This is a genomic window from Bradyrhizobium ferriligni, assembly GCF_056837965.1.
Map to the genome: position 1 here is coordinate 1 of NZ_JBXEJO010000053.1, position 54,763 is coordinate 54,763.

Consider the following 54,763-nt stretch of genomic DNA (forward strand, 5'->3'; position numbering starts at 1 on the left):
GCTCTACCCACGGAGAGAATCTCTTTGCGGAGGTACCCCCACCCTGGCCGGCCAGGGTGGGGGTACCTCCGCAAAGAGATTCTCTCCGTGGGTAGAGCCCCCACCCGGATCGCATCGTTCGATGCGGTCCGACCTTCCCCGCAAGCGGGAGAGGTGAAGGCAGGCCGATACGGCACCCCAAATCCCGGAATTTCCATCCAAACAAAGGGATAGGATCGTGCGGCGATTTACGCTAATCGCATCATGATGTTTGTTTTTTAGGGGTTTATCGCCGTGCCGGCGCTGATTGAAGAAGGGCGTGCCAAGGTCAACCTGACGCTGAAGGTTGTCGGGCGGCGCGTCGACGGGTTTCACGACTTGGAGAGCGTCGTCGCGTTTGCCGATTGCGCCGACCGTCTCACGCTCGAGCCGGGACCCGAGTTGTCTTTGACGATGGCGGGGCCGCTGGCCGATGCCTGCGGCGACACCTCTGACAATCTGGTGCTCAAGGCCGCACGCCTGCTCGGCGAGCGCGTCGCGGATCTCGAGGTCGGCCACTTCACGCTGGAGAAGGTGCTGCCGGTTGCGGCCGGCATCGGCGGCGGCTCGGCGGACGCCGCGGCGGCGCTGCGGCTGTTGGCGCGGCTCAACGAGCTCTCGCTCGACGATAGCAGGATCATGGAGGTCGCGCTGCAGACCGGCGCCGACGTGCCGGTGTGCGTCGCCTCGCGCGCCTGCGACATGACGGGCGTCGGCGAAGGCCTGCTGCCGCTCGACCTGCCGAAAATGCCGTGCGTGCTGGTCAATCCGCGCGTGCCGGTTGCGACCAGAGACGTCTTCAATGCGCTCGGCCTGCGCAACGGCGAACTCCTGATCGGCGCCACCGATGTCGTGATGCAGGCGCCGTCATGGCCGGACGCCGGCCGCGCGATCGACGATTGGATCGCGGCACTGGCGCGCGGCACCAACGATCTCGAAGGCCCCGCCGCGCGCATCGAGCCCGTCATCAGTGACGTGCTGTCCGCGCTGCGCGAGACCAGGGACGTTCGTCTGGTGCGCATGTCGGGCTCCGGCGCGACCTGCTTTGCCGTGTTCGGAACCGACGCCGACGCGGAGGCCGCCGGCGAACAGCTCCGCGCCGGGCATCCCACCTGGTGGGTGCATGCGGGCGCGCTGAGCTGAGTTCGCGCCTCTCCCATTCATTTCTTGGTACGCAATCGCGCACCAGGGTATGACGGCGACAGAACGCGACAGCGTGGTGCGACAAACTGCCCCGACGGGCAACTCCGCAAAAACCTGTCAATCCTCGCGCGCGAAAATATTTCGCTTTATCCGAAGCGTAACTCAGTGTATGGTTTGCCCCGTCTCACCCGATCGAGGGGCGCTTCGCGGTCGTCACGAACGTGGGTCGAGATGCGGTGGACGCTGATTGCGCAATTGACGAGTGCGCGTGAAGCGGACGGTGAAGTCGTGTGGTCCTGACGCCCTAGCGGCAGGTGTCTTTTCGCAAAGCGCAAACGCGTTTTGTGAAGACGGTGACAAAAAAGCCCAGTCTCACCGGGGAGAGCACGTATAAGCCGTAGCCCATCGCGCAGGGAAAGCCGGGTTGTTTCCGGTTACACCTGTGGTCCTACCCCCGTGCTTTCTACTTTTTGCACGGGGCCCATGGGTGCGATCGGCACCCGGCTTTCCCTGCGCCCTCTGTTCAGGAGAGGGTGGAACGAAGCGCAAAGCTCGGGCAATTCATGTCGCGAGAATGCGGATGTTTGACTCACAAGAGGCGCCAAACACTCGGTGTCGTCCCTGCGAAAGCAGGGACCCATAACCACCGACGCTGATTGTTACGCGACGTTGGAACGACGAGTCCCGTTCACAACACGGGCCGCGGAGTATGGGTCCCTGCTTTCGCAGGGACGACAGGGGTATTTGCGGCGCGCCTATCCCACCTCAACGCCGGGCAGCCTTGCGGGGCCATTGCTTGGCAAGCCAAACCCCGTTTGCCATAACAGGATGAAACAACAACGTTGCGCGTGCGGGGCCGTTCGGAATCCGCCTGCAGCCAAAGAGCCGGGAGGATGCCATGGCCAATATCCGAGTTCTCGCCACCGATCTGGAGTTTCCCGAAGGTCCGGTGGTCATGCCCGACGGTTCGGTCGTGCTGGTCGAAATCCGCGGCCAGCGGTTGACCCGGGTTTATCCCGACGGGCGCAAGGAGATCGTCGCCAAGGTGCCGGGCGGCCCGAACGGCGCGGCGCTCGGTCCCGACGGCAAGATGTACATCTGCAACAATGGCGGCTTCTCCTGGATTCCGACCCGCAACATGATCATGCCGGGGCCGCAGCCCGAGGATTATCTCGGCGGCTCGATCCAGCGCGTCGATCTGCAATCCGGCAAGGTCGAGACCGTCGTCACGAAATGCGGCGAGCACGAACTGCGCGGGCCGAACGATCTGGTGTTCGACAGGCAGGGCGGCCTGTGGTTCTCCGATCTCGGCAAGCGCCGCGCCCGCGACATGGATGTCGGCGCGTTCTATTATCTGAAGCCCGGCATGAACGAGATCGTCGAGGCCGTGCACGGCATCCTGCCGGCCAATGGCATTGGTCTCTCGCCGGACGAGAAGACCGTCTACATCGCGGAGACGCCGACCGCGCGGCTGTGGGCGTATGAAGTTTCAGAGCCCGGCACCGTCAAGCCGCGCGACGTGATCTATCGCGGCGAGCGCGGCAAGCCGATCGCCGGCCTCGGCGGCTACCAGATGTTCGACTCGCTCGCCGTGGAAGCGAACGGCAATGTCTGCGTCGCGACGCTGGTCTCGGGCTGCATCTCGGTGATCGCGCCCGACGGCACCGTGGTCGAGCAGGTGCCGACCGGCGACCGCGTCACCACCAACATCGCCTTCGGCGGCCCCGAGTTGAAGACCGCCTACATCACGCTGTCGGGCAAGGGCGAGCTGATCGCGATGGACTGGCCGCGACCGGGATTGCCGCTGAACTTTCTGAACAAGTGACGATTGCGCAAAAGCGCAATCGTCATCCCGGGGCATCGCGCAGCGATGAACCCGGGATCTCGAGATTCCGGGTCTGGTGCTGATGCACCATCCCGGAATGACAAGATGGAGAGAGAACACAAATGCCCTGGCTTGAACCGGTCACCCTTCGCGGCGCGCATGCGCGGCTGGAGCCGCTGTCACACGATCATCGCGACGGGCTGGTCGACGCGGTGAAGGACGGCGAGCTGTCAAAGCTCTGGTACACCGCGATCCCGCAGCCGGAGAACATGGCCAAGGAGATCGACCGCAGGCTCGGTCTGCAAAAGGCCGGATCGATGCTGCCGTTCACGGTGTTCGACGCCGACGGCAAGATTTCCGGCATGACGACCTACATGAACGTCGACACGCCGAACCGTCGCGTCGAGATCGGCTCGACCTGGTACGCCAAGCGTGTGCAGCGCAGCGCGGTCAACACGCAGTGCAAACTGCTGCTGCTGACTCATGCCTTCGAGAAGCTTGACTGCATCGCGGTCGAGTTCCGCACGCATTTCTTCAATCACCAGAGTCGACGCGGCATCGAGCGTCTGGGTGCGAAGCAGGACGGCATCCTGCGCAGCCATCAGATCGCGCCCAACGGCACGTTGCGCGACACCGTGGTTTACAGCATCATCGCCAGCGAATGGCCGACGGTGAAGGCGCATCTGACCTATCAACTCAACGAAAAGCCGCGCTGACACGATAGTCGGCGCCAGAAGCGAGACGATGGAAACGTTCGATTATGTGATCATCGGCGCAGGCTCCGCCGGGAGCGTGCTGACCAACCGGTTGAGCGAAGACGCGGGCACCAGCGTGTGTGTGCTCGAGGCGGGGCCGAGCGACTGGCATCCCTACATCCATCTGCCGGCCGGCTTCATCAAGACCTTCCACATGAAGAGCGTGAACTGGGCCTACCAGCAGGAGGTAGGTCCCTACACCGGCGGGCGCAGCATCTACGCACCGCGCGGCAAGACGCTCGGCGGCTCGTCCTCGATCAACGGCCACATCTACAACCGCGGCCAGCGCCAGGATTTCGACACCTGGGCGCAGCTCGGCAATCGCGGCTGGGGCTATCCCGACGTGCTGCCCTATTTCCGGCGCATGGAGCGAAGGATCGGCGAGGGCGACGACACCTATCGCGGCCGCGACGGCAACCTCACCGTCACCACCATGGACTGGCAGGACCCGCTCTGCGAAGCGTTCATGGCGGGCGCGGTCAGCCTCGGCATTCCGCGCAATCCCGATTACAACGGCCAGATCCAGGAAGGCGTGTCGTACTGCCAGCGCACCATCCTGAACGGCCGCCGGGTCAGCGCCGCGACCGCCTTCCTGCATCCGGCGCGGCGGCGGCCCAATGTCGATGTGCGTACGCATGCGCATGTCACAGGGATCATCTTCGAGGGCAAGCGCGCGGTCGGCGTGCGCTATAACCGCGGCGGCAAGCACGGCGATCCCCTGGAGATCCGCGCCACTAAGGAGGTCATTCTCTCCGGCGGTGCCTACAACTCGCCGCAGCTGTTGCAGCTCTCCGGCGTCGGCGCGCCCGAGCTGTTGCAGGCGCACGGCATCGAGGTGCGCCACGCGCTCCCCGGCGTCGGCGAGGGCCTGCAGGATCACTACGCGCCGCGCTCGGTGGCGCGGGTCAAGAACATCAGGACCATCAACGAGCTTCGCCGCGGCTTCAGCCTGTGGGGCGAGGCGATCAAATGGGCGACGACGCGGCGCGGCTTGCTGTCGCTGTCGCCGACCATGGTCTACTGCTTCTGGCATTCCGGCGAGACCACCGAGAGCTCCGATTTGCAGCTCACCTTCACGCCGGCGAGCTACAAGGAAGGCGTGCAGGGCCAGCTCGAGGACGAGCCCGGCATGACGGTCGCGTCATGGCAGCAACGGCCGGAGAGCCGCGGCTATGTCCGGATCCGCTCCGCCGATCCGTTCGCGCCGCCGATCATCCAGACCAACTACCTCGCCGAGGAGATCGACCGCCGCGTCGTCGTCGCCGGCATGAAGCTGGCGCGCCGGCTGCTCGCCTCCGAGCCGCTCAGTCCGTATTACGCCTATGAGGACTTTCCGGGCCCGAAGGTCACGAGCGACGACGAACTGCTCGCGGCCGCGACCCAGCGCGGCACCACGACCTTCCATCCCGGCTGTACCTGCCGGATGGGACCGGCGGACGCGCCGTGGGCTGTCGTCGACGACCAGCTTCGGGTCCATGGCATGGAGGGGCTGCGCGTGATCGATGCCTCGATCATGCCGCGGATGATCTCCGCCAATCTCAATGCCTCGACCTTGATGATCGCCGATAAGGCCTCCGACATGATCCGCGGCAAGGCGCCGGAGGCCGCCGCGAAGCTGCCGGAGTATGCGTGAGGGGATTGAGGCGAGCGCGATGGATGTTGCTTCTTGATCAGCGCGCTGTGTCTAACACCGTCATGCTGAGGAGGCCGCGAAGCGGCCGTCTCGAAGCGCGACGGCCCGAGTGGGGCCGTGCATCCTTCGAGACGCGCTACGTGCTCCTCAGGATGACGGGACTAATATCAGGAGCTCAGCCGTAGACGAACGCCTTGTCCTCGAGGTCGATCGCCGGGAATTCGTCCTTCTCGGCCCAGTAGTCCTGGTTGTGCTGCCACTCCGGCTTGTCGCCGCGCTTCGGCAAGAGGTGCATGCCGCGCATCATGTAGCCGGGGTTGAAGTTCTCCGGATCGATCCACGGCAGCAGCGGCATGTTGTGGTCTTCGGGGCGCAGCTCGGGCGTCACCTTGTTCGCGCCGGTCGCCTTCATGTGCTGCAGCAGGCGGCAGACGAAGTCGCCGACCAGATCGACACGCAAGGTCCAGCTGGCGCGGAAATAGCCGAACACCCAGACGAGGTTCGGCACGCCGGTGAACATCATGCCGCGATAGGTCACGGTATCGGCGAAGTCGAGCGGCTTGCCGTCGATCTCGAAGTCGATGCCGCCATTGGCGGAGAGGTGGAAGCCGGTCGCGGTGATGATGATGTCGGCCTCGAGTTGCTTGCCGGACTTGAGAAGGATGCCCGTCTCGGTGAAGCGGTCGATCTCGTCGGTGACGACCGACGCCTTGCCGCCCTTGATGGCGTGGAACAGGTCGGCATCCGGCACGAAGGCGATGCGCTGCCGCCACGGCCGGTAGCTCGGCGTGAAGTGGGTGGCGATGTCGTAGTCCTTGCCGAGGACGGCTTCGACCGCTGCCAGCAGGTCCTTCTTGGCGCCCTCGGGCTCGGCGAAGGTCCGCCTGGTGAAGGCGTCCTGCTCGAACAGGATCTTGCGGCGCGTGATCTCGTGGATCCAGTGCTCGTCGACCTGCAGCCTGCGCAGCTCCTCGGCGATCTCGATGGCGTTGCGGCCGGTGCGGAAATAGGTCGGCGAGCGCTGCAGCATGGTGACATGGCTGGCGTCCCTGGCCATCGCCGGGATCAGCGTCGCGGCGGTGGCGCCGGAGCCGATCACGACCACGCGCTTGCCCTTGTAGTCGAGGTCGTCGGGCCAGGTCTGCGGATGCACGACCGTGCCCTTGAACTTCGCCATGTCGGTCCATTCGGGCGTGTAGCCCGCGTCGTGGCGATAATAGCCCTGGCACATCCAGAAGAAGTTGGTGGTGAAGCGCAGCCGCTCGCCGGTGTCGATGCGGACAGCATCGATGGTCCAGAGATTGGTCTCGTTCGACCACTTCGCCGCGGTGATGGTGTGGCGATAGCGGATGTGACGGGCGAGGTCGTTCTCCTCGATCACCTCGCTCATGTACTTCAGGATCTCGGCCGCGGTCGCGATCGGCGCGCTGGTCCACGGCTTGAAGCGATAGCCGAAGGTGTGCAGGTCGCTGTCGGAGCGGATGCCCGGATAGCGGTGGGTGGACCAGGTGCCGCCAAAAGTCTTCTGCGTCTCCAGCACCACGAAGCTGGTGCCGGGGCATTGCGTGCTGAGGTGGTAGGCGGCGCCGACGCCGGAGATGCCGGCGCCTGCGATCAGGACGTCGAAATGCTCTGTGGTGACGGGCTCGGCGGCGCGGATCTGGGTCTGGACGTTCATCTTCCCTGGTCTTCTTGTTTGTTGGCTTGTTTGTTGAGCAGCAGAAGCAAAACGCCGGAGCCGTCGCCCCGGCGTTTGCCGATATCGGAACTAGACTTCGCGGCGGCTGAGGAAAGCCAGCCGCTCGAACAGATGCACGTCCTGCTCGTTCTTGAGCAGCGCGCCGTGCAGCGGCGGGATCAGCTTGCGCGGATCGCGCTCCCTGAGCATCTCCGGCGTGATGTCCTCGTTGAGCAGCAGCTTGAGCCAGTCGAGCAGCTCCGAGGTCGACGGCTTCTTCTTCAGGCCAGGCACTTCGCGGACCTCGAAGAATATCCGCAGCGCCTCTTCCACCAGGCGCTTCTTGATACCGGGGAAGTGCACGTCGACGATCTTGCCCATCGTCTCGGTGTCGGGGAACTTGATGTAGTGGAAGAAGCAGCGGCGCAGGAAGGCGTCCGGCAGTTCCTTCTCGTTGTTCGACGTGATCATCACGATCGGGCGCAGCTTCGCCTTGATGGTTTCGCCGGTTTCGTAGACGTGGAATTCCATGCGGTCGAGTTCGAGCAGCAGATCGTTGGGGAATTCGATGTCGGCCTTGTCGATCTCGTCGATCAGCAGCACCGGGCGCTTCTCGTTGGTGAAGGCCTCCCACAGCTTGCCGCGCTTGATGTAGTTCTTGATGTCGGACACGCGGGCGTCGCCGAGCTGGCTGTCGCGCAGCCGGGACACCGCATCGTATTCGTAGAGGCCCTGCTGCGCCTTGGTGGTCGACTTGATGTGCCAGGTCAAAAGTGGCGCGTCGATCGCCTTGGCGACTTCCTCGGCCAGCACGGTCTTGCCGGTGCCGGGCTCGCCCTTCACCAGCAGTGGGCGCTCGAGCACGATGGCGGCATTGACGGCGACCATGAGGTCATCGGTGGCGACGTAGTCCTTGGTACCCGTGAATTTCATCTATCTGTTTGCCTTGCTTCGTTCGTCGGCGGCCCGGGCCCCCACACGAAACGACCGCTCTCGCAGCGGTCGCATGTCCTCTCCGAAATCTTGTCCGGTACAATTCTAATTGAAAAAGCCGGGCGGTCTAGCGCGGATTCCGCAGCGCAGCGGTACCGGACACATAGTATGTCAGGCGTACTGTTTCCGTCCTGCGGAATGATTGTCTCCCGCGAGCGACGAGGCCAGCACCGTGCGGTCGCGTCCCGAGCGTTTCGCCTCGTAGAGCGCAAGATCGGCCCGGCCGAGCAGCTCGGTCTCGCTCGCGGTGGCGGCCGACCGGCTGGCGATCCCGAGGCTGATCGAAACCACGCCGCGGCGTGCGGCCGGATTTGCGATCGCCAGCGACCGCACCGTGAGGCGCATCGCTTCAGCGACCTTCAGTGCATCCTGCTCGCCGACGCCGGGCAGGATGATCGCGAACTCCTCGCCGCCGTATCGCGCCGCCAGCGCGGTGGTATTGGTGGTGGCGTCCGCGATCACGCGCGCCACGCGCCGCAGGCACTCGTCGCCGGCCTGGTGACCCTGCGTGTCGTTGAAACCCTTGAAGTGATCGATATCGAGCATGATCAGCGAGATCTGCTCCCGGTCGCGGAACTCGCGCGGCAGCGCGCTGTCGAAGCTGCGGCGGTTAGCGAGGGTCGTCAGGCCGTCGGTCGTCGCCAGCTCGGACAGGCGGATGTTCAGTGCGTTGAGCTCGTCCTCCATCTTGCGGCGCTCGGTCACGTCGCGCAGCACGCCGACGACCTCGATGGCTTGGTGGTCTTCCGCCGCGCCGGCAAGCTTGAAGTTGATCTCGACCCAGACCTCGCTGCCATCGGCGCGGAAGGTCTTGAATTCGACGGTCTTGGTGGTCGTCCAGTTGGTCAATTCCGATGTCGCGCCGGCGACGTCGGCGAGGTGATCGGGATGCACGAACTCGAAGCAGGATTTGCCGATCAGATCGTCCGGGTTGCGGCCGAGGATGGTCTCGACCGACTGCGACACGAACAGGAAGCGGCCGTTGCGGTCCAGCAGGATCACCACATCGGCGATGTTGTCGGCAAGCAGCCGGTAGCGCGCCTCCCGTTCCCTGAGCATCCGCGCGACCCTGGTGCGCTTGGCAAACTCCTTGCCGAGCAGGATCGCGAACAGGATGACGCTTCCCATCAGTATGACGGCGACAAACAGGTCGTTGCGCAAATCGTCATGCCATGCGGCGAGAACCTGGGCTTCCGGCAAGGCGACGGTGACCACGATCGGATATTGCGAAGCGCGCTCGAAGCCGAGATATTTGACGCGTCCGTCGAACGGCGATGTGGTTTTCGTGTAGCCGGTCCGGTCCTGCTCGATCCTCGCCTTGAATGCCGCGGACACCTCCTTGTTCCACTTACCCGCCGGCCAGTGCGCCAAAACGATGCCGTCGAGCCGAAGCAGGGTAATTCCGGCGTGCGGACCGAATTTGAAGGCTTGATAGAAGTTGTCGAAATAGCTTGTTTCGATGGTCGCGAACAACACGCCGCCGAAGCTGCCGTCCTCCCTGGTGACGCGCCGCGACAGCACGATGGTCGGCTGACCGGTCAGGCGCGACTGCAACGGCTCGCTGATGTGCAGCGATGCATCCGTCGAGTCGCGATGGCCGATGAAATAGCCGCGATCGGCATTGTTGTGCGCCGGCAGCTCCGCGGCCGACGAGTAGATCCGGTTGCCGTCGGGGTCGATCACGCCGATCTCCTTGATCTGCGGCAGCGCGTCGGCGGTCTTGCGCAGCGCCGCGTTGAAGCGATCGACGCGCGGCTTCTGGTATTTCAGCAGATCCACCATGGCATTCATGGCCACGTCGATCGCCTGGACCGAATGCGAGGCGTGTTCCGCCAGCGAGTGGGTCAGGTTGCGGATGTCGCGCTCGCCCTGGGCCAGCGCCGTGGTGCGCGCCTCGACCGCCTTCCAGATCAGCAGACCCAGCACGAATATGCTCATTGCCGCCACGACGGCGGCGACGATCGCCGTCGGCGAAAACAGTTTCGGCGGCTTGGCGGGGCTGTTGGGCACGTCGATCGGGTCCACTGGGCGCGTGTTACTGCAACGATCAACGTCCGATCTTAATGTCACGTTTCGGCGCCGGGAGCCGAAGCTGGCCGGGGTGGTTAAGTGAAAGTGAATGGCTGATCCGCGGCCGCAACCGGGGGAGGGGCCCTTGACGGCACCGGCAGGGCGGGCGATTTAAGTAAATATGTTCCTGCAGTTTTTCACATCGCTGCGCGACGCCCAGGTCCCCGTGACGCTACGGGAATATCTGACCTTGATGGAAGCGCTTGACGCCGATCTCGCCGAGCAGACGGTCGAGAACTTCTACTATTTGTCGCGCGCCGCGCTGGTGAAGGACGAGCGCAATCTCGACAAGTTCGATCGCGTGTTCGGCACCGTGTTCAAGGGGCTCGAGAGCCTGCTCGACGCCATGGGCAAGGCCGAGATCCCCGAGGAGTGGCTTAAGAAGCTCGCCGAGAAATATCTCACCGAGGAAGAGAAGAAGCAGATCGAGGCCATGGGCTGGGACAAGCTCATGGAGACGTTGAAGAAGCGGCTCGAGGAACAGAAGGGCCGCCACCAGGGCGGCAGCAAGTGGATCGGCACCGCCGGCACCTCGCCGTTCGGCGCCCATGGCTACAATCCCGAGGGCGTCCGCATCGGGCAGGAGAAGAACCGCAACAACCGCGCCGTGAAGGTGTGGGACAAGCGCGAGTTCAAGGACCTCGACGGCAATGTCGAGCTCGGCATCCGCAACATCAAGGTCGCGCTGCGGCGGCTGCGCAAGTTCGCGCGCACCGGCGCGCCGGACGAGCTCGACCTCGACACCACGATCAAGGAGACCGCCAACCACGGCTATCTCGACGTGCACATGCGCCCCGAGCGGCGCAACGCGGTCAAGGTGCTGGTGTTCTTCGATATCGGCGGCTCGATGGATTCGCATATCGAGCAGGTCGAGGAACTGTTCTCGGCCGCCAAGAGCGAATTCAAGCACATGGAATATTTCTACTTCCACAACTGCCTCTATGAAGGCGTCTGGAAGCAGAACAAGCGGCGCTTCACCGATCGCACGCCGACCTGGGACGTGCTGCACAAGTACCCGCACGACTACAAGGTGGTGTTCGTGGGCGACGCCTCGATGTCGCCTTACGAGATCATGGTTCCCGGCGGCTCGGTCGAGCATGTCAACGAAGAGGCCGGCTCGGTCTGGCTCGACCGCATCATCCGCACCTATCCGCACGCGGTGTGGCTCAATCCTGTGGCGCAGAAGCACTGGGACTATTCGGAATCGACCACCATCATCCGCCGCCTGTTCTCCGAGCGCATGTATCCGATCACGATCGAAGGTCTGGAGAACGCGATGCGGGAGCTGGTGCGGTAAACGCACACGCGTCGCGTGCCGGCGGGCGCGCCAACAACATCCAGGGAGAGCTCCATGCCCCAGAACATCCACCGCGGCATCAAGGTGATGATCGACGAGGCAAATGCCGAGATCGAGACCATCAGCGCGGCCGATGCGATCACGCTGATCGGCAAGAACGACGTCGTCATCGTCGACATCCGCGATCCCCGCGAGATCGAGCGCGACGGCAAGATCCCCGGCGCGTTCTCCTGCACCCGCGGCATGCTCGAGTTCTGGATCGATCCGAACAGCCCCTATGCCAAGCCGATCTTCCAGGAAGACAAGAAGTTCATCTTCCACTGCGCCGGCGGCCTGCGCTCGGCGCTCGCCGCCAAGACCGCGAAGGACATGGGCCTGAAGCCGGTCGCGCATATGGGCGGCGGCTTTGCCGCCTGGCGCGAGGCCGGCGGGCCGATCGAGGCGTGGGAGCCGAAGAAGAAGGGCTAGGCGGGATGTCACACGCGGGCTTGACCCGTATGTCCATCGCTTCAAAGCAAGATGGATTGCCGGATCAAGTCCGGCAATGACGATGGAGAGACACGCAAGATGACGACGACCGACGATCCGCTCGTTTCGACCGAATGGCTGGCTGCGCATCTCGGCGATGCCAACGTCAAGGTGCTCGATGCGACCTTCAAGCTGCCGGGCGTGCTGCCGCTGCCGAAGGATGATTATCTCGCCGCGCACCTGCCCGGCGCTGTGTTCTTCGACGTCGATGCGGTGTCCGACCACTCCAATCCGCTGCCGCACATGTTTCCGAGCGCCGAGCAGTTCGGCCGCGACGTCGGCGGACTCGGCATCAGCAATGCCGACACCGTCGTGATCTACGATTCCGGCGGCTGGGTTGCGGCGCCGCGCGCCTGGTGGATGTTCCTGTCCTATGGCCATCGCAACGTGCGCATCCTCAACGGCGGCCTGAAGAAGTGGCGCGCCGAGGGCAGGGCGGTCGAGAGCGGCGAGGTGAAGCCGAAGCCTGCGACCTTCAAGGCGAGCTACGATCCGCAGCGCGTGCGCAGCATCGAGCAGATGATCGCCAATGTCGAAAGCCGTGCCGAGCAGGTGATCGATGCGCGCGCCGCCGATCGCTTCGAGGGCCGCGCGCCGGAGCCGCGGCTGGGCATCCGCGCCGGCCACATCCCAGGCGCCCGCAACGTGCCCTACAACCAGCTGTTCGATGCCGCGACCGGCGAGATGAAGCCGCTCGATGACCTGCGCAAGTCGTTCACGGGCGCCGGCGTGAAGCTCGATGCGCCGATCGTGACGAGCTGCGGCTCGGGCGTCTCGGCCGGCGTGCTGACGCTTGCGCTCTACCGGCTCGGCATCACCGAGAGCGCGCTCTATGACGGCTCGTGGTCGGAATGGGGGCAGGCGAGCGGCCCGCCGATCGCGACGGGGCCGGCCTGACAGGTCATTCCTGCTTGCTAGCGCCGGGTGAGCGGCACCAGGGTCGGCTGGCCGAACGGATCGAGCTGCTGTTGAACGACCTGCCGAACCGGCTGCGCGCGGACAATCCGCCGCCGCTCCTTGCGATGTGCCGGCTTGCTGACCGCGTTGCGCTCCGGCTTCTTCGCCTCAATGGCCTTCGGCGCCACCGGCGCTTCGACAACAACTTCAGGTCCGCCCAGCGTCGCGATCTTCGTCGCGGCCGCGATCGCCTCGGGTGACGGCGGCGGGGCGGGCTCGGGCGCTGCCATCGCTGGTGCTGGCGGAGGAGGCGCGGGCTCGCTGGGGGCAGGCGGATCGGCGACGGCGGCGACCTTGGCCTCGGTGGCTGCCGGTGCGGCTTCGGCGGCAGCGGGCGTCGGCTCCGATGCCGGCAAGGGATCTGCGGTCGGAGTCTGCGCCGCAGTGTCGGCGGATTGGGCCGGCGCTGGCGTGGTCGCGGCTTGGGCTTCCGGCTTCGGCGGAGCGGGCGGGACCGGATCATCCGCCGTCACGGCGGCGACCTTCTCCGGCTCGGCTGCAGGGGTGACCTCAGCGGGAGCAGCCGGTTCGGACGCGGCCGGCTCGGACGCGGGCGGGGCTGCTGGAGTTTCGGTCGTCACCTTGTCGGTGGCTGGCGGGTCGACCCGCACCATGGCAAGCACCGGCGGGGTCTCGGGCTGCTGCGCGAATTGCGGCTCGGGCGGCGCCCGGCGGACCGGAATGCTGGCGAACTCTTCATGCGCCGCGCGAAACAGCGCGGCTGCCCCTAACCCGAACACCAGAAGCGAGGTCGCCAGCACGATCGCGGCGAACAGAAAACGAAGGCCGGGGAGCATGGGCGCGGGTTCCCCCTTCTGCGGGAGGGTCTTCGATGTCGAGGGAACGCGGTGACCACACAAGAAAGCCGGCGTCGCGAGCGCGAATCAGGCCGATTCGAAGATATCGCAACGTCCCGGGACTGTTTGTTACAAAATGCGGGTGATTGATGACTTTGGCCACGTGGACAAACATTCCAAGCCCGTGAGACATCTTTGCCGCAGCGTTGACGCGAAATCACAAAGGGCCCGGAATAGCCCGGATTTCGCGGATTTGTCTTGAATGCGCCGCTATCTTCCTGCATTGGGCCGTTAACAGTCCGGTGTGGCTTGGGGACTATAACAGAGCAATGATGATCAACCGCATTCTGACGATTTGCGCTGCCGCGGCTCTCGGCGTGGCAGGAACCTCGCTTGCGCATGCGCAGCAGGGTTATCCGGCGCCCCAGGGCACCGCCTATTCGACGGCGCCCCAGCCCTACCCTCAGGGCAACATGCCGGATTTCGACGCTCTCAATGACGATGACGGGCAGGATTCGGCTGCATTGCCGCCGCCCGGCCCGGTGCTGTCGCCGAACGACCCGCGCTATGGCCGTCCGGCGAATGCGCCCACCTATTCCGATCGCGGTGTGCCGCCCGGTCCGGTGATGTCGCCGGACGATCCGCGCTATGGCCGTCCGATGAATGCTCCTCCGGTCTATTCCGACCGTGGCGCGCCGACTGGCCCGGTGATGTCGCCCGATGATCCCCGCTATGGCCGGCCGATGGGGCCGCCGCCGGTGATCTACGGCGACCGTCCGGGTGCGCAACAAGCCAATCGCGACAATGGCGTTCCGGCCGCCGGCGTTTCCTATGGCGACGACCGCGGCGGCATGCGTCCGCCCGAGGGCGTTACCGGAGCCGTGCCGCAGCAGCAGGCGCCGGTCGATGCCAATGGCAAGCCGGTGCAGATCGCGGCGCTGCCGCCGGACGAGCAGCCGGAAGACGCCCCGGCGCAACTGCCGCCGAATCTGCGTCGCCAGGAAGTGTCGTTCGCGACCAAGGAGCCGGCAGGCACGATCGTTGTCGATACGTCGAACACCTACCTCTATTACATCCTGGGCAATGGCCGGGCGGTCCGTTACGGCGTCCGTGTCGGCCGCGACGGCTTCACCTGGACCGGCGTGCAGAAGATCACCCGCAAGGCAGAGTGGCCGGATTGGCATCCGCCGACCGAGATGATCGAGCGTCAGCCCTATCTGCCGCGCTTCATGGCCGGCGGACCCGGCAACCCGCTCGGCGCCCGCGCGATGTATCTCGGCTCGACCGTGTACCGTATTCACGGCACCAACCAGCCGTCGACCATCGGCAAGTTCGTCTCGTCGGGCTGCATCGGCATGCTGAACGAAGACGTCTCCGATTTGTTCGAACGCGCCAAGGTCGGCACCCGCGTGGTCGTGCTGCCCGGTGGTCCGCCGCCGGGAACGGCAACGGCTTCTGCCGCGCCCGCGAACCCGATGGCTCCCGCCGCGGCCCAGGCTCAGGCGGCCGCGCCGCTGCCCGGCACGCAGCCGACCACGGTGCAGCCGCTGCCCGCACCGGTGACTGTGCGCTAGGCCAACCGGCAAGTTCATCATTGAAAAAGGCGCGCGAACAGCGCGCCTTTTTTGTTGCAACTAGCCGCGCATCCCGACGTTGCCGCCCGGGAGGCAATGCGATGCAGTGCGTCTGCGAAACCTATCCGCCGCTGAATACGCCGAAGCCTGTCGCCGATGATGTATGGATGATCGATGGTCCGATCATCCGGTTCGGCCCGCGCTGGTTCAAGATGCCGTTTCCAACGCGCGCGACGATCGTTCGCCTGCCGGATGGGCGGCTGTTCATTCACTCGCCGACACCATTGCTGGCCGAGCTCAAGGCCGCAATCGTTAAGCTGGGCGTACCGCGCTGGATCATCGCTCCGAATCGTCTGCATTACTGGTGGATTCCGGAATGGCATGCTGCCTATCCGGACGCGCGCATCTTCCTTGCGCCCGGGATCAAGCAACAGGTCGGCAGTCGGCTGACCTTCGAAGGCGAGCCGCTGGAACGATCATCCGGCTATCCCTGGGATGAGTGGATCGCGACGCTGCCGGTGGCAGGCAGCTACATGACGGAGGTCGTGTTCTTCCATCTGCCGTCGCGGACATTGCTGCTGACCGACCTGATCGAGAATTTTGAGGCCGGACGAGTCCGCTCGCCGTTGATGCGGTTCCTGATCTGGCTCGGGGGCGTGCGCGATCCCGACGGCGGCACGCCGCGCGACATGCGATTGACCTTCTCGCGGGACCGCGCTGCGCTGAGGGCCATCGTCGCCCGCATGATCGAATGGAATCCGGAGCGGATCATCCTCGCCCACGGGCGCTGGTACGACCGGAACGGCCGCGCCGAGCTCGAACGCGCGTTCCGCTGGCTCGGCTAGTGACGATCAGGCCAGGCGCCGCGGCGGCTCGCTGCCCTTGGTGAAGGCATCGATGCACTCGACCATCTGCTGATAATGCGCCTGCAGGCTCTCGCGCGTGGCATAGCCGAGATGCGGCGTGATCACGACGTTGTCGAGCTTGCGCAGCGGGTGATCAGACGGCAGCGGCTCGACCGAGAACACGTCGATGCCGGCGCCGGCGATCGTCTTGTCGCGAAGCGCCGCGAACAGGGCGTCCTCGTCGACGATCGGCCCGCGCGCGGTGTTGACGAGATAGGCCGACGGCTTCATGCGGGCGAGATCGGCGGCGCCGACCAGTCCGCGCGAGCGCGGGCTCAGCACGACATGGATGGTGATGATGTCTGATGTCGCGAACAGCTCGTCCTTGCCGGCATAGCCGACGCCGGCCTCCTTGCACTTCTCCGGCGTCAGATTGGGGCTCCAGGCGATTACGTTCATGCCGAACACCTTGGCCATGCCGGCGACCTTGCTGCCGAGCTTGCCGAGGCCGATGATGCCGAGCGTCTTGCCCTCGATCTCGGTACCGGCAAAGGTCTGCCAGGCCTCGCCGGCGTGCATGCGCGCATTCTCGCGGCCGATGCCGCGGGTCAGTTCCAGGATCAGGCCCATGGTCAGGGGCGCGGTGGGATCGCGGCTATATTGGGTGCCGCACAACACCACCTTGCGGTCCTTGGCGGCCTCCATGTCGATCGCCGCGTTGCGCATGCCTGAGGTGATCAGGAGTTGCAGCCTGGGCAGCGCGTCGAGCAGGCTCTTCGGGAACGGGGTGCGCTCGCGCATCGCGCAGATGATCTCGAAATCCTTCAGCTTCGTCGCCGCTTCCGCCTCGCTCGCGAACGGTTTGTCGAACACGGTGACGTCGACCCGGTCCTTGACCTTTGGCCAGTCGGCCACCGAAAGCGCGATGTCAAAATAGTCGTCGAGGATCGCACAGCGGAGCCGCGTCATCGGGGAAGGTCCATTCACGGTGAGGGCGACGGCGGGAGATCAACCGTCGGAATACCCGTCATGGTCGCGCGCAATCGGCAGGCGCGCAAGCGGCCACGGTTTCAAAAAGCGGCGATTGTCACGCGCGCGGAGACTGCGTCTTCGTGGCGCGGATATCGGCGAGCATCGCGCGGACCGCCGGCGACAGCGCCATCTGCTTGGCGCGGCAAGCCGGACCCGGGCCGCGCATATAATGCAGTTCCGGCCGGTAGGGATTGAAAGCCTTGGCGACGAAGGCGTGCCAAAAGGCGCGGAATTCGGCGAACAGCGTCGCCTCGCCTTTGGTCGTCGGGCGCGGAAGGGGTGCTGAAATGATGGTAGCCATGACGTGGCCTCAACTGTTTTGGCCGCGGTTCTGCCGCGAAAATCGCCGTTTTTCGACGTTGAGAACGAGTTTTGGCCTGATTTATTAAAAGATGGTTTCAATTGTCGTGATTCGGCGCACACATGGCGTCGAACCCGTAATCACCCGTGGTGAAGCCGCGAAACGTGGTGAACGGACGGAAAACAGAGGTCCCGCGGTTGCGCTTTCGGGGGCCGGCCGTTACATCGGCGGCAGCAAAATTTCCACAAATCGGATCAATTCCAGGGACAGCGGATGGCTCGCCAGTTCATCTATTTCATGCAGGGTCTGACCAAGGCGTACCCGACCCGCAAGGTGCTCGATAACATCCATCTGAGCTTCTACCCGGACGCCAAGATCGGCGTGCTTGGCGTCAACGGCTCGGGCAAGTCGACGCTGCTCAAGATCATGGCCGGCCTCGACAAGGAGTATAACGGCGAGGCCTGGGTCGCCGAGGGCGCCCGCGTCGGCTATCTCGAGCAGGAGCCGCACCTCGATCCGGCACTCAACGTTCGTGAGAACGTCATGCTCGGCGTCGCCAAGCAGAAGGCGATCCTCGACCGCTACAACGAGCTTGCGGTCAACTATTCGGACGAGACCGCCGACGAGATGACCAAGCTGCAGGACGAGATCGAGGCCCAGGGCCTGTGGGATCTCGACAGCAAGGTCGACCAGGCGATGGACGCGCTGCGCTGCCCGCCCGACGATGCCGATGTCAAAAAACTGTCCGGTGGTGAACGCCGCCGCGTCGCGCTGTGCCGCCTGCTGCTCGACCAGCCGGAATTGCTGCTGCTGGACGAGCCGACCAACCATCTCGACGCCGAGTCGGTGTCGTGGCTGGAAGGCCATCTGCGCAACTATCCCGGCGCGATCCTGATCGTCACCCACGACCGCTACTTCCTCGACAACGTCACGGGCTGGATCCTCGAGCTCGACCGCGGCCGCGGCATCCCCTACGAGGGCAATTACTCGTCCTGGCTGGTTCAGAAGCAGAAGCGGCTCGAGCAGGAAGGCCGGGAGGACGCCGCGCATCAGAAGACGCTGGCCCGCGAGCAGGAATGGGTGGCGTCCTCGCCGAAGGCGCGCCAGGCCAAGTCGAAGGCCCGCTACCAGCGCTATGAGGAGCTGCTCAAGAAGGCGAGCGAGAAGCAGACCCAGACCGCGCAGATCATCATTCCGGTCGCCGAGCGGCTCGGCGCCAACGTCGTCGACTTCGAAGGCCTCAGCAAGGGGTTTGGCGATCGCCTGCTGATCGACGATCTCACCTTCAAGCTGCCGCCCGGCGGCATCGTCGGCGTGATCGGTGCCAACGGCGCCGGCAAGACCACGCTGTTCAAGATGATCACCGAGCAGGAGACGCCGGACAAGGGCACCATTACGGTCGGCGAGACCGTGCATCTCGGCTATGTCGACCAGTCGCGCGACGCGCTCGAGGGCAACAAGACGGTGTGGGAGGAGATCTCCGGCGGCAACGAGCTGATCCTGCTCGGCAAGAAGGAAGTCAATTCGCGCGGCTACTGCTCGGCGTTCAACTTCAAGGGCGCCGACCAGCAGAAGAAGGTCGGCGCGCTGTCGGGCGGTGAGCGCAACCGCGTGCATCTCGCCAAGATGCTGAAGTCGGGCGCCAACGTGCTGCTGCTCGACGAACCGACCAACGACCTCGACGTCGACACGCTGCGCGCGCTGGAAGAGGCGCTGGAGGACTTCGCCGGTTGCGCCGTTATCATCAGCCATGACCGCTGGTTCCTCGACCGCATCGCGACCCATATCCTGGCCTTCGAGGGCGACAGCCATGTCGAATGGTTCGAGGGCAACTTCCAGGATTACGAAAAGGACAAGATGCGCCGGCTCGGCCAGGACAGCATCATTCCGCATCGCGTGAAGTACAAGAAGCTGACGCGCTGATCGGTTCAGGCGGTCGAACGCGGCCATCGCGCCGCGTTCGACCGTTGCTCGTTGGCAGGATCGTGACGGCATCGCGGCGCAATCTGCGGCCAGTTGTCGCTTTTCAAGCGCGCGGGATTGCGTAGATAGAGCGCTCCCGCAAATCAAATTCTGCGAGCACTCCACCATGTCCGCACTTTCCGAGGCGCGCGCCCCCGCAAAGGGCCGGTCGCTGCGTCCCGTTCCCATGCTGATCTTCGGATCGCGCTGGCTGCAATTGCCGCTCTATGTCGGCCTGATCATCGCCCAGGGCGTCTATGTCGTGCTGTTCCTGAAGGAATTGTGGCACCTGTTCGCCCATGCCTTCGATTTCAGCGAGCAGCAGATCATGCTGGCCGTCCTCGGCCTGATCGACGTCGTCATGATCTCGAACCTGCTCGTGATGGTGATCGTCGGCGGCTACGAGACCTTCGTCTCGCGCCTCAATCTGAAGGGCCACCCGGACGAGCCGGAATGGCTCAGCCACGTCAATGCCAGCGTGCTGAAGATCAAGCTGGCGATGGCGATCATCGGCATCTCCTCGATCCATTTGCTGCGCACCTTCATCGAGGCCGGCGCGCTGTCGTCAGGCAAGGGCAACTACACCGAGACCGGCGTGATGTGGCAGACCATCATCCACTGCGTCTTCATCCTGTCGGCGATCGGCATCGCCATTGTCGACAAGCTGTCGAACGACTCGATCGAGGGCGCCAAGCAGCAGGTTGGGCATTAGGGATGAACGGCGGCGCGGCGTCACCGCGCCGCGCGTGAGCCGAACAATGCCGGCGCGGATCTGCCGAGCCATTCGGGGATCTGCGCGGCGCCGCGCGGAAATCCGCGGGCCATCGCGAGGATGAACGCGGTCTGCCAGACGCCGAACAGCACCAGCCAGCCCAGCAAGGTCGGCAGCCTGACGATCGCGCCGTAAACCGTTCCGGCTGCGATGGCCGCGATCCAGGTCACGACGACGCTGTCGATCCGCCTGAATGCGGGGTTGGTCAGGAGCACGCCGAGAATGGTGATGGCTCCGCCGACGGCGCCGCCGATGCCGCCGATCAAAAATCCCATGTAGGGATTGTTGCCGAGCGTCTCGGTGATCTGGGCCGGGTTCGCGGCATTGCCCTCAATCGGCGCGGTTCTCGCATATTGGCCGAGTACCTGAAGCGTGACGGCGCTGGCATCGTAGGCCGCGATCCACGCTGCCGTCGTGATCGCGACCACCAGCGCCAGCTGAAACCGGTCCCTAGCGCCAAACATGACGTTGCAGGTCGCGATCGCCGCGCCGAATATCACGCCGGGCAGGATCGTGATCCCGCCGGCGTCGGAGACGACGAACGAATATTGCAGGACGTTGAGCGCATAGGTCGCGACCAGGCTGCACAGGATGGCCGACGCAAGCGACAGCACGGCGAAGGGCAAAATCGATCGGTCGCGCGACTGCTCGCTTTTGGCCTCCAGCATGCGATCGACGGCGGCCCGTGTCTCGGCGGCCGCGCTGCCCTGGGGTTCGAGGATCGTGACCGCCTTGAGATAGGTCGGAACCTGGTCGAGCGGGGTCGGCGCCATCATCACCGGCAGCACGCGATTGCTGGGGTTCGGCCATTTGTTCCGGGCAAAGGCGAGCTCGCTCAGCGTGTAGCGTCCCCTGGTCACCGATTCCGGACTGATCAGGAACACCATAAAATCGCTGCTTTCGATGGCTTTTTCGACGCGCGCATCGAAGCTGTCGCCCGGCGGAAGATCGTCGTGCGAAAAGAAAACGTCATGGTCGCAATTGCGCAGGGACTGGGCGATGCTGTCAGCCTGCGATTCCAGTTCGGAGGGAAATGACAGAAATATGCGCATGGCAAAACTTACCACCCAGAATTGAATTCTGACAATTGCCGAATCCGCGTCGCAATGACCGTTTCCGCAGGGTGAGATCGATCATGAAATGGCCAGCCATCATTGTCGCATTCGCGCTGCTGCTTTGTGCGCCGCTGCAGCGGCCGGCATTCGCCGCCGATGCTGCGTTCACCCAGTTCATCGCCTCGTTGTGGCCGGAGGCCAAGGCCGCCGGCGTGTCGCGCGAGACCTTCGATCGCGAGACGCGCTCGCTCGAGCCCGACTACAAGCTGCCCGACCTGATCCTGCCCGGACGTCCCAAGACCGGCGCGCCGGCGCAGGCCGAGTTCGTGCAGGTGCCGGCCGATTACATCAAGGAAGCCTCGATCGCGCGGCTCGCCGCGGAGGGGCAGCGGCTGATGCAGAAGTATCGGCCGTCGCTCGATGCGATCGAGAAGCGGTTCGGCGTCCCGGCCACCGTCGTGCTGGCTATCTGGGGCCGCGAGACCGATTACGGGCGCTATTCGCTGCCCTACGACACACTGCGCGTGGTGGCGACGCAGGCTTATGTCGGCCGCCGCAAGGATCAGTACCGTACCGAGTTCATTCTCGCGCTGAAGATCCTCGGCGAGGGCGCGGTGACGCGCAAGGAGATGCGCTCCTCCTGGGCCGGTGCGACCGGCTACACCCAGTTCCTGCCGTCTGAATATTACAAGCACGGCGTCGATCTCGACGGCGACGGCCGCGTCGATATCTGGCACTCGGTGCCAGACGCGCTCGCCTCCGCCGCGCAGCAACTGGTCAACAAGGGCTGGCAGCCCGGCGTGCGCTGGGCCTATGAGGTGCAGGCGCCGGCCAATGCCGACTGCACGATGGGCGTGCCTGAAGTGACGAAGCCGATCAGCCAGTGGCTGCGCGCAGGCTTCGTGCCGGTGCGCGGGCAGAAGCTCAGCGCGGCCGAGCAGGCGCAATCGGCCTCGCTGCTGCAGCCGGAAGGCAGCTACGGTCCTGCCTTCCTGACGACGCCGAACTACTTCGTGATCAAGGAATACAATTTCTCCGATCTCTACGTGCTGTTCGTCGGCCACCTCGCCGACCGCATGACGAGCCCGCAGCCATTCGCGACGCCATGGTCGGCATCGAAGCAGCTGCGCTCCGCCGATGTCGAGGCGATGCAGCAGCAGCTGACGAAGATCGGTCTCTACAAGGACAAGCTCGATGGCAAGGCCGGGATGCAGACCCGCGCGGCGCTCGGCGCCTATCAGAAGCAGGCCGGGCTGAAGGTCGATTGCTGGCCGAGCGAGGCGGTGCTGCGCGCGATGAACGGGCAACGCTGACCGGGCTGGCTCGCAAGACCGCTTGGTGGCGCAAAGCAAAAACCCGGCCGCGAGGCCGGGTTTTCGAGCGTGATGCTGAAAGCGTGTCGGTCGATCAGTCGCAAACCTGGATGCGACGGAAGCGCCAGCCGTAGCCGTCCCAGAAGCGCTCGCGAACCATGCGGCACGGGGCCTCTTCGACGTAAACCGGCGCCGGTGCGACATAGACCGGGGCGGGGCGAGCGCCCGCGATCGCGCCGCCCAGCAGGGCGCCGCCGATCAGGCCGCCGGCAACGCCGGCCGCGACGGCGCCGCCGTCACCAGCCTTGGCAGCCGGAGCAACGGCCAGCGAACCGGCAATCGTGGTAACGGCGACAAGGGCAGCTAAAGTCTTCTTCATGTCTTTGGCTCTCCTGGAAGGTGGTGGCGTCGTGGTTCGGCGCCGGGTTGAGGTGACTCGCACGCTGATCTCGAACTGCTGTCTTGCTAAACAGCGCAGAACAGTCAACCGAAAGTAAACGTCCGCAGGCTGATCGCGCAGAAAAGCGGTTTTTTCTGGCCATCTACAGCAGATGTCCCGGAGAAACAGTCGGTTTTCCGGGACAACTGGTTCGATTTAATCGAGATGAACGGCGATCAATCGCAAACGCGGACGCTGCGAACGCGCCAGGTGTAGCCGTCCCAGAACCGCTGGCGCTGCCAGAAGCAGTCGGGGCCGTAGCCGGGTTCGGCGACATAGGCCGGGCCGGGCGCATAGTAGCCGTATCCGGGACCGTAATAGCGGTTCTGCGATGCGATCGCGCCACCGACGATGGCGCCACCGATCAATCCCGCAGCGACGCCGGCGGCGACACCGCGTTGTGCCTGGGCGGGGGCGGGCACCGCCACAGTCGAAGCCGCCACAGCGGCAACGGCGCAAAGCGCCAGCAATGTCTTCTTCATGGCCTCACCTTTCTCACGGCAGCAGGGACAGCGTGCATTGGCGATCTGTCTCGCCGGAGGGTTCCATATTCAGCTTGAATGATCAATGAACGACGCTGCCGCATTCGCGACCAAATGCTTGCAGCTTTTGGAATATCTTGCAACGCACAAGCCCGATAGCACCCAGCGAGGCGCGTGCTCATGGCGGTCGGCGGCGAAGAAAATCGCTTATTGGCCCGCCACCCCGCGGGTTCGAACTCCGACCGATTTAGACTCATTCCAATATGAATCCCGCATCAGTTTGGAATTGCTACAAAAACTGCTTTTTCCTTTTGCATCGCGCGGGAGCCGACAATATCCATACTGGGAAGCATCACCGTTGGACCCCGCCTTGCTCCGATGATTGTCTGTTCCTGTAACGTCCTCAGCGACCACGATGTCCGCAATGCCGTCAATGGCGGTGGGTCCGTGACACGAAATGCCAAGCAGGTGTACGGCTGCCTCGGCTGCAGTGCCGAATGCGGCCGCTGCGCGCGCACCATCAAGGCGATCATCGACGAGGCGCTCGGTCCCTGCGCCAAGGCCTGCTGCTCCGGCTGCCCCCACAGCGGCCATCCGCACGCCGCGAACGAGGACGCCGAGCCGGCCGAATTCGCGCTCGCGGCCTGCTGATTTCACCAAATCCCTCCGAATCCGGTTATCCAGGCGCCGCTTCTGCGAAGGGTTGCTCTTGCCGGTAATCTGATTTAGAAGCATTCTAAATTCAGCGTCGGCCAAGGTTGGCCGCGACAGGTGGAGTGGATCATGCAAGGCGACCCGAAGGTCATCGATTATCTGAACAAGGGGCTGCGCAGCGAACTGACCGCCATCAATCAATACTGGCTGCACTATCGGATGCTCAACAATTGGGGCCTCCTGGAGATGGCCAAGGTCTGGCGCAAGGAGTCCATCGAGGAGATGGAGCACGCCGACAAGTTCGTCGATCGCATCCTCTTTCTCGACGGCTTCCCGAACCTGCAGGTGCTCGATCCCCTGAAGATCGGCCAGGACGTCAAGGAGATCATCGAGTGTGACCTCGCCGCCGAGATCGGCGCCCGCACGCTCTACCAGGAGGCGGCGACCTACTGCCACGGCGTCAAGGACTATGTCAGCCGCGACCTGTTCGAGCAGCTAATGAAGGATGAGGAAGACCACATCGACTTCCTCGAGACCCAGCTCGACCTGATCAAGCGCATCGGCCTTGAGCTCTATACCCAGAAGCACGTCGGTCATCTGAAGGGCGAGGATTCCTGACCGGCTGTCTGTCGGCGCGCTGAGCGTCGGCCAAAATACGAGAGGCCGTCCTTGCGGGCGGCCTCTTTGTTTTTGCGATTCTGATTGGGGCGAAGCTTCTCAGTAGCACCGCGTGATGTTGACGGTGCGGTCGCCGCCGCGTCCGGGCACCGTGACGCTCTCGGTGGGGCAGCTCGACACATAGGGACGATCCGACGGCACCACGGCCGGCGGATAGCGGTGCGCCCAATCCCACGGCACGTCCTGGGTGTAGGTGTAGCGGACGTCGTTCGAGACCGGCGGCGGGACCTCGGCGGCGAAGGGAACGCTCGCCGCACCATCATAATATCCCCCCGCGTCCGGCAACACGATGCCGGGCACCCGCACATGATGGCGGAAGGCTGGGTGATGCGAGGAGAACGTGCCGCGCGCCGCGGATCCGGATCTCGCATAGGTTTCGGTCGGAGAAGCAAGCAGCAGCGCTGCAACGCCAAGGGAAGCCATCAGTGACGCCATCAGCGTCCCATATGTTCGATACGCCATTCTTCGAAGAGCCATGGCACGCACCAACTCGCGGTTACGGAGCATTTCTGCAGACGCTAGGCCGCGCCTCATGGCGCCCGCAAACTCATCCTTAATTATTGGTTAAAAAGTAAGGTTAACAGAGAGTAACTGTTTCAAATTGACGCGATCTCGCGCGCGGGGCTTCCCGCGCAGGCGGCGGGCGCCGTTCAGACAGCATCCGCCGGAACAAAGCAGCTGATGATGATGCTGCCGCGGTGGTGCACGTACCACACCACGGCCTCGCCGACCGGGTTGCCGCGATCGCGGATCACGGCGCGCTCTGGCACCATCATCCACTCGCCCTCGATAGGCACCCAATAGGCGCCGCCCCGAACGTCGTAGCTGGTGCGATGGCCGTCGGAGATGTCGCAGCACGGCACGCCATTCGGCGCGATCACGCTCTTGAACCACGCGCGGATATCGGGCGCCACGTTGTCATATTGGCCGTTGTCGAATGCCAGTGCAGCGCCCGCCATCATGGCGAGCCACGCAAGCACCGCGACATGCGCGAGCCTTCGCATTGCCTTCCTCCGGCGAAAACTTCTACGTGACCCGCGCGTAGCGTCACGCGAATCCGGTGTTTGCGCGATTAGGCACGAACCGCGCGCGGGATGCATGCTCAAAGAATCAGCGAAGCCGCGCAGTCAGGCGTGATGCAGTGCGAGATGACTGCGCTCAGGATGATTGCTTCGCGTGCGCCTTCTTCGCGGGTTTCACCGCGATATTGTCCCGCGCCATGTTCAGCGCGCTGCGCAGCGTGACCTGATCGACCTTCGCGAGGCGGACATTGGTGCTGCCGCTCTTGCCCCAGCCGCCCGGCACCGGCCGGAAGACCTCCGGCTCGGCCTCGACCACCATGGCCTGCTGCTCGCGTGTCAGCTTCACCATGCCCCAATCCTGGTCAGGATAGCCGAGCGTCGCGAAGATGCGCTTGCCGACGCGGAAATCGGTTGTGCCGTGATGCGCGCCTTCAACGACCTCGGGCAGGCTGAGCGCAATGCGGCGGAAGCGATCAGCGGACATCGCCCTGACCTCGATGGCTACATCGTCGGCGCCGTCTGCAACAGTTCCTGCAATTGCCTGGCATAGAACTTCGCATCGCCGGTGGTGAGATGGCCGCGTGTCTCGCCGCTTGCCGGGATCAGATCAATCTTGCCGTTCTTGATCCGCTTCACTGCAGCTTCGGTGACGCCGGTCTCCGGCCGATTGCGTTCATCGTCGGCGGCATTGATGGCAAGCAGGGTTGCCTCGATCTTCTCCAGTCCGGCGGAGGGATCGTAGTCGTGCGAGGCCTCCCATTGATAGATGTAGTCGTTGGCATCCGCGGTGACCGGCAATGCCAGCTGGTCGTCGACCATCTTGTCGGCGCGCGCTGCGGTCGGCGCCAGCGCCTGGTAATTGAGCGTGCCGCCGGCGCTGGCGAAGCGATAGGCGGCGATGGCGTATTTCATCATCCGCGGCTGGCTGATGTAGTTGCCGCCATTGTAGTCGGGATCGTTGCGGATCGTTTCCAGCATCGTCCGCCGCAGCATCCAGTTGCGCGCCGCCATCGCGGTCGGCTGCGAGGCCATCGGCACCAGCACGTCCATCATCCGCGGATAGCGCACGCCCCAGATCCAGGTGTGCATGCCGCCCATCGAGTTGCCGATCACGAGCCGCAGATGCTTGATGCCGAGCCCCTCGGTGACCAGCCTATACTGCGCGTCGACCATGTCATTGTAGTCGTATTTCGGAAAGCTCGTCCGCATCGCGTCCGACGGCTTCGACGATTTGCCGTGCCCGATGCCGTCGGGGATGATGATGTAGTATTTCGCCGCGTCGAGCGGCTGGCCGGGGCCGAACAACTGGCCGGCAAAGGTCGGCGTCAGCATGCTGGCGGCCGAGCCGCCGGAGCCGTGCAGCACCAGCACCGGCTGTCCGGTCGGCGCGCCGACCGTGGTGTAGTGCAGCCGCAATTCCGGCATCACCTCGCCGCTGTGAAACTTGAAGTCCTTCGCGGTCCACTCGCCATCCTGCGGCGTGGGGTAATCTGCAGCCATGGCCGGTACCGACATCGAGACGAGAGCGGCCGCAAGCGCCGCACACAAACGGATCATGGTGCTTTCCCCACGCGCGGCGCATTTGTCCAGCCGCGTCAGCGCAAGCCTAGCATGACCGAAAGCATTGTCCGAGCGCTGCGCCGCGCGGCTGGCAAAGATATGTTCGGCTAGCTCTCCTTGAGCACGTTGAGTGCGTACCAGCCCCAATAGACGCGATGACGCTGGATCAGGCCGTCCTCGATCTCCATGACCTCGACGAGATCCATCTGGTCGCCGGCCGGAGACTGCCGCGGATATTCCCAGGTAAGGACGCGGCCGTCGCTGAAGAAACCCTGCTTGAAGCGCCGCCGTTGCGGCGGGTTGGTGCGGAACACGCGCGTGATGAACTCGCGCAGCGCATCGCGGCCGCGGACGATCCCGTCTTTGGTCTGCATCAAATGCTGCACCAGCGGGCTCTCGATCGAGGCGTCGGCTGCGTAGAGCGCGAGCGCTGCCTCGAGGTCCTTGTTGCCGAGCGCTTCATCCCAGAGCCTGTAGATGCGTTCCGCGTCGTTGCTGCCAGCTGTCATGATTGTTCCCTTGCGTTTGGTCGACTGCCGCCCATTTGAGCGGAAGAGGCCGCCGCGACGTTTCAGGAAAATCTGAAATGAGCTGCGCCGCACGGCGAATGCGGGTAGGACGGTTCGGCGCGATCTGGAGGACGATGCGGTGGGATCATCCCTGCAGACAGGATTTTCGCGGATCGCCGAGGCATTGGGCGATCCGGTCCGCGAGGCGATGGTCAGTGCGCTGGCCGACGGCAAGGCGTTGCCGGCGGGCGAGCTTGCTGCGGTCGCCGGCATTTCGCCGCAAGGCGCCAGCGCGCATTTGCAGAAGCTGGTCGACGCCCGCGTGCTTTCCGTGTGGGCGCAGGGCAGGTTCAGATATTACCGGATCAGGGACGACGACGTCGCGGCGCTGATCGAGAACCTCGTCGATCTTGCGGCCAAGGCCACCGTGGGGCGGCGGCGTGCGATGCCGGCCGAGCAGCTCAGGCAATCGCGCACCTGCTACCACCACCTTGCGGGTCAGCTCGGCGTGCTGTTGTCGAATGCGCTGATCCGCCGCCGCCTCGTCGTGATCGACGGCCGCGGTGGTCGCGTGACGGAGCAGGGGTTGGCCTGGTGCCGGGCCGAGGCGATCGATTTCGATCCGGCGCGGCAGCCGCATCTGCGGCTCTGCAACGACTGGACCGAGCGCGTGCCGCATCTCGCCGGTCCCTTTGCCAATGCCGTGCTGGCGCGGCTGGTCGAGATGCGCGGCGTTGCGCCGCATCGGATTCCGCGCGCATTGCGGATCACCGATCGGGGGCGGGCGTTCTTCGACCGGCTTGGCGTCCAGGTTCCGTTCTGAAGGCGACGAGGTGAACTAGCGGCCGTCCTCGACCTCGGTCTCCGGGCGGTCGTTGCCGGAGGCGGTTTCGGTCAGCCATTTGCCGTCCGACGTCTCGTACTGGATCGCCTCGGTGCGGCCGGGGACGCGCTGCTCGTTGGCGGCGCGTCGGGCAGCGGCAAGTGCCGCGGCGTGGGTAGGAAATGGTTCCGAGAACACCCCGTTGACGGTATAGGCCCAGCCGCCGTCGTGCTGGACGACCTTGTAGATCACGTGGCTCATCCGGAACCTCGCTCCACCGTGGACGATGAGACTGCCAGAATAGACCACGATGTCGTATTTTGCAGCAGCCGATCGTCTTTGAGGGAGCCGCCCCGTTGCCGCGGGCGAGGGAGACCGACATGTGCCGCAATATCAAGACGCTGTTCAACTTCGAGCCGCCCGCCACCGAGGACGAGATCCACGCCTCGGCGCTGCAGTTCGTGCGCAAACTGTCCGGCTTCAACAGGCCGTCGCACTCCAATGAGGCTGCATTCAACCTGGCGGTGGCCGAGGTCTCGACCGCCGCGCGCAAGCTCCTGATCTCGTTGCAGACCACGGCGCCGGCGCGCGATCGCGAGGTGGAGGCGGAGAAGGCGAGGGAGCGTTCGCGCCTGCGGTTTGGCTGAGGGCGGGGCGTATCGTGATGCAGATCACGGTACGGCGCCACCCGTCCGGGCATCGGTGCCGTTCACCCGATCCCGGAGCAACGCCATGAAGCCCGCCGCCCTCCTCACGTTCAGTTCAATCGCGTTCGCCTTGCTCTGGACCTGCGGCATGCTGTGGTCGAGCGGGACAATCGACCTAGCCAATGTCATCATCCTGTCGGCCTGCGGGGCGTTCGCGGGCGTTGCCTGGTACTACGCCATGCGCTGGGTCTTCCAGCTCATGCACCTCGCTCGGCCCTCCGATCCTCCGGCCAATCCGGGCGCGGAGCGGTAGGCGTCGGGTGCGACACGGACAGAGCTGGCCGTGTCGTCGCGAGGACAAGAGGGGTTACTTCTTGTCCTTCTTGCGCTGCTTCTTCTTTTTCTTGTGATCGTCGTCCTCGTCGTCATCTTCCGCGAAGTCGATGGCGTCGACGTCAAGCGCGATCGCTTCCGCTGCCGCGCGCTCGGCGGCATCGCGCTCGGCGAACTCGGCGGCTTCACGCTCCTTGGTGCGCTTGTAGTCTTCCCAGGCGTCGAAGATCATGTGCAGCCACGGCATCACCTGCTCGATCGACGGCAATTGTCCGGGCGGGCCGGCTTCACCGCGCGGGCCGGCCGGTCCCTGCGGTCCCTGTGGACCAGCTTCGCCGCGCGGACCCTGTACGCCTGTCTTGCCTTGCGCTCCCGGCTTGCCCTGGGGGCCCGCCTTCCCAACCAGTCCGGGCTTGCCCTGCGGGCCCGGCTTGCCGCGCGCACCTTCCGGCCCCGGCCGCCCCGGATGTCCTTGCGGACCGGGCCGACCCGGCTCGCCCTGACGACCCTGCGGCCCCTGCGCCCCTCGTGACCCCTGGCGGGAGATTGTCTCGTCAGCCACTGATATGCTCCGTCGCGATTTCAAGCCGCTTGTAACAGAGGTTGGATGACGGCTTCAATTCTGCCCGACGCGGCTGATGCAAGCGATCAACAGTCATAATTCGATGCGAAGATTGTGACGGGAGGACGCGTTGCGGATTTTGAACGACAGGCGCGGGGCAGTTGCAGGTGACGCAACAGGGCCGCTGACGTTCGACATCGTGGTGACGCGGCACGATCTGCGCGACGAAGCGGCGTTTCGCAACACCGGCGTCCTCGATCTGTATGCCGAGCTGTTTCCTCCGAACGAGCGCGACGCGCCCGACGACATTGTGCGCTGGGTGCTGTCAGACGATGTCGGCGAGCGACGAGAGTTCAGTGTCGGCGGTCAGAAGCTGTCATATTGTCTCGACTCGCGCTGCTTCATCCTGCGCGCGGAGGGGCGCGCGATCGGCCTCGGCTTCTTCACCTATGATCACGCAAGCGAGCTGATCTACTGCAACTATGTCGGCGTCGCGAAGGCGTGGCGCGGCGGCGGCCTGGCGCGCCGATTCTATCGCGAGATGATCGAGATGCTCGACGCGCTGTTTCCACGCAATATCGGCGTGGTGCTCGAGGTCGAGCCGTATGATCGCGATCGCCTGGAGGCGATCATCGGTGATCTCGAACGAACGGGCGTGAGGAAGCTCGCGGCGGATCAACAGACCGAGATTCGCAGATTGCTGCGTGTCGGCTGGTACGACAAGCTCGGCTATTGCTTCTTCTGCGACGCGCGCGGGATGCAGCCGCTTGAGTGTCGCTCGCCATGCCTCGACCCATCGCTATTGCCATCTGCTTGGGGCGGCGCGGAGGAAAATTATTGGTTGGCCTGGCAGTCGCGGACCGGCGCGCCCTCGGCGGAGGGCGCGCGCGCGGGTGAGCTTTGGCAAAGAGCCGTCGCTGCGATCTACGTCGAGATCCTCGCAAAATCCCTGGTCGACGACGATCCGAAGGGGCGGCGCGACTATTGGGACTATGCGACGGCGCTGGTCGCGCAGACGCTGCAACGGGCCGCGACGACCGAGGTGCGTCTCGCTCGCTGCCTCGATGCCGACGGCAGCGAACTATTGTCGCGCTGGCGGCGGCTTGCGATCGACCTGCCGATCTAGCGTCGACGTGCGGTCAGGCTGCGGCGTGCTCGCTCAGCGGCACGTCGATGCCGTCGGCCGAATATTCGCGGATCTTGTTCCGCAATGTCCGGACCGACAGCCCGAGCACGCGCGCGGCGCGGGTGCGATTGCCGTCGCAGCGCGCAAGCGTTTGCAGCACGAGCTCGCGCTCGACTTCATCGACGGTCGCGCCGATCAGCAGTGGGACGATTTCATTTGGAGCCAGCGACGGCAGCAGCGCTTCCGGCGACGGTACGGTGGACGCGTAAGACATGAACTCCTCCCGATCAACGCCCGCTTCGTCGGTGAAGCGAAGACATCGAGAACCAACTACCCCGTAGATCCACGGTGTGCCGGTTTGGTTAACAAGTCCTTAACGCGCCCCTAACTCCCTGCTCTGTAAGCAAAATACCCAGAAATCGCCACGATTGCGGTTCCATCCGTCACAATGTTCGGTACCCGCCATCGACCATCACGATCGATCCCGAGACATAGGCCGACAGGTCCGAGGCGAGGAAGATGGCGGGACCCACGATGTCCTCCGGCTTGCCGGCGCGGCCGAGCGGGGTGTGGTCCATGAAGACCTTGACGAGGTCGGGATTGGTGGCGCGCACCTTCTCGTTCAACGGCGTCTCGATGAAGCCCGGCCCGATCGCATTGACGCGCACACCATCCTTGCCGAGCTCGGCGGCCAACGCCTTGGTGAAGCCGAGCACGCCGTGCTTGGAGGCGGTATAGGCCGGCGAACTCGGCGTGCGCAGATGCACGAAGGACTGGATCGAGCCGATGTTGACGATGCGTCCCTTGTTCTTGCGCAGCGGTGCGAGGAACGAATGCGTGACGTTGAAAACGCCGGTGAGATTGATCGAGATGATGTCTTCCCAATCCTTGATCACGGTCTCGTCGGTGCCGAGCATGCCGTTGCGGCGCGCGATGCCGGCATTGTTGACCAGGATCGAGACCGGCCCGACCTTGTCGGCCACTTGCTTTGCCATCGCGACGCAGGCGTCGCGATTGGTCACGTCGAGTGTAAAGCTCTCCGCCCTGCCGCCGGCGCTCTGGATCTCCTTGGCCGCTTCCGCCGCCGCATCGCCGTTCATGTCGAGCAGCACCACGCGCGCGCCCTCGCGGCCGTAGCCCAGTGCGATGGCACGCCCGATGCCCGAGCCCGCACCGGTGATGACGGCGATGTGATTGTCGAGAAGGGCCATGGCGTTTCCTTGTTCTGATTTGTGAGCGTTGTCGACAACACTATTCAAAACTGCGCCAACCGAAACGCCAAGCCGCGTTTGCGCGTTGCTGTTATCCGGATTCGGATGACAGTTACGGACCGCGGACATGGACCCGCATATCAGACACTGGAAAGTTGCGATCGAGCGCTTTTGCGCGGCGCCGGACCCTGACTATCGCGAGATGGCCAAGATGGTCGCCGAGATCGCCACGACCGAGATCGACGAGACGCTGCGGCATGCGGCCGCACAGGTGCTGCCGATCCTGCGCCAGGCGGCGCTGAAATCGGCCGACCGCCGCACCAAGGCGATGGCGCTGCGCCGTCTCGGCATCATCGGCGACGCACTGCACATGCTGTCGGCGCCGCGGTTCGGCCGGCGCGGCCTGGCGCCGAAGGCGCTGACGCAGGAGGAGCAGTACCGGCAATTGCTCGGCCTGCCGTTCGGCCGCCGGCTCGCAGCGACCGAAGTCCAGCAGGCTTTCAAGCGCGCCGCCAAGACGGTGCATCCCGACGGCGGCGGCAACGGCGCGGCATTCCTCGAACTCGCCGCCGCGCGCGACGCCCTGATCAAGCATCACTGACGCTGGATCGCGTCACTACCTTACAGCAAAGGACGGACGCCGCGCTGTTGCCGGGTGTCCGCCCTCTTGCGTGATCGAATGGCGTTCGTTCAGAACGAGCAGGTGCCGTTGTTCAGGAGGCCGGTCTTGTAGCTGAACGCAGCATCGAAGGTCGGCAGCTCCTCGCTGACGATGGAGAAGTTCGCCGGCCACGGCGTGGTCGGGATGCTCTGATCCCAGATCTGACAGAAGCCGGTGTCCTGCCAGCGGATCAGATGATAGGGCGTGGCGCTGGCCGGGCTTGCCGCGGCAAGCACGGACACGGTGGCGGCAACGGCGGCACAGGTAATCGCAAGACGACGCATGGGAAAATCTCCGGTTTGAAAAATGAATGCTCCACGGGGCAATCCTGGAGCTCAGGGGCCGACCGCCCCGGACATGCAGTGAGTGTTGCAACCCCGGGAACAGGTTCAACACCGGTCGTGCGAAAGCGCCCGTCAGCAAATCGGCCATCGCCGTGCCAAATTGCGCTTGTTTACGCGCTTGTTACAGTCGGAGCATCGCGATTCGCAGCCGTGTCGCGACGCGCGCAAATCAACGCAAGCAAATCGACGAGAGTAGATCCTGGGGAGACCGCACATGAAATTTTCATCCACCCTTCGCGCCGCGCTGGTGGCACTGCTGGCGTTCACCGGCCTTGCGTTCTCTTCCGCCGCCCGTGCCGACAGCGGCTTCGTGACGCTCACGATCTACAAGGCCGGATGGATCATCGGCGGCTCCGGCGGCAGCGGTGTCTTGACCTTCCGCGGCCGCTCCTACCGGCTCTCCACCGGCGGCCTCGACTACGGCCTGGTATTCGGCGGCTCCAAGACCGTGCTGCGCGGCCGCGTCAGCAACATCAACCGTCCGTCCGACGTTGCCGGCGTCTACGGTGCGGCCGGCGCGGGGCTTGCCGTCGGACGCGGCGCGCGCGCGATCGTGCTGACCAATCAGAAGGGCGCGGTGTTGGAATTGACCGGACACCAGGTCGGTCTGATGGCCAACGCCGATCTGAGCGGCCTTGCGATCACGATGCGGTAGCGCGTTCGCATCCCCGTCATCCTGAGGAGCGCGTCTTCGCGCGTCTCGAAGGATGCACGGCCCGGCTGGTGGCCGATTCATCCTTCGAGGCTCGCCGAAGAGGCTCGCACCTCCAGCGACAATGGCATAGCCATTGCGCAGGGATGACGGGGACAGCTAGTCTAAAGCGTTGAGTGCGCGAAGCCGCAAGGCCGTCCCGGCACCGGCCGGGACAAAGCCGCGTTCACCTGAACAGATGCAGCGCGGCGTATTGCAGCAGCATGATGGTCTTGGCGTCGACGATGCGCCCGTCGCTGATCATGGCGAGCGCGTCGTCGATCGGGAGCTCGAGCACCTCGATGTCCTCGCCCTCGTCGGCGAGCCCGCCGCCGTCACCGATGCGCATCGCGGCGTCGTATTCGGCGACGAAGCAATGCAGCTTCTCGGTCACCGCGCCCGGAGACGTGAAAGCCTCGAACACCTTGCGCACATGCGCGAGCCGGTAGCCGATCTCTTCCTCCGCTTCGGCGCGGATGCGTGCTTCCGGCTCGGCATCGTCGAGCATGCCGGCGGCAGCCTCGATCAGGAGACCGTCATAGCCGTTGGCGAAGGCGGGGTAGCGGAACTGGCGCACCAGCACGACGCTGCGGGTCGTCAGATTGTAGGGCAACAGCGCCGCGCCGTTGCCGCGGTCGTAGACCTCGCGCACCTGGGTCTGCCATTCGCCGTTGGCGCGCCGGTAATCGAACGTCGCGCTCTTCAGCTCGTAGCGGCGCTTCGAGAGCAGCTCGACGTCCTTGACGCGGACGCGGTCGGCGATGCTCATGCGTTGATCCTCAGCCCTCTCACGGCGTCGCTTCGCGACCGTCGAGCCATTTGGCCAGCATCACCGAAGTCGATTCGTCATAGCCGAGCGATTGGTAGAACGCACCGGCCTTGGCGTTCTCCCGCCGCACCAGCAGTTGCAGCTTCGGCACGCCGGCGGCGCGCAGCCAGTCCTCGGCCGCGGCCATGATGGTGCGGCCAAGTCCCTTGCCCTGGCGGTTGGGATCGACCGCGACGTAATAGACCCAGCCGCGATGACCGTCATGGCCGACCATCGCGGTCGCGACGATCGCATCGGCGTCGCGGCCGACCAGCACGGCCGAGTTCGGTCCGCGCCGCGCCAGCGCGATGTCGGCGGCAGGATCGTTCCACGGCCGCGTCAGGCCGCAGGCCTGCCACAGCGTGACGACATCGGCGATGTCGGCGTCGGTGATCTCTGCAATGGCGAGGGAGGGCATCGTCGCCTGCGCGGTCACAGCACCTTGCCCGGGTTCATGATGCCGAGCGGATCGAGCATCGCCTTGACCTGCCGCATCAGCTCGATCGCGACCTTGTCCTTGACGTCAGGCAGTTCGTCGCGCTTGAGCACGCCGATGCCGTGCTCGGCAGAGATCGAGCCGCCCATCCGCAGCACGATCTCGAACACGACGGCATTCACGTCGTGCCAGCGCGCGAGGAAGTCGGCCGCATTGGCGCCGACCGGCTGGCTGACATTGTAGTGGATGTTGCCGTCGCCGAGATGGCCGAACGGCACCGGCCGCGAACCCGGGATCAGCTTCACCACGGCAGCATTGGCTTCCTCGATGAAGGCGGGCACGGCGGCGACCGGCACCGAGATATCGTGCTTGATCGAGCCGCCTTCCGGCTTCTGCGCCGCCGACATCTCGTCGCGCAGCTTCCAGAACGCCTGGCGCTGGCTCAGATTGGCGGCGATCACGGCGTCGTCGACGATGCCGTCCTCCATGCCCTGGGCCAGGATCGCCTCGAGCGTGTCGCGTGCATCGTCGCGCGACGACGACAATTCCATCAGCACGTACCAGCGATGCTTGCTGGTCAGGGGATCGCGGATATCGATGCCGTGGCGGATCGAGAAGTCGACCGCGACGTCGGCGAGCAGTTCGAAGCTCGTCAACGCACCGGCCGCTTGATCGCGCGAGATCGACAGCAGCTTGAGTGCAGCCGCGGGCGACTTCAGACCGACATAGGCGGTCTCGACCGCACGCGGCCGCGGAAACAGCTTTAGCGTAGCCGCGGTGATGATGCCGAGCGTGCCTTCTGCGCCGATGAAGAGATTGCGCAAATCGTAGCCTGTGTTGTCCTTTTTCAGCTTCGACAGCGCGTTCAGCACGCGCCCGTCAGCCAGCACGACTTCGACCCCGAGCGCCATTTCGCGCGCCACGCCGTAGGCGAGCGCTCCGGTGCCGCCGGCATTGGTCGAGAGGTTGCCGCCGATGGTGCAACTGCCCTCGGCGCCGAGCGAGAGCGGAAACAGCCGGTCGACCTCGGCCGCCTTCTGCTGCGCGATCTGCAGCACCACGCCGGCCTCGCAGGTCATGGTGTTGGATTCGACGTCGATGTCGCGGATCTTGTCGAGACGCCGGAGCGAGACCACGACCTCGCCATTGTGCGGCGTCTGGCCGCCGACAAGGCCGGTATTGCCGCCCTGCGGCACCAGCGCGATCCTGTGCTCGGTCGCAAGCTTGCAGATCGCAGCGACTTCGGCGGTCGAACCGGGGCGCAGCACCAGCGGCGAGCGGCCGTGGAACAGGTCGCGCTCCTCGGTGACGTAAGGCTTGATGTCGGCGGCATCGGTCACCGCATATTTCGCGCCGACGATGGTGCGGAATTTTTCAAGCAATTCGGGCGGAAGCGGCGGCACCGCTGATTGGACGATGTTCATTTTTTCTTGGTCTTTCACTCAGTCGGGGATCTCTGCCTAAGCATGCCCTTCGCGCAAACGCTTCGCGTTTGACGCAAGGGAAAACCGGTTCCCGCTTGGCCCTAACGCGGCCGTTCCGGTCCGGGTCATGCTTGTTACCGCCCAACGGCTGCGCGGCGCAGCCGGTCATTGATGGCTTCGCCCAATCCGTCCTCGGGAATGGGCGTCACCGCGATCGCATCCGCGTTTCTCTTGTCGAGGGTGCGAAGGTAGCCGAACAGATTGGCGGCGGCCTCGGCAAGGTCGCCGCGCTCGGACAGGTTCATCTCCACCGAGGCGCATTCGCGCCGCGCGACCTTGGCTGGCCCGAACGACAGCAAGGCTTCGCCGACATGGACGTCGCTGGCGTTGAGCCGGACCGGTGTCCGTGGCGCGTAGTGCGAGGCGAGCATGCCGGGGGCAACCGGCTGGGCGTCGTTTTCCGCGTCTTGCGGCGGCGACTGCAAGGGGTGGCCGAGCACGCGCTCGATCTCGGCGCGCGTCAGCCCGCCCGGCCGCAGCAGCACCGGATCGGAGAAGCAGCCGACGATGGTGGATTCGACGCCGACCTCGACCGGCCCGCCGTCGACGATCAGGTCGATGCGACCGGCGAGATCGCCGTTCACATGCTCGGCAGTGGTCGGCGAGACATGGCCGGAGAGATTGGCCGACGGCGCTACCACGGCACCGCCGAAAGCCTTGATGATGTCGCGCGCCACTTTGTGGGCCGGGATGCGGATGGCGACCGTATCGAGCCCGGCGGTCGCGAGTTCCGCAACCGGGCAGGAGAGCGCCTTCGGCAGCACCAGGGTCAGGGGACCGGGCCAGAACGCGTCCGCCAATCGCAGGGCCTGCCCGTTGAACAGGGCAATCCGGCGGGCGGCGCCGAGATCGGCGACATGGGCAATCAGGGGATTGAAGGCCGGCCGGCCCTTGGCCTCGTAAAGCCGGGCGATCGCGGCGGCGTTCCCGGCATCGGCGCCGAGGCCGTAAACCGTCTCGGTCGGAAACGCCACCAGGCCGCCCTCGGCCAGGACCCCGGCGGCGGTCGCCGTGGCGGCGGCGCCAGCGGACAAAACGTGCGTTTTCAGACCTGTATCCACTGTGACTAGATTCCTCAATTGCGTGGCTCGTGGTCCCTTGCGGTCCCCGAAACCCGACGCTATAAGCCGGCCCTCAGTCGGAGTGTGGCTCAGCCCGGTAGAGCACTGCGTTCGGGACGCAGGGGTCGCAGGTTCGAATCCTGCCACTCCGACCATTCTTTCAAGCACTTATAGGTTCTGTGTTTTTTGTGCGCAACGAAATGCGCAACGATTTGAGTCTCGGTAGCCATGTCTGTCGCCCTCGAGGCAACCGTCAAGGACGTCGAACAGCGGTCCGCGGCGGCCTTGTACTGTTCTAAATCGGAAAAAAGACGATCGGGAAGCCCGAGGGAACTAGCCCCTGTCGGGATGCTACATCGAACACCATCAAGCACCACAAGTCCTCCCTTCGGACCTACGAGCTGATTTGGCGGATATCAAAGCACGAATAGCTCGCGGAGAGTAGTGGTCAGCTCAGCGCCTTGCCGCAAAAGCTTTCGCCGCCTCTTCCTGAAAGTCCGGGTGGTGATGGCCATAGTTGGCCTCTAATTGCTCAACGGTCATGCCGAGCCAGCCAGCGGCTTCCCACATGTCGACGCCCGCCTGCATCAACCATGTCGCCGCTGTATGGCGCAGTGAATGCCGGACGACGTCGTCGCCCAGCCCGGCGTCCTCCAGAATACCATTCCAGGCTGACCTGATCTTGCCAGCAAGCGGCTGGCCGTCGTGCATGCGGTTCACGACGAACCGGATTTGTTCACCGTCTCTCATAACCCCTGAGGCGCGGAGTTCTGCAGATCGAGCTTGGTCGATCCTGCGCCATCGAATCAGATGCGGACGCAGGCGGCTAGCGATCTTTGCCGGCGGCCGCCGTTTCTTGGTCGACTGCTCCAGCGCCCCTTTGCCCTGGTAGACCATCGCATCAAGGTTCATCCATGGATGGGTCGTTGTTGGTAGCCACTGGGTGCGCCGGATGGTCTCTTCGCGACGAGCACTGTAAATACCGATCAGGCAGAAGCGCGCCGCGGGATAGCGACGACGAATGATCCACCGCTCCCGTCGCACGAGCTCGCCATCCTCGCTGCGCTTCCACGTTTCCTCCTCGGTGTCCCACACGTAGCCGATTGTTGCTCCGAGTAGGCGCGCTGCCTCGTTGCGCGTTAGCCATCGGTGTCGTCCTTCGGCTTTAGGAGGAAGAGTGATCTTTGGAACGACGGTGAGCGTATGCTCGGCGTGGTAGGCGTTCACGGCAGCGCGTAGATCTTCGAGTCGGCGTCGTGCGGTTTGATCAGAGACTGCCCCGTTGCGTGCCTTGATGCCAGCCTTCCTATGATTGTCGTTCGCAGTACCGGTGGACCAATCGACAAAGTCGCGACAAAGCTGAGCTTTAAGCTGACTGACGGTTTTATCGCCAAAAAAGTTGTTAAGATCGAGCAAGCGAATGAGCAGCAGGTCATGTTGTGCCCACGCGCGTTCATCGCCCGTGTCCTTGGGCCGCTTTGAAATTTCGTAGGCAGTGAGGACGTCGGCTATCGCGAGGACGTTCGGGTCAGTTGCCCCGATGGTGCTGGTATGTCGCTCGCCGATATAGGTCTCGAGCGCCTTCGCAGCCCCGTCAATGTCGTCGCGGCTGCAGCCTGTGCGGATTTGCCGGCCACGATCGAGGATGATCCAGGTTTCATCGTCCTCTCTAAACCAGAGTCGTGGCGGCTTGGCTTTGCGGCCCGGCATGACGGCTTGACCAATTTGCAGATCGCTCGAGGGGTTGTCAGATCCTTGCCCGCAACTTTGGCGATTTCAAGAGTCCCAGTGGCCGCGGCTCTGCGCAACGATGATATTGTCAACGGACCGAGTGGGAAGAACACTGCCGCGGCCTCGACAAGGGTCATTACTTCATCCTCACCCCATTGGGCAGGATCGGGCCGCGCTTTTGCGCGAGCGAGCTTGTCGATCTTGCGCTTCGGCATTCCTTGAACGCGTTGCTCGTGGGGTCGCGCTGTCTTTGGATCGGAGCGTTAGGTCCTAAGTGTAGACGAAATCCACTCTTCGAGCAGTCCTACTGATGCGTGGATGGGGTAATCGGCGGCTTACGACTGCGAATCGGACAATTGTGCTTGCAGAGCGCAGTGGAGTGGCGGCGGCCCTTTGCTCCGGGGACAGTGGTGAGCAGCTCAATAGGCGGGAGGATCTTATTCGGGCTTGAGGTGGCGCCGCCCTATCGCAGGTTCTGCAATCTCAACAACCTGTGACAGCCGAAGCTATCGTGAGAACGAGTCTCGGCTGTCTGACATCACACTCGACTGGATGGTGGAATTCATCACCGAGAAGATTCCCGAAGCAGGGCGCGTGATCGTCGACAAGAACCTGTTACGGCTCTATCCGCCGGCCGATGGAATGATGCGCGACGAATGGTCGGATGGGCGGAACCGCATTCCGTTGGTCGAAAGCGGTCCGCGACGTGCCAGAAACCGCGCAACTTCACGAGACGGTCTATCAAAGGCTTGCGATGAGCTCGGTCCGCAACTTTACGAGCTTTGGCCCGTACAGGCCAGTCGCTCTGCGAAATCATCTAAAGGCAAAGGCGTTCTTCGAACCAGCCTCGACGGAGAAGGATCTCGCCGCGAGATAACATTCCAAATGAAAAACAAACGTGCCTCGCTTTATGAGGGAGACTCAGCGGCGAAGTAGACCCTCGCTGCCCGACAACGCCGATCACTTCGTTTCTGAATAGAGGGGGGCAATGTAATCTGTCCAATCCAACCTATCGATCGATCGCGGCCGCAACCTCCTATTGGATAAACTAAGCCAGCGACACCGCATCGCAAGGAACTGCTCGGATTTGGCAAATGGATAACCACAGTCTTCGCGCTCGTGTCATTCCGATGGCAGGAAATTCAACTGCTGATGCAATGGAGGTCCAGCGATACACTTGTTGGACGGCTCTCGATTTTGCTATCAAAGCCGCTTGCCATTATCTTCAGCAGGCGAGTCTTCGCAACCGAGTTTTCGCCTGCATGGCAACAATCGTCGCGTTTCGCGTCAACAAAAGAATACCGCTTTCCCGGACGCGCTGAAAAAGAGTTTGGCTTGGACTCGCTCGTCCCAATTTTCTCTGAGAGTATTGGTTGCTCGCCGATGATGCTTGCGAGGGGAACGTGGATGACTTTCAAGGGCCTCTTTGACCGATCTCGAACCTGCGTTGCGCAGCTGATGTCCTATCGCGCACCGTGTTGTTGACGCACCGATTGCGCGCCGGCGCGGATCAGGGCTGATCGCGCAAAGTTTCCCATCCCGATCTCAGTGACGGCTTGAACGAGCTGTGTCGTAACCCGCGCCAGCCGCAGCGTGAATGCATCGTGTTGCTTGCGTCACACTTGCAAATCCAAACTTCAGAAGGACATTCCTATGACCGCGAACCATGATCAGATCAAATTCGCCTATTGGGTGCCGAACGTTTCCGGCGGCCTCGTGATCAGCAAGATCGAGCAGCGAACCGGGTGGGATATCGATTACAATCGCCGGCTGGCGCAGATCGCGGAACAGGCGGGGTTCGACTATGCCCTGAGCCAGATCCGCTTTACGGCCGGCTATGGCGCCGAGTTCCAGCACGAGCCGGTCGCCTTTAGCCACGCGCTGCTCGCGGCGACCACGAAGCTGAAGGTGATCGCGGCGCTGCTGCCCGGGCCTTGGAATCCGGCGGTCGCCGCCAAGCAGATTGCCACCATCAGCCAGCTCACCGAGGGCCGCGTTGCGGTCAATATCGTCTCTGGCTGGTTCCGTGGCGAGTTCACCGCGATCGGCGAACCCTGGCTCGATCACGACGAACGCTACCGGCGCTCGGAAGAGTTCATCCGGTCGCTACGCGGGATTTGGACTCAAGACAGCTTTACCTTCCGCGGCGATTTCTATCGCTTCAGCGACTACACGCTGAAGCCGAAGCCGGCCCAGCCGCTGCCCGAGATCTTCCAGGGCGGCAGCTCACGCGCGGCGCGCGACATGGCCGCGCGGGTGTCGGACTGGTACTTCACCAACGGCAACTCGGTCGATGAGATCAAGAAGCAGGTCGACGACATCAGGGCCAAGGTAAGGGCCAACAACCATTCGGTCAGGATCGGCGTCAATGCGTTTGCGATCGCGCGCGATAGCGAGGCCGAGGCGCGCAGCGTCCTCAACGAAATCATCGTCAAGGCCGATCCGGAGGCCGTCGATGCCTTTGGTCACGAGGTCAAGAACGCCGGCAAGGCCTCGCCGGAAGGTCAGGGCAATTGGGCCAAATCGAGCTTCGAGGATCTCGTCCAGTACAATGACGGCTTCAAGACCAACCTGATAGGCACGCCCGAGCAGATCGCCGAGCGCATCATCGCGCTCAAGGCGGTCGGGGTCGACTTGGTGCTGCTCGGCTTCCTCCATTTCCAGGAAGAGGTCGAGTATTTCGGCCGCCGCATCATTCCGCTGGTGCGTGCACTGGAAGCGGACGCGTCGCGGCACGTCCAGGCCGCCGAGTGATCCGGGAAACATTGGCGTGACCATGATCGCAGCAAGCGCGGGTGTGCTTCCATTGGATGGCGCCCTTGTCGAGCCGGCGCTCTCTGCGCCCTTGTCCGCGCGCGCGGACGTCGCGGACCGTGCGCTCGTGAAACGAGACAGTGGCGAGATCCAGCCGGTGCTCGCGCTTGCTAACATCTCGCTCTCGTTCGGCGGCGTCGCCGCACTGCGCGACGTCGATCTCGAGGTCGCACAAGGCGAGATCCGCGCGGTGATCGGCCCCAACGGTGCCGGCAAGAGCTCGCTGCTCAATGTCATCAGCGGGCTTTACCGGCCGGACCGGGGCCGGGTCTGGCTCGGCGAGCATTCCTTCGGCCATGTACCGACGGCGCGGCTGGCGCAGCATGGTGTGGCGCGGACGTTCCAGAATCTCGCTGTGTTCAAGGGCCTCTCGGTGCGCGACAACGTCCTGATGGGACTGGCGCACCGGGTCCGCGCCGGCTTTCTGCGCCAGATCGCCGGCTCGCCTCTGGCGCGGCGGATCGAAGCGGAGAACCGCGCCGCCGCAGAAGACGTCATCGGCTTCCTGCACCTTCGCGAGGTGCGCGACCGCGCCGCCGGAACCTTGCCCTATGGTTTGCAGAAGCGCGTCGAGTTGGCGCGCGCGCTGGTGGCGCGGCCGTCGCTTTTGCTGCTCGACGAGCCCTTTGCGGGCGTCACGCTCGGCGAGAAGCACGAATTGGCTGCGCATGTCCGCAACGCCCGCGACAGCTATGGCGCCACCATCGTCCTAATCGAGCATGACATCGGTGTGGTGATGCGGCTGTCCGATCGCATCGCGGTGCTCGACTATGGCCGCAAAATCGCCGACGGCACGCCGGACCAGGTGCGGTCCGACCAGGCGGTCGTCGATGCCTATCTCGGCGTCGCGCATGCGGACGAAACGGAGCTCGCACTTTGATGTTTGACTATCAATTCCTCATCGAAGTGCTGGTGGGCGGTCTGCTATCGGGCGTGATGTATTCGCTGGTCGCGATCGGCTTCGTGGTGATTTACAAGACTTCGGGCGTGCTCAACTTCGCGCAGGGCGCGATGCTGCTGTTCGCGGCGCTGACCTTCGTCAGTCTGGTCGAGCGCGGCGTCGCGCTTCCGCTCGCGCTGCTGGCGACACTCGCGATCATGGTCGCGCTCGGTGTCGCGGTCGAGCGCACGGTGTTGCGGCCGCTGGTCAACCAGCCGCCGATCACCTTGTTCATGGCGACGCTGGGGCTATCCTATGTGATCGAAGGCGCGGCGCAGCTGTTGTGGGGCACCCAGGTCCACGGCCTCGACATCGGCATCAGCGACGTGCCGCTCGATATCGCCGGCGTCTTCATCAGCCGGTTCGACCTGTTCGCGGCGGCGGTGGCGGGCAGCCTGGTTGCGCTGTTCGCGCTGTTCTTCCGCACCACGCGGACAGGGCTGTCGTTCCGCGCCGTCGCCGACGATCCGTTTGCAGCACTTGCGGTCGGCCTTCGCCTGCCGCGGGTGTGGGCCATCGTGTGGACGGTCGCCGGCATCGTTGCGCTGGTCGCCGGATTGCTGTGGGGCGCGCGGCTCGGCGTGCAGTTCTCGCTGTCGCTGGTGGTGCTCAAGGCGCTGCCGGTGCTCGTGCTCGGCGGCTTCGATTCGATCGCCGGCGCCATCGTCGGGGGCCTCCTGATCGGCGCGATCGAGAAGCTCGCCGAGGTCTATGTCGGCCCGTTGGTCGGCGGCGGCATCGAGGCTTGGGCGGCCTATGTCGTCGCGCTGGCATTCCTATTGGTGCGGCCCTCGGGACTGTTCGGGCAGAAGCTGGTCGAGAGGGTCTAGCACGTGGACGCAACCTCGAACCCGCGCCAGACCCGCCCCATCGACCGCATCCTGATCGGCATCGGCGCAGTGATTGCGTTCGGCGTTATCCCGCTCGCCGGTTCGGATTATTTGATGGACGCGGTTCTGACGCCGTTCCTCGCGCTCGGGCTCGCCGCGGTCGGGCTCAACGTCCTCACCGGCTATGCTGGGCAGGTGTCGCTCGGCTCGGCCGCGTTCCTCGCGGTCGGCGCCTATGCCGCCTACAATCTGCATCTCCGTGTGCCCGAGCTGCCGCTGCTGCTCGATCTGGTGTTGGCCGGCCTCGTCGCGGCCGCGATCGGCATCGTGTTCGGGCTGCCGAGCCTGCGGTTGCGCGGGTTCTATCTCGCGGTCTCGACGCTCGCGGCGCAGTTCTTCGTACAATGGGCGCTGACCAAGTTCGGCTGGTTCTCCAACGACAATCCGTCCGGCGTGATCGACGCGCCGGCGCTGACCATCGCCGGCTATTCCTTCACCAGCGCGGCGGGCCGCTACCTGTTCTCGCTGGCCGTCGTGACGGTGGCGACGATCCTGACCTTGCTGCTGCTGCAATCGCAGACCGGCCGCAACTTCATCGCGGTCCGCGATCACGAGATCGCGGCAAAGGTGATCGGTGTGCCGCTGCTACGGACCAAGCTGCTGGCGTTCGGCGTCTCCTCGTTCCTGATCGGGGTCGCTGGGGTGCTGTGGGCCTTTGCCTACCTGCGCACGGTCGAGCCGGCCGGCTTCAATCTCGATCGCTCGTTCCAGATCCTCTTCATCATCATCATCGGTGGATTGGCATCGCTGCGCGGCGCGTTCCTCGGCGCGGCCTTCATCGTGGTGTTTCCGCTGATCCTGTCGCGGCTCGGCGCGGCGCTGCTCGGTGGCGTGTTCGACTCCGGCGTGCTGGAGATGAGCCAGCGCATCGTGGTCGGTGCGCTGATCATCGCCTTTTTGATCGCGGAGCCGCGCGGATTGATCGCGCTGTGGGACCGGTTTCGCGCGGCGTCGGCCGCGTGGACCGGCTTCCGCAAGACGTTTCCTGCAACTGACACATCAAGGAGCTGACGATGAGGTTTCGACACTTGAAATTCGCGCTGGGGGTAGTGGGTGTCCTTGCATTTGCCGGAGCACCGGCGGTCCACGCCGACGAGCAGTTCTTTCCGCTGCAAAGCTATCGGGTTGGCCCCTATGCCGCCGGCGGCACCGGCTTCTTCGGCGGCTTCATCGACTATCTGAACCTAATCAATATCCGCGACGGCGGCGTCAACGGTGTAAAACTGACCTGGGACGAGGGCGAGACCCAGTACGAGGTCGAGCGCGGCGTCGAGGTCTATGAGCGGTTGAAGAACCGGCCCGGCGTCGCAGCCTGGAATCCGCTGTCGGTAGGCATCGCCTACGCCATGATCGACCGCATCACCAAGGACAAGGTGCCGCTGATCACCGTCAACCATGGCCGCACCGATTCGACCGACGGTCGCGTCTTTCCCTACGTCTTCCCGCTGCTGCTCAATCCTTACAGCGAGACCTCTGGTATCGTGAACTACATCGCGAGCCGCGAAGGCGGCGTCGACAGGCTCAAGGACAAGAAAATCGTCGTGCTCTATCACGGCTCGCCCTACGGCAAGGAGACGATCCCGATCTACAAGCTCCTCGCGGACAAGTATCATTTCAGCGTCGAGCAGATCGAGGTGCCGCATCCCGGCAACGAGCAGCAGTCGCAGTGGCTCTCGATCCGGCGCGCCAAGCCCGACTATGTGGTGCTGCGCGGCTGGGGCGTGATGAATCCGGTGGCGCTGAAGACCGCGCAGAAGGTCGGCTTCCCGGCCGACCACATCATCGGCAATGTCTGGTCCAATTCCGAGGAAGACGTGATCCCAGCGGGCGACGCCGCCAAAGGCTATATCGCGATCACCACGCAAGCCTCCGGTGCCGAATATCCGGTGCTGCAAGAGGTGATCAAGACCGTCTATGGCGCAGGCAAGGGCAATCTCGACGACAAGAAGCGGATCGGCAGCGTCTACCACAACCTCGGCATCGTGAACGGCATCCTCAACGTCGAGGCGATCAGGATCGCGCAGGCGAAGTTCGGCAAGCGCACGCTGACCGGCGACGAGGTGCGCTGGGGCTTTGAGCATCTGCAGCTGAATCCGGCGCGGGTCGAGGCGCTCGGCGCCAAGGGGCTGTTCCATTCGATCAATGTCACTTGGGACAATCACGAGGGCGACGGCCGCGTCACCTTCCAGCAGTGGGATGGCGCGAGGTGGAAGGTGGTGTCGGACTGGATCGCGCCGGACTGGGCGTCCCTGCGGCCGATCATCGAGAAGTCCGCGGCCGCCTATGCCCAGGAGCACGGCATCAAGCCCCGCACTTCCGGCGACGATCCGGTCAGCCAGTAATTGATCGCGCCGCTGCGGGAGCCTTATGCCTCCCGCAGCCGGTAACTCGACGGATCGAACCATGAGTGAAGTCCTGCTCTCAGTCGACGGCCTGGCCGCGACCTACAATCACGCCATCCGCGCCGTCAGCGACGTGTCGCTCGTGGTGCGGCCGGGCGAAATTGTCGCCGTGCTCGGCGCCAACAGCGCCGGCAAATCGACCACCTTGCAGGCAGTGTCGGCGCTGCTGCCCGCCCGCCGCGGCCAGATCACTGCGGGCCGCATCCTGTTCGACGGCCACGATCTTGCCGGCATATCGGCCGCCGCGCTAGTGCGGGTCGGCATCGTGCCGGTGCTCGAAGGGCGGCACTGTTTTGCGTCGCTGACGGTCGAGGAGAACCTCTTCACCGGCGCGATCGGGCGCGATGCGACCCGCGCCGAGACCGCAGATGATCTCGACCGCGTCTACACGCTGTTTCCGCGGCTGAAGGAGCGGCGCCGTTCGCTGGCCGGGCTGACCTCCGGCGGCGAGCAGCAGATGACAGCGATCGGCCGCGCCCTGATGTCGCGGCCGCGGTTGCTGGTGCTCGATGAGCCGTCGATGGGGCTGGCGCCGCTCGTCGTGGAGGGGATTTTTCGCGCGCTCAAACAGCTCAATGCCGAGCAGGGTCTGTCGATCCTGGTCGCGGAGCAGAACTCGACGGTGGCGCTGCGCTTCGCCGACCACGCTGTCGTGCTCGAGAACGGCCGCAGCGTGCTCGCGGGTGCCGCCGCCGAACTGCGGCGGCGCGGCGACATCAAGACGCTCTATCTCGGCGGATCGTCACAAGCCGATCCGAGCCGGCAGCCGACCCAGGCTGTCGCTTGACATCAACCCGGACAGGAGAATGACCATGGCCCAAGAAAATCTCGCCCGAAAGATCGACGACGACGTCTATGCAAGACTCGACGCCGCGATCGACGCCACCGTAAAGGTGAACGCCGATCGCAACGACAAGGAGAGCCGGTTTCCGCGCGAGAATCTGCGTGCGCTGTCGGAGGCCGGATGGACCGGTGTGCTGAACGAGGTGCAGCATGGCGGGCTCGGCCTCGCTCACGTCGACTTCGCCGAAGCCGCCTATCGCATCGGGCAAGCCGATGCCTCGACCGGCCTCGTCTATGTGATGCATGTCGGCGCGGCCCAAACTATCAATCTGTTCGGCAGCGCCGACCAGAAGGAGCGCTGGCTCAAATCCAACAATGGCGGCCTGCTCGGCACCTATTCGACCAGCGAGCGCGCCACCGGCGGGCACTGGTGGTTCAATCTCTCGGAAGCCTCGCGCGATGGCGAGGATTATCTGGTCAATGCCGAGAAGTCGTTCACGACCAGCTCGGGCCAAGCCGATTACTATGTGGTGCAGACGCGCACGCCCGGCGCAAAGGACCAGGCCGATATCGTGTTCTTCATCGTCGACGGCAAGGCCGAAGGGATCGAATCACGGCCTTGGGATGCGCTCGGCGTGCGGGCCAATCATTCAGGCCCGATCCGCTACAGCAATGTGCGGGTGCCACGACACGACCGGCTCGGCGGCGAGGGGCAGGGCAAGGAAATCATCTATGACGGCGTGTCGCCGGTCTACCTGATCGGACTCGGCGCGGTCTGGGAAGGCGTGGCGCGCGGAGCGCTGAACGCGGCGGTGGCGCACACCACGAGCTTCGTGCACAAGGATCGGAATAAGAGCCTATCGGATTACCAGGCGATCCGGCAGGAGCTCGGCGCCGCCAAGGTGCTCGTCGAGACCTTGCGGCCGTGGCGCAACGAGCTCGCGGCGCGACTCGACGTGCTGTGGCGCGCCGGCAGGCCGCAGAGCGAGATCCTGATTCCGCTGACCGAATTCAAGGTCCACGCCGCCGAGGTCGCCAACAAGGTCGCGGCCACCGCGCTGACGGTGACCGGCGGCTATGGCTACCATCGGGGTCCGATCGAGCGATCCTATCGAGACGCGCGCGCAGCGATCGCGATGGGCCCGTCGAATGTGATCGCACGGGACTGGATCGGCAAGGCGCTGGTCGGCCTACCATTGGAGCTGTTCTACGAAGGCGGTGAGTAAGGCCTCACGGCCTCTACTCCATAGGCCGCGGATGACCGTCCACTACGTCGGTAGTTGACCGCGAACCGCGAATTTGTACAAGCTTAGGGGCCCTTCAGAAGTCGTTGGCAGTCTTTGGCTCGCTCGATCAACTTTGCAGCAAGGTGCTAGATAACGGCGTTATCTAGCCCTCCCGCTTGCGCGGTAGGGAGTGGGGTAACACCAAGAGCATTGCTTGTTTTAAAGATCGGAAAGAGTGCTGGATATCTGCAATACAGGCCATCGGAGCCAAGCAGATTGGAAGGATGCGCAGCCTGTTCTGATGGCCGATAGCTGCTCAGCGGTTACTCCTCCACGAACGACTGATCGGTAGGCCACTTATGAATCATTGAAAAATTGATTCGGGAATCCTGATAAGAAATCCAGCAATCTGCCAAAGTAGTGCTAGTCACGTGAATCTAAAGTTCACCACATAAAGTCTGGTGAGCTTTGTTGCAGAAGCGTTTAACGGAAGCCAAAATCTGGTTGGCAGACTTAGTCCATTTGAAGGGCTTCGGGTTTTTGTTGTGCAGCTTGCGTGGCGTCAAGACTGATGCGGAGTACGCCTCCGATGCCCTGTCCAGCATCAGATCTCCTGTCGTCCTGATCGGGTACAATCTCAGTTACGAAAAATTCAGCGTTGTCGTTCGTAGCCGAGTCTTTTCTGCCACTTCCTGACGCTCGCTAGGGCCCTCCCTTCTGCTCCTTTGCTTCCATTGACGTTGAATGCGGGGCGCCTCAGGGTAGCTCCTTCGATTATGGAGGAGACGCGATCTTGATACGGCGTGGTCAGGACCTCGAAAGCAGTGTCCAAGTTGAACGTAGTGCAGCCGCAGATATGCCGGTGCCCAGCCATCTGCGTCGCCTCCCGTTTGCGCAGCGGGTGACCTGCACTGTCGCGGAGGCCTGTGAAGCGACAGGTCTCGGGCGGACCAAGATCTATGAACTAATCGGAGATGGTCGAGTTGCCACGACGACGGTCGGTCGCCGTCGTCTAGTCATTGTGCAATCTCTGTTGGCTCTGGTTGGTGTCAATGCGAAACCAGCCGACCCTGGACAGGTTCGCGGTCCTGATGACAGCTGACGATGGCACGGCTGCCATATAGATCGTGAATTGGCTCTTACCTTGGTTGTCGCCTCAGCCCGGTAAAGCCCCGAGTTTGGAAGCCTGATGCTATCAGTCGTGTGGTGGAAGCCACTATAGAGTGTGCTTTTGCAGTAAGCGCCTCTTATTGATCATCCGAGCCCAACCGAATTTTCGCCGTGGCGCGGGACCAGGGAGACAACTGCCGCCCGAGCGAGATCTTCCAACGCCGTTGAGATATATTTAGCGTAATGCCGCTCAATCATTTTCACGGAAGTGTTGTGCAGCTTAGCAACGTGTTGAATAGGGAGTCGGTTTCGCAATCCGCGAACGATGCTGGAATGTCGCAACGCATAAGGAATAGCGTCTGGTAGCGCAGCGCGATCTCGGATGGCGTGCCATGGACGAGTAAGTTCTGCCGTCTTCCATGGACCGCGTTTTGACTTTCTCCAAATGATGCTGCCGGCCTCCTGCTCGTAGCTCCATCGCTCGAACAACGGCGCCTCTTTTGGGCGATCCAATATGGCTGGCAACAGGACTTGGATGACATCTTCGCCGACCGGAACTGGAACGGAGCCACCGTTGCCACCACGCCCCTTGTATGAACCTGGCACCATCAAGCGCTGCTCTTCCCATTGTGCATCACTGACGCGCATCCGTCTTGCCTGTGCAAATCGCGCACCCGTGGCTGCAAGGCACACGACAATGCGATGTAGGTCGCCTTCGAATCTCTGCTCATCGTCGATCTCGCGCGCGGCCCGAAGTAGGGTGCAGATTTGCGCATCCGCAAGGACTTGGTTGTCTCGAGCGACTGATGACTCATCATCATCATCGATGCGCTCAGCTTTAAATCCGTCTTTCACAATCGAAGGGAACGTTGGGTTCAGCTTCTTTTGCTCCGCCGACAGGCGGGGCCATGCTGCATTCAGCCCGGCCTTCAGATCATTTATGAGCCGCTGTTTTGTCGTGGCCTTCAATTCGACAGGAAGATCCTCGCGCCACGTCAAAAGATCATCTTCCCGTAGCGCGTGCAGATGCACTGCGGCTAGAGAGGCGGCCTCAACGGCTTCCTGGCTACCACGCTCCTCTTGACCAAGAACATAACGCCGCAAGCGGTGACCAGCATCGGATCGAACCTCGCGACCCGCCCGTCGGCTATCACGGGCATTACGTTCCCTGATGTACGTCTCTACGGCCGTACGCACGGTGGGTGCCGGTCCGGCCGCTTGAGCCGCCGCTTCTATTCTGAACCGGGTGACGTGTTCCCGCGCTTGGGCCGCCGCCAGCTCGAAAGTCAGCGTGCCTTCGGCAAGTTTGTCGTTGACGTCGTTGGCGATGCCGACCGGCGCCTGCTTGTAGTTGGCTCCGTCATGGTGATTGCGCCAGCGCACGAGCCAAACGCCGCTCCGCTTGCCCTTGCGGTAGCCAAGATGCGCCTCGGCATCGAGGCGACGCCAATGCACGCCAAGCTCCAGTCTGGAGCGCGCCTTGGCAGTCGTGATCTGAGCCTCAGTGAGTGTCTTTGTCATAGTATACGACCCCGGAGTCGTCGAATATCCGTCGAATAAGCATCGGCGTACAAGGCCGAACAGCGAAGAACGGCTTTTAGCTAAGTGATTGACAAGGCTAGATTATGACGAACGAGTGCGGACCTGGCCGGGCAAGGTTTCCAGCCCTCTCAAGGCTGAAACAGGGGTTCGATTCCCCTAGGGAGCGCCAAAGTCGTCCGCAACCTATTGAGCTTACAAGATTATTTTTGCGTTTGAAGCTTCCTGAAAACGGGAGCGCCACATCACGTTTCGTCGTGACTTGTACGTCTCACCGCAGGATCAATCACGAGAACTTGGTCGTTGACGCATCGGCGACGGATTTGCCGAAGAACTTCGGCATCCGTTCGCGGGATGAGCGGTTGTGGAATGTCCGCTATCCGCATCGGAGCGGACGCAGCATATCGATCGAGCAGAGTCCGCTGGCGGTCATGGACCATCTTGGACCATCTTGCCCGCTTGCGTCGGAGCTTTCTCGCAATTGTGCTGTTTCCCGCACAGGCGATGCTGTCAACGTGCACGCCGTCGCCAATTGCTCGGGGTGTCCCCCGTCAGCTTCCTGAAGGCGGCGGCGAACGCGGTCTGGGAAGAATAGCCAAGCGCGACTGCGACCGAGATGACCGACGCGTCGGTGTTGCGCAGCATGCTCTTGGCCGCCTCGAGCTGTTGCTGGCGCCGCCAGGCATGCGGCGAAAGCCCGGTGCTTTCCTTGAAGGCGCGGCAGAAGTGGAATCGCGAAAGACCTGCATCGGAAGCGAGCGCCGCGAGCGATACGTCAGCGTCGGTGTCGGAACGCAGGCGCTCGATGGCGCGGCGCAACACTATCGGTGCGAGCCCGCCTTGCATCGGCTGGAACGTGGACGGCGTGCCGATATGCGCCGCCAGCAGGCGCGTGGCCACGAGGTCCATCAACTGATGCCTGAACAGTGTATCCAGCGCGCAATTGCCTTCCATGGCGTCGGCCACCGTCAGGAGCAATCGGGATGTAATGGGGTCGGGATGCGCCGTTCGCTCCAGCAGATCGGTTGAGGTGGCGCTGTCGACCTCGCCTGCAACCCGCTGGAGCGTGGAGTGCGGAACATAGAGTTGGATGACATCGACAGGCTTCGGAATATCCCACCGAGAGCTCGATCCTTCGGGAATGATGGTCACGACCCCGGGACGAAACGTACCGGTCGCAACCGCGCTTCCCGTCCGCCGCTCCACGCGCTGCACCGTGCCGTTGTAAGCCATGATGACGTGATGGCTCATGGGCGCGACGACGTCGTGCAGCGGGTCATGCTTCCAGTGGGCGATTCCGGCGCCGCAGGAATCCAGAGACAAGTAAAATGGCGTGGTTCCGAGCACCCGCGCCATTTCCGCACCCGCGTGAGGGCGTTCGGCATTGGCTGGAGTGACGTGGCACGCCTCAGGCACAACTGACGCGTCCTCCAAGGCGTCGCGCAAGATATGCTTGTTCATGAACGTATCCTCGCATTGGGGAAGGGATGCAGGTGGCGGGGCTGTGACTTGGCGCGGCCAGATTTGTTGCACTGATTGCGAAGCCCGGTGCGTGTCGCGTCCGAGGCGGGCCAACCATTTCTCGAACCCGGGCTTGTTCCCAAAGGGTGAGAAAATGTGTACTGTTTCGAGCGGGAAAAAACCTTGCAGTCGGCCTGAATTGCGATTGAGTCTTCCTTGGCTTCTTGTCCAAGAAGGATCAGAAGTGCCGTTTCTGTTCGAAGATTATTGCCTCGATGCTGACCGGCGCGAGCTCACGCGAGGCTCTGAGCTCATCCCCATTGGACCGAAGGTGTTCGATCTGCTGCTCTTCCTGGTCCAGAACCGGGAACAGGTCGTGACAAGGGACGATCTTCTGAAGGCGGTGTGGGAAGGACGGATCGTGTCCGAATCTACGCTGACCAGCCACGTCAATGCCGTGCGCAAGGCAATCGGGGATACCGGCAAGGAGCAACGCCTGATCCGGACGGTTTCTCGCAGAGGCCTCCGGTTTGTTGGCAGGATCATCGAGGAAGAAGAGCCCGCGCGAGCTTCGGTCACAGACCCAGGTACGGATCTTGGCGTTCAGCATGTAAGGAACATTCAGCAGCCAATCAGGGCCTTTGAGGTCGATGCCCCGACTGAAACGCGAGACGCCGCGCCAGTTCTTGCTGACGAGGCCGAGAGTCCGCCTCCGCTGCCCGACAGGCCTTCGATTGCGGTGCTTCCGTTCCAGAATATGTCTGGCGATGTCGAACAGGAATACTTTGCCGATGGAATGGCCGAGGACATCATCACGGCGCTGTCCCGTTTCAAGGCGCCATTTGTCATCGCCCGAAACTCCAGCTTCACCTACAAGGCGCGCGCCGTCGACGTGAAGCAGGTGGGGCGCGAGCTTGGGGTGCGCTACGTGTTGGAAGGGAGCGTTCGCAAGGCGGCAAACCGGGTGCGCATTACCGGACAACTCGTCGATACCGCTACTGGAGCCCATATTTGGGCCGATCGGTTCGATGGCGAGCTCGGCGACATCTTCGATATGCAGGACCAGGTGACTGAGAGCGTTGTCGGGGCGATCGCGCCGGCGGTGGAAAAAGCCGAGATCGAGCGCGCCAAACGCAAGCCGACCGCCAGTCTCGACGCTTATGCCCTCTATTTGCGCGGTCTGGCCCGGCTTCATCAGTTTGGCAACCGGCAAGCGAACGACGAGGCATTGCGCCTGTTCAACCGCGCGATCGAGCTCGACCCGGAATTTGCCACCGCCTACGGTCGTGCAGCCTCTTGCTACCTCATTGCCAGGATCAATGGCTGGATTCCGGACACGGCGAACGCGATTGCCGAAGTGAAGAAGCTCACCCAACGGGCGGTTGAGTTGGGCAAGGATGACGCGATCGCGCTCTCCGCCGGCGGCAATGCGTTGGCGTTTGTTGTTGGGGATCTCGGGGTAGGTGCCGGCTTGGTTGATCGCGCGCTCGCGCTTAATTCCAATCTGGCTGAGGCATGGAATTTCGGCGGCTGGGTGAAGCTCTGGCTCGGCGAGCCGGAAGCGGCGATCGAGCGCTTCGCACGTGCCATTCGCCTGAGCCCGCTTGATCCGTGGCTGATGGGCATGCGAGCGGGGACCGCGTATGCACATTTCTTTTTGGAGCGCTATGACGAAGCGGCATCATGGGCGGCAATGGCATTGCAGTGCAGTCCGGACTATCGACCTGGATTACGTATCACCGCCGCAAGCAACGCAATGGCCGGCCGGCCGGAGCAGGCACACAAGGC

56 protein-coding genes, 2 tRNA genes and 1 pseudogene (1 of these 59 cut by a window edge) are annotated in these 54,763 nt (G+C 63.7%); 32 read left to right on the plus strand and 27 right to left on the minus strand.

What is annotated here, in order from left to right:
- Positions 1-273 precede the first annotated feature (273 nt).
- The 4 genes from AC1VNY_RS28125 (at position 274) to AC1VNY_RS28140 (ending at position 5,374) form a co-directional block, all read left to right on the plus strand.
- Positions 274-1,161 (plus strand): 4-(cytidine 5'-diphospho)-2-C-methyl-D-erythritol kinase, encoded by an 888-nt coding sequence (locus AC1VNY_RS28125; RefSeq protein ID WP_482407632.1) that lies wholly within the window; start codon positions 274-276, stop codon positions 1,159-1,161.
- A gap of 898 nt (positions 1,162-2,059) precedes the next feature.
- On the plus strand, positions 2,060-2,986 hold the full coding sequence (locus tag AC1VNY_RS28130; RefSeq protein ID WP_028342978.1) for an SMP-30/gluconolactonase/LRE family protein: 927 nt from the start codon (positions 2,060-2,062) through the stop codon (positions 2,984-2,986).
- Positions 2,987-3,108: 122 nt separating this feature from the next.
- A complete protein-coding gene (locus AC1VNY_RS28135; RefSeq protein WP_482407633.1) occupies positions 3,109-3,702 on the plus strand; it encodes a GNAT family N-acetyltransferase in 594 nt (197 codons plus the stop codon).
- Positions 3,703-3,730: 28 nt separating this feature from the next.
- Positions 3,731-5,374 carry a GMC family oxidoreductase gene (locus AC1VNY_RS28140; protein ID WP_482407634.1) on the plus strand — a complete coding sequence of 548 codons (1,644 nt, stop codon included), beginning with the start codon at positions 3,731-3,733 and terminating at the stop codon, positions 5,372-5,374.
- Between the two features lie 175 nt (positions 5,375-5,549).
- On the opposite strand, the gene AC1VNY_RS28145 is transcribed toward AC1VNY_RS28140, so the two are convergent.
- From AC1VNY_RS28145 to AC1VNY_RS28155, 3 genes are all read right to left on the minus strand, one after another.
- The gene (locus AC1VNY_RS28145) at positions 5,550-7,052 is read right to left on the minus strand and encodes a flavin-containing monooxygenase (protein ID WP_482407635.1); all 1,503 of its coding nucleotides are present in this window, start codon (positions 7,050-7,052) and stop codon (positions 5,550-5,552) included.
- Between the two features lie 90 nt (positions 7,053-7,142).
- Complete coding sequence (locus tag AC1VNY_RS28150; protein WP_482407636.1) at positions 7,143-7,985, minus strand: AAA family ATPase; 843 nt, start codon at positions 7,983-7,985, stop codon at positions 7,143-7,145.
- 171 nt (positions 7,986-8,156) lie between these two features.
- Positions 8,157-10,055 (minus strand): diguanylate cyclase, encoded by a 1,899-nt coding sequence (locus AC1VNY_RS28155; RefSeq protein WP_482407637.1) that lies wholly within the window; start codon positions 10,053-10,055, stop codon positions 8,157-8,159.
- Between the two features lie 181 nt (positions 10,056-10,236).
- Here AC1VNY_RS28155 and AC1VNY_RS28160 point away from each other — a divergent pair, with 181 nt between their 5' ends.
- From AC1VNY_RS28160 to sseA, 3 genes are all read left to right on the plus strand, one after another.
- Entirely contained in the window at positions 10,237-11,412 is a 1,176-nt protein-coding gene (locus tag AC1VNY_RS28160; RefSeq protein WP_016847779.1) for a vWA domain-containing protein, read from the plus strand.
- A 54-nt stretch (positions 11,413-11,466) separates the two neighbouring features.
- A complete protein-coding gene (locus AC1VNY_RS28165) occupies positions 11,467-11,880 on the plus strand; it encodes a rhodanese-like domain-containing protein (RefSeq protein WP_016847778.1) in 414 nt (137 codons plus the stop codon).
- A 99-nt stretch (positions 11,881-11,979) separates the two neighbouring features.
- The gene (gene sseA / locus AC1VNY_RS28170; RefSeq protein ID WP_482407638.1) at positions 11,980-12,837 is read left to right on the plus strand and encodes a 3-mercaptopyruvate sulfurtransferase; all 858 of its coding nucleotides are present in this window, start codon (positions 11,980-11,982) and stop codon (positions 12,835-12,837) included.
- Between the two features lie 17 nt (positions 12,838-12,854).
- Here the strand turns inward: sseA and AC1VNY_RS28175 are convergent, their stop codons facing one another.
- A complete protein-coding gene (locus AC1VNY_RS28175) occupies positions 12,855-13,694 on the minus strand; it encodes a hypothetical protein (RefSeq protein ID WP_482407639.1) in 840 nt (279 codons plus the stop codon).
- Positions 13,695-14,023: 329 nt separating this feature from the next.
- Between AC1VNY_RS28175 and AC1VNY_RS28180 the strand changes: the two genes are divergently transcribed.
- The gene (locus tag AC1VNY_RS28180; RefSeq protein WP_482407640.1) at positions 14,024-15,268 is read left to right on the plus strand and encodes a L,D-transpeptidase; all 1,245 of its coding nucleotides are present in this window, start codon (positions 14,024-14,026) and stop codon (positions 15,266-15,268) included.
- A gap of 101 nt (positions 15,269-15,369) precedes the next feature.
- Positions 15,370-16,113: a DUF4336 domain-containing protein gene (locus tag AC1VNY_RS28185; RefSeq protein ID WP_482407641.1), complete on the plus strand. Its 744-nt coding sequence runs from the start codon at positions 15,370-15,372 to the stop codon at positions 16,111-16,113.
- Positions 16,114-16,119: 6 nt separating this feature from the next.
- On the opposite strand, the gene AC1VNY_RS28190 is transcribed toward AC1VNY_RS28185, so the two are convergent.
- Entirely contained in the window at positions 16,120-17,082 is a 963-nt protein-coding gene (locus AC1VNY_RS28190) for a D-2-hydroxyacid dehydrogenase family protein (protein ID WP_482407642.1), read from the minus strand.
- Positions 17,083-17,200: 118 nt separating this feature from the next.
- Positions 17,201-17,446 (minus strand): hypothetical protein, encoded by a 246-nt coding sequence (locus AC1VNY_RS28195; protein WP_482407643.1) that lies wholly within the window; start codon positions 17,444-17,446, stop codon positions 17,201-17,203.
- 273 nt (positions 17,447-17,719) lie between these two features.
- On the opposite strand from AC1VNY_RS28195, the gene ettA reads away from it, so the two are divergent.
- Together ettA and AC1VNY_RS28205 are read left to right on the plus strand one after the other, a co-directional pair.
- Complete coding sequence (gene ettA / locus AC1VNY_RS28200) at positions 17,720-19,369, plus strand: energy-dependent translational throttle protein EttA (RefSeq protein WP_482407644.1); 1,650 nt, start codon at positions 17,720-17,722, stop codon at positions 19,367-19,369.
- A 166-nt stretch (positions 19,370-19,535) separates the two neighbouring features.
- Positions 19,536-20,120, plus strand: a complete 585-nt coding sequence (locus AC1VNY_RS28205) for a TIGR00645 family protein (RefSeq protein ID WP_028342988.1) — start codon at positions 19,536-19,538, stop codon at positions 20,118-20,120.
- A 20-nt stretch (positions 20,121-20,140) separates the two neighbouring features.
- Here AC1VNY_RS28205 and AC1VNY_RS28210 read toward each other — a convergent pair whose 3' ends face one another.
- Positions 20,141-21,232 carry a toll/interleukin-1 receptor domain-containing protein gene (locus AC1VNY_RS28210; protein WP_482407645.1) on the minus strand — a complete coding sequence of 364 codons (1,092 nt, stop codon included), beginning with the start codon at positions 21,230-21,232 and terminating at the stop codon, positions 20,141-20,143.
- Between the two features lie 83 nt (positions 21,233-21,315).
- Here AC1VNY_RS28210 and AC1VNY_RS28215 point away from each other — a divergent pair, with 83 nt between their 5' ends.
- Positions 21,316-22,548: a lytic murein transglycosylase gene (locus tag AC1VNY_RS28215; RefSeq protein WP_482407646.1), complete on the plus strand. Its 1,233-nt coding sequence runs from the start codon at positions 21,316-21,318 to the stop codon at positions 22,546-22,548.
- A 94-nt stretch (positions 22,549-22,642) separates the two neighbouring features.
- Here the strand turns inward: AC1VNY_RS28215 and AC1VNY_RS28220 are convergent, their stop codons facing one another.
- Both AC1VNY_RS28220 and AC1VNY_RS28225 read right to left on the minus strand, forming a co-directional pair.
- Entirely contained in the window at positions 22,643-22,927 is a 285-nt protein-coding gene (locus tag AC1VNY_RS28220; protein ID WP_016843728.1) for a hypothetical protein, read from the minus strand.
- Positions 22,928-23,163: 236 nt separating this feature from the next.
- Positions 23,164-23,469 carry a hypothetical protein gene (locus AC1VNY_RS28225; protein ID WP_016843729.1) on the minus strand — a complete coding sequence of 102 codons (306 nt, stop codon included), beginning with the start codon at positions 23,467-23,469 and terminating at the stop codon, positions 23,164-23,166.
- Between the two features lie 378 nt (positions 23,470-23,847).
- Here AC1VNY_RS28225 and AC1VNY_RS28230 point away from each other — a divergent pair, with 378 nt between their 5' ends.
- Positions 23,848-24,120 (plus strand): (2Fe-2S)-binding protein, encoded by a 273-nt coding sequence (locus AC1VNY_RS28230; RefSeq protein ID WP_016843730.1) that lies wholly within the window; start codon positions 23,848-23,850, stop codon positions 24,118-24,120.
- Positions 24,121-24,252: 132 nt separating this feature from the next.
- Entirely contained in the window at positions 24,253-24,741 is a 489-nt protein-coding gene (bfr, locus tag AC1VNY_RS28235) for a bacterioferritin (protein ID WP_026193251.1), read from the plus strand.
- Positions 24,742-24,840: 99 nt separating this feature from the next.
- Here bfr and AC1VNY_RS28240 read toward each other — a convergent pair whose 3' ends face one another.
- The 5 genes from AC1VNY_RS28240 to AC1VNY_RS28260 form a co-directional block, all read right to left on the minus strand.
- Positions 24,841-25,263: a hypothetical protein gene (locus AC1VNY_RS28240; protein ID WP_038386083.1), complete on the minus strand. Its 423-nt coding sequence runs from the start codon at positions 25,261-25,263 to the stop codon at positions 24,841-24,843.
- A 188-nt stretch (positions 25,264-25,451) separates the two neighbouring features.
- On the minus strand, positions 25,452-25,805 hold the full coding sequence (locus tag AC1VNY_RS28245) for a hypothetical protein (protein WP_482407647.1): 354 nt from the start codon (positions 25,803-25,805) through the stop codon (positions 25,452-25,454).
- 154 nt (positions 25,806-25,959) lie between these two features.
- Positions 25,960-26,307, minus strand: a complete 348-nt coding sequence (locus AC1VNY_RS28250) for an MmcQ/YjbR family DNA-binding protein (RefSeq protein WP_482407648.1) — start codon at positions 26,305-26,307, stop codon at positions 25,960-25,962.
- Between the two features lie 17 nt (positions 26,308-26,324).
- The gene (locus AC1VNY_RS28255; protein ID WP_482407649.1) at positions 26,325-27,380 is read right to left on the minus strand and encodes an alpha/beta fold hydrolase; all 1,056 of its coding nucleotides are present in this window, start codon (positions 27,378-27,380) and stop codon (positions 26,325-26,327) included.
- 110 nt (positions 27,381-27,490) lie between these two features.
- Positions 27,491-27,892 carry a nuclear transport factor 2 family protein gene (locus tag AC1VNY_RS28260; RefSeq protein WP_482407650.1) on the minus strand — a complete coding sequence of 134 codons (402 nt, stop codon included), beginning with the start codon at positions 27,890-27,892 and terminating at the stop codon, positions 27,491-27,493.
- A 139-nt stretch (positions 27,893-28,031) separates the two neighbouring features.
- Between AC1VNY_RS28260 and AC1VNY_RS28265 the strand changes: the two genes are divergently transcribed.
- Positions 28,032-28,715 (plus strand): ArsR/SmtB family transcription factor, encoded by a 684-nt coding sequence (locus tag AC1VNY_RS28265; protein WP_482407651.1) that lies wholly within the window; start codon positions 28,032-28,034, stop codon positions 28,713-28,715.
- 15 nt (positions 28,716-28,730) lie between these two features.
- Here AC1VNY_RS28265 and AC1VNY_RS28270 read toward each other — a convergent pair whose 3' ends face one another.
- Positions 28,731-28,976: a DUF2188 domain-containing protein gene (locus tag AC1VNY_RS28270; RefSeq protein ID WP_016840968.1), complete on the minus strand. Its 246-nt coding sequence runs from the start codon at positions 28,974-28,976 to the stop codon at positions 28,731-28,733.
- Positions 28,977-29,095: 119 nt separating this feature from the next.
- On the opposite strand from AC1VNY_RS28270, the gene AC1VNY_RS28275 reads away from it, so the two are divergent.
- Together AC1VNY_RS28275 and AC1VNY_RS28280 are read left to right on the plus strand one after the other, a co-directional pair.
- Positions 29,096-29,362 carry a DUF2277 domain-containing protein gene (locus AC1VNY_RS28275; RefSeq protein WP_482407652.1) on the plus strand — a complete coding sequence of 89 codons (267 nt, stop codon included), beginning with the start codon at positions 29,096-29,098 and terminating at the stop codon, positions 29,360-29,362.
- 85 nt (positions 29,363-29,447) lie between these two features.
- Positions 29,448-29,675 carry a hypothetical protein gene (locus AC1VNY_RS28280; RefSeq protein WP_482407653.1) on the plus strand — a complete coding sequence of 76 codons (228 nt, stop codon included), beginning with the start codon at positions 29,448-29,450 and terminating at the stop codon, positions 29,673-29,675.
- A gap of 54 nt (positions 29,676-29,729) precedes the next feature.
- Here AC1VNY_RS28280 and AC1VNY_RS28285 read toward each other — a convergent pair whose 3' ends face one another.
- Positions 29,730-30,257: a collagen-like protein gene (locus tag AC1VNY_RS28285; protein WP_482407654.1), complete on the minus strand. Its 528-nt coding sequence runs from the start codon at positions 30,255-30,257 to the stop codon at positions 29,730-29,732.
- A gap of 130 nt (positions 30,258-30,387) precedes the next feature.
- Between AC1VNY_RS28285 and AC1VNY_RS28290 the strand changes: the two genes are divergently transcribed.
- The gene (locus AC1VNY_RS28290; protein WP_482407655.1) at positions 30,388-31,383 is read left to right on the plus strand and encodes a GNAT family N-acetyltransferase; all 996 of its coding nucleotides are present in this window, start codon (positions 30,388-30,390) and stop codon (positions 31,381-31,383) included.
- Between the two features lie 13 nt (positions 31,384-31,396).
- Here the strand turns inward: AC1VNY_RS28290 and AC1VNY_RS28295 are convergent, their stop codons facing one another.
- Positions 31,397-31,657 carry a helix-turn-helix domain-containing protein gene (locus tag AC1VNY_RS28295; protein WP_016840962.1) on the minus strand — a complete coding sequence of 87 codons (261 nt, stop codon included), beginning with the start codon at positions 31,655-31,657 and terminating at the stop codon, positions 31,397-31,399.
- A 169-nt stretch (positions 31,658-31,826) separates the two neighbouring features.
- Positions 31,827-32,594: an SDR family NAD(P)-dependent oxidoreductase gene (locus AC1VNY_RS28300; RefSeq protein WP_482407656.1), complete on the minus strand. Its 768-nt coding sequence runs from the start codon at positions 32,592-32,594 to the stop codon at positions 31,827-31,829.
- Positions 32,595-32,721: 127 nt separating this feature from the next.
- Between AC1VNY_RS28300 and AC1VNY_RS28305 the strand changes: the two genes are divergently transcribed.
- Positions 32,722-33,195, plus strand: a complete 474-nt coding sequence (locus AC1VNY_RS28305; RefSeq protein WP_482407657.1) for a hypothetical protein — start codon at positions 32,722-32,724, stop codon at positions 33,193-33,195.
- A gap of 89 nt (positions 33,196-33,284) precedes the next feature.
- On the opposite strand, the gene AC1VNY_RS28310 is transcribed toward AC1VNY_RS28305, so the two are convergent.
- Positions 33,285-33,539 carry a hypothetical protein gene (locus tag AC1VNY_RS28310; protein WP_482407658.1) on the minus strand — a complete coding sequence of 85 codons (255 nt, stop codon included), beginning with the start codon at positions 33,537-33,539 and terminating at the stop codon, positions 33,285-33,287.
- Positions 33,540-33,813: 274 nt separating this feature from the next.
- On the opposite strand from AC1VNY_RS28310, the gene AC1VNY_RS28315 reads away from it, so the two are divergent.
- Complete coding sequence (locus AC1VNY_RS28315; protein WP_028343003.1) at positions 33,814-34,254, plus strand: hypothetical protein; 441 nt, start codon at positions 33,814-33,816, stop codon at positions 34,252-34,254.
- A gap of 223 nt (positions 34,255-34,477) precedes the next feature.
- Here AC1VNY_RS28315 and AC1VNY_RS28320 read toward each other — a convergent pair whose 3' ends face one another.
- From AC1VNY_RS28320 to AC1VNY_RS28335, 4 genes are all read right to left on the minus strand, one after another.
- A complete protein-coding gene (locus AC1VNY_RS28320) occupies positions 34,478-35,059 on the minus strand; it encodes a GDP-mannose pyrophosphatase (protein WP_482407659.1) in 582 nt (193 codons plus the stop codon).
- A gap of 19 nt (positions 35,060-35,078) precedes the next feature.
- Complete coding sequence (locus tag AC1VNY_RS28325) at positions 35,079-35,516, minus strand: GNAT family acetyltransferase (RefSeq protein ID WP_482407660.1); 438 nt, start codon at positions 35,514-35,516, stop codon at positions 35,079-35,081.
- A gap of 14 nt (positions 35,517-35,530) precedes the next feature.
- Positions 35,531-36,958, minus strand: coding sequence for an FAD-binding oxidoreductase (locus AC1VNY_RS28330; RefSeq protein WP_482407661.1), 1,428 nt, complete (start codon positions 36,956-36,958; stop codon positions 35,531-35,533).
- A gap of 134 nt (positions 36,959-37,092) precedes the next feature.
- The gene (locus AC1VNY_RS28335) at positions 37,093-38,052 is read right to left on the minus strand and encodes an L-threonylcarbamoyladenylate synthase (protein WP_482407662.1); all 960 of its coding nucleotides are present in this window, start codon (positions 38,050-38,052) and stop codon (positions 37,093-37,095) included.
- A 105-nt stretch (positions 38,053-38,157) separates the two neighbouring features.
- Here AC1VNY_RS28335 and AC1VNY_RS28340 point away from each other — a divergent pair.
- Positions 38,158-38,234 (plus strand) — tRNA-Pro (locus tag AC1VNY_RS28340).
- Between the two features lie 298 nt (positions 38,235-38,532).
- On the opposite strand, the gene AC1VNY_RS28345 is transcribed toward AC1VNY_RS28340, so the two are convergent.
- The gene (locus tag AC1VNY_RS28345) at positions 38,533-39,789 is read right to left on the minus strand and encodes a site-specific integrase (RefSeq protein WP_482407663.1); all 1,257 of its coding nucleotides are present in this window, start codon (positions 39,787-39,789) and stop codon (positions 38,533-38,535) included.
- 576 nt (positions 39,790-40,365) lie between these two features.
- On the opposite strand from AC1VNY_RS28345, the gene AC1VNY_RS28350 reads away from it, so the two are divergent.
- The 8 genes from AC1VNY_RS28350 (at position 40,366) to AC1VNY_RS28385 (ending at position 48,865) form a co-directional block, all read left to right on the plus strand.
- Positions 40,366-40,746, plus strand: coding sequence for a hypothetical protein (locus AC1VNY_RS28350; RefSeq protein WP_482407664.1), 381 nt, complete (start codon positions 40,366-40,368; stop codon positions 40,744-40,746).
- 717 nt (positions 40,747-41,463) lie between these two features.
- The gene (gene sfnG, locus AC1VNY_RS28355) at positions 41,464-42,564 is read left to right on the plus strand and encodes a dimethylsulfone monooxygenase SfnG (RefSeq protein WP_482407665.1); all 1,101 of its coding nucleotides are present in this window, start codon (positions 41,464-41,466) and stop codon (positions 42,562-42,564) included.
- 22 nt (positions 42,565-42,586) lie between these two features.
- Positions 42,587-43,504, plus strand: a complete 918-nt coding sequence (locus AC1VNY_RS28360; protein WP_482407681.1) for an ABC transporter ATP-binding protein — start codon at positions 42,587-42,589, stop codon at positions 43,502-43,504.
- The gene (locus tag AC1VNY_RS28365; protein WP_168855828.1) at positions 43,504-44,394 is read left to right on the plus strand and encodes a branched-chain amino acid ABC transporter permease; all 891 of its coding nucleotides are present in this window, start codon (positions 43,504-43,506) and stop codon (positions 44,392-44,394) included. The genes AC1VNY_RS28360 and AC1VNY_RS28365 overlap by 1 nt, the downstream gene beginning before the upstream one ends.
- Positions 44,395-44,433: 39 nt before the next feature.
- Positions 44,434-45,465 (plus strand): branched-chain amino acid ABC transporter permease, encoded by a 1,032-nt coding sequence (locus AC1VNY_RS28370; protein WP_482407682.1) that lies wholly within the window; start codon positions 44,434-44,436, stop codon positions 45,463-45,465.
- Positions 45,466-45,467: 2 nt separating this feature from the next.
- Positions 45,468-46,796, plus strand: coding sequence for an ABC transporter substrate-binding protein (locus AC1VNY_RS28375; RefSeq protein ID WP_482407666.1), 1,329 nt, complete (start codon positions 45,468-45,470; stop codon positions 46,794-46,796).
- Positions 46,797-46,857: 61 nt separating this feature from the next.
- Positions 46,858-47,643 carry an ABC transporter ATP-binding protein gene (locus tag AC1VNY_RS28380; RefSeq protein ID WP_482407667.1) on the plus strand — a complete coding sequence of 262 codons (786 nt, stop codon included), beginning with the start codon at positions 46,858-46,860 and terminating at the stop codon, positions 47,641-47,643.
- Positions 47,644-47,668: 25 nt separating this feature from the next.
- Positions 47,669-48,865 (plus strand): acyl-CoA dehydrogenase family protein, encoded by a 1,197-nt coding sequence (locus tag AC1VNY_RS28385; protein ID WP_168855825.1) that lies wholly within the window; start codon positions 47,669-47,671, stop codon positions 48,863-48,865.
- A 437-nt stretch (positions 48,866-49,302) separates the two neighbouring features.
- Here AC1VNY_RS28385 and AC1VNY_RS28390 read toward each other — a convergent pair.
- A pseudogene (locus tag AC1VNY_RS28390) lies at positions 49,303-49,422 on the minus strand (IS630 family transposase); the annotation flags it as partial.
- 299 nt (positions 49,423-49,721) lie between these two features.
- Between AC1VNY_RS28390 and AC1VNY_RS28395 the strand changes: the two are divergent.
- On the plus strand, positions 49,722-49,967 hold the full coding sequence (locus tag AC1VNY_RS28395) for an excisionase family DNA-binding protein (RefSeq protein WP_482407683.1): 246 nt from the start codon (positions 49,722-49,724) through the stop codon (positions 49,965-49,967).
- A 152-nt stretch (positions 49,968-50,119) separates the two neighbouring features.
- Here the strand turns inward: AC1VNY_RS28395 and AC1VNY_RS28400 are convergent, their stop codons facing one another.
- Positions 50,120-51,496: a tyrosine-type recombinase/integrase gene (locus tag AC1VNY_RS28400; RefSeq protein WP_482407668.1), complete on the minus strand. Its 1,377-nt coding sequence runs from the start codon at positions 51,494-51,496 to the stop codon at positions 50,120-50,122.
- A 72-nt stretch (positions 51,497-51,568) separates the two neighbouring features.
- On the opposite strand from AC1VNY_RS28400, the gene AC1VNY_RS28405 reads away from it, so the two are divergent.
- A tRNA-Glu gene (locus AC1VNY_RS28405) sits at positions 51,569-51,686 on the plus strand.
- A 338-nt stretch (positions 51,687-52,024) separates the two neighbouring features.
- Here the strand turns inward: AC1VNY_RS28405 and AC1VNY_RS28410 are convergent.
- On the minus strand, positions 52,025-52,975 hold the full coding sequence (locus AC1VNY_RS28410; RefSeq protein WP_482407669.1) for a helix-turn-helix domain-containing protein: 951 nt from the start codon (positions 52,973-52,975) through the stop codon (positions 52,025-52,027).
- Positions 52,976-53,219: 244 nt separating this feature from the next.
- Here AC1VNY_RS28410 and AC1VNY_RS28415 point away from each other — a divergent pair, with 244 nt between their 5' ends.
- Positions 53,220-54,763, plus strand: the 5' portion of a protein-coding gene (locus AC1VNY_RS28415) for a winged helix-turn-helix domain-containing protein (RefSeq protein ID WP_482407670.1). Its footprint extends 133 nt past the window's final position; the window shows 1,544 of its 1,677 coding nt (coding positions 1-1,544); it begins with the start codon at positions 53,220-53,222; the stop codon falls past the right edge of the window.

Bases quoted from the DNA above. Each gene is read 5' to 3' on its own strand.
- AC1VNY_RS28295 (WP_016840962.1), bottom strand. From the start codon at position 31,657: ATGTCTTACGCGTCCACCGTACCGTCGCCGGAAGCGCTGCTGCCGTCG.
- AC1VNY_RS28255 (WP_482407649.1), bottom strand. From the start codon at position 27,380: ATGATCCGTTTGTGTGCGGCGCTTGCGGCCGCTCTCGTCTCGATGTCG.
- AC1VNY_RS28360 (WP_482407681.1), top strand. From the start codon at position 42,587: ATGATCGCAGCAAGCGCGGGTGTGCTTCCATTGGATGGCGCCCTTGTC.
- AC1VNY_RS28300 (WP_482407656.1), bottom strand. From the start codon at position 32,594: ATGGCCCTTCTCGACAATCACATCGCCGTCATCACCGGTGCGGGCTCG.
- AC1VNY_RS28215 (WP_482407646.1), top strand. From the start codon at position 21,316: ATGAAATGGCCAGCCATCATTGTCGCATTCGCGCTGCTGCTTTGTGCG.
- AC1VNY_RS28410 (WP_482407669.1), bottom strand. From the start codon at position 52,975: ATGAACAAGCATATCTTGCGCGACGCCTTGGAGGACGCGTCAGTTGTG.
- AC1VNY_RS28135 (WP_482407633.1), top strand. From the start codon at position 3,109: ATGCCCTGGCTTGAACCGGTCACCCTTCGCGGCGCGCATGCGCGGCTG.
- AC1VNY_RS28130 (WP_028342978.1), top strand. From the start codon at position 2,060: ATGGCCAATATCCGAGTTCTCGCCACCGATCTGGAGTTTCCCGAAGGT.
- AC1VNY_RS28245 (WP_482407647.1), bottom strand. From the start codon at position 25,805: ATGCGAAGGCTCGCGCATGTCGCGGTGCTTGCGTGGCTCGCCATGATG.
- AC1VNY_RS28280 (WP_482407653.1), top strand. From the start codon at position 29,448: ATGAAGCCCGCCGCCCTCCTCACGTTCAGTTCAATCGCGTTCGCCTTG.
- AC1VNY_RS28365 (WP_168855828.1), top strand. From the start codon at position 43,504: ATGTTTGACTATCAATTCCTCATCGAAGTGCTGGTGGGCGGTCTGCTA.
- AC1VNY_RS28240 (WP_038386083.1), bottom strand. From the start codon at position 25,263: ATGGCGTATCGAACATATGGGACGCTGATGGCGTCACTGATGGCTTCC.
- AC1VNY_RS28375 (WP_482407666.1), top strand. From the start codon at position 45,468: ATGAGGTTTCGACACTTGAAATTCGCGCTGGGGGTAGTGGGTGTCCTT.
- AC1VNY_RS28220 (WP_016843728.1), bottom strand. From the start codon at position 22,927: ATGAAGAAGACTTTAGCTGCCCTTGTCGCCGTTACCACGATTGCCGGT.
- AC1VNY_RS28210 (WP_482407645.1), bottom strand. From the start codon at position 21,232: ATGCGCATATTTCTGTCATTTCCCTCCGAACTGGAATCGCAGGCTGAC.
- AC1VNY_RS28400 (WP_482407668.1), bottom strand. From the start codon at position 51,496: ATGACAAAGACACTCACTGAGGCTCAGATCACGACTGCCAAGGCGCGC.
- AC1VNY_RS28260 (WP_482407650.1), bottom strand. From the start codon at position 27,892: ATGACAGCTGGCAGCAACGACGCGGAACGCATCTACAGGCTCTGGGAT.
- AC1VNY_RS28175 (WP_482407639.1), bottom strand. From the start codon at position 13,694: ATGCTCCCCGGCCTTCGTTTTCTGTTCGCCGCGATCGTGCTGGCGACC.
- AC1VNY_RS28185 (WP_482407641.1), top strand. From the start codon at position 15,370: ATGCAGTGCGTCTGCGAAACCTATCCGCCGCTGAATACGCCGAAGCCT.
- AC1VNY_RS28320 (WP_482407659.1), bottom strand. From the start codon at position 35,059: ATGAGCATCGCCGACCGCGTCCGCGTCAAGGACGTCGAGCTGCTCTCG.
- AC1VNY_RS28140 (WP_482407634.1), top strand. From the start codon at position 3,731: ATGGAAACGTTCGATTATGTGATCATCGGCGCAGGCTCCGCCGGGAGC.
- AC1VNY_RS28150 (WP_482407636.1), bottom strand. From the start codon at position 7,985: ATGAAATTCACGGGTACCAAGGACTACGTCGCCACCGATGACCTCATG.
- sfnG (WP_482407665.1), top strand. From the start codon at position 41,464: ATGACCGCGAACCATGATCAGATCAAATTCGCCTATTGGGTGCCGAAC.
- AC1VNY_RS28330 (WP_482407661.1), bottom strand. From the start codon at position 36,958: ATGAACATCGTCCAATCAGCGGTGCCGCCGCTTCCGCCCGAATTGCTT.
- AC1VNY_RS28345 (WP_482407663.1), bottom strand. From the start codon at position 39,789: ATGCCGGGCCGCAAAGCCAAGCCGCCACGACTCTGGTTTAGAGAGGAC.
- AC1VNY_RS28195 (WP_482407643.1), bottom strand. From the start codon at position 17,446: ATGGCTACCATCATTTCAGCACCCCTTCCGCGCCCGACGACCAAAGGC.
- AC1VNY_RS28190 (WP_482407642.1), bottom strand. From the start codon at position 17,082: ATGACGCGGCTCCGCTGTGCGATCCTCGACGACTATTTTGACATCGCG.
- AC1VNY_RS28315 (WP_028343003.1), top strand. From the start codon at position 33,814: ATGAAATTTTCATCCACCCTTCGCGCCGCGCTGGTGGCACTGCTGGCG.
- AC1VNY_RS28205 (WP_028342988.1), top strand. From the start codon at position 19,536: ATGTCCGCACTTTCCGAGGCGCGCGCCCCCGCAAAGGGCCGGTCGCTG.
- ettA (WP_482407644.1), top strand. From the start codon at position 17,720: ATGGCTCGCCAGTTCATCTATTTCATGCAGGGTCTGACCAAGGCGTAC.
- AC1VNY_RS28275 (WP_482407652.1), top strand. From the start codon at position 29,096: ATGTGCCGCAATATCAAGACGCTGTTCAACTTCGAGCCGCCCGCCACC.
- AC1VNY_RS28250 (WP_482407648.1), bottom strand. From the start codon at position 26,307: ATGTCCGCTGATCGCTTCCGCCGCATTGCGCTCAGCCTGCCCGAGGTC.
- sseA (WP_482407638.1), top strand. From the start codon at position 11,980: ATGACGACGACCGACGATCCGCTCGTTTCGACCGAATGGCTGGCTGCG.
- AC1VNY_RS28270 (WP_016840968.1), bottom strand. From the start codon at position 28,976: ATGAGCCACGTGATCTACAAGGTCGTCCAGCACGACGGCGGCTGGGCC.
- AC1VNY_RS28225 (WP_016843729.1), bottom strand. From the start codon at position 23,469: ATGAAGAAGACATTGCTGGCGCTTTGCGCCGTTGCCGCTGTGGCGGCT.
- bfr (WP_026193251.1), top strand. From the start codon at position 24,253: ATGCAAGGCGACCCGAAGGTCATCGATTATCTGAACAAGGGGCTGCGC.
- AC1VNY_RS28305 (WP_482407657.1), top strand. From the start codon at position 32,722: ATGGACCCGCATATCAGACACTGGAAAGTTGCGATCGAGCGCTTTTGC.
- AC1VNY_RS28230 (WP_016843730.1), top strand. From the start codon at position 23,848: ATGATTGTCTGTTCCTGTAACGTCCTCAGCGACCACGATGTCCGCAAT.
- AC1VNY_RS28160 (WP_016847779.1), top strand. From the start codon at position 10,237: ATGTTCCTGCAGTTTTTCACATCGCTGCGCGACGCCCAGGTCCCCGTG.
- AC1VNY_RS28310 (WP_482407658.1), bottom strand. From the start codon at position 33,539: ATGCGTCGTCTTGCGATTACCTGTGCCGCCGTTGCCGCCACCGTGTCC.
- AC1VNY_RS28145 (WP_482407635.1), bottom strand. From the start codon at position 7,052: ATGAACGTCCAGACCCAGATCCGCGCCGCCGAGCCCGTCACCACAGAG.
- AC1VNY_RS28380 (WP_482407667.1), top strand. From the start codon at position 46,858: ATGAGTGAAGTCCTGCTCTCAGTCGACGGCCTGGCCGCGACCTACAAT.
- AC1VNY_RS28395 (WP_482407683.1), top strand. From the start codon at position 49,722: ATGCCGGTGCCCAGCCATCTGCGTCGCCTCCCGTTTGCGCAGCGGGTG.
- AC1VNY_RS28165 (WP_016847778.1), top strand. From the start codon at position 11,467: ATGCCCCAGAACATCCACCGCGGCATCAAGGTGATGATCGACGAGGCA.
- AC1VNY_RS28385 (WP_168855825.1), top strand. From the start codon at position 47,669: ATGGCCCAAGAAAATCTCGCCCGAAAGATCGACGACGACGTCTATGCA.
- AC1VNY_RS28180 (WP_482407640.1), top strand. From the start codon at position 14,024: ATGATGATCAACCGCATTCTGACGATTTGCGCTGCCGCGGCTCTCGGC.
- AC1VNY_RS28325 (WP_482407660.1), bottom strand. From the start codon at position 35,516: ATGCCCTCCCTCGCCATTGCAGAGATCACCGACGCCGACATCGCCGAT.